Below are 51,931 nucleotides of genomic sequence, written 5' to 3'. Positions count from 1 at the left end.
GGGGGGACCCTGTGGGAGAGTAGGACGCCGCCGAACAATTATTCCGGGAAAGCCCCGTGCCCTTGTGGCACGGGGCTTTTCTGCGTTCCCGGACCGAGCCGGAGACCGCTCCGCTCATTTCTGACGGGCGCCGTCAGCTGCTGCCGGGCGGCTCGGTCTCCCCGGTCTCCTCGCTGTCGAGCTGGTGATCGGCCCAGACGTAGCTCTCGGGGAGAAGGTCCGTGATGGAGACGGTTCGGAGCCGGGGGCCGGCCCCGACGATGACCTGCAGGGCCGGAAAGTAGTCGAGGAGGACCTGACGGCAGCGCCCACAGGGGGGAACCACGCCCCGTTCGCGATCACCGACGGCGACGATCGTGGTCAGCTCGTAGGCGCCCTGCGCGGCGGCCGCACCGATGAGGACCAGTTCGGCGCAGGGTCCTCCGGTGAAGTGATAGGCGTTCACCGCGGTGACGATCCGGCCGTCTTCGATACGGGCCGCAGCCGCCATGGTGTGGTTGTCACCTCGGCAGCGAGTGCGTGCGACCTCGGCCGCGGCCTGGATGAGCTCATGGTCGACGTGCGCGGCCTGTGCCGTCATCTTCTTCGCCTTCGTGAGGTGTCGTGAGGTGTCGGATGAGGCTTTCCCAGGCGACCGGTGCCGCGCAACCCGATATCGGCCCTTCATCAGCCTCAACCAGGCGCTGGCCACGGAGAATCCCGGCGGGCCCGCCTCCGGGGCGGCCGTCTAGCGCGCCAGGAACGGCCTGGAACGGCCTGGAACGGGCGGCTGACCGGCGCGTCCCAACTCGGTTGCCCGGCGGGGGACTGCGGGGCACCATCGGCGCATGGACTATGAGATTCGCGGCGTGCGGGCGGGGGAGTGGGAACCGGCCCGGGAGATCCGTCTTGCGGCACTGCGTGACCCGGTGGCGCCCATCGCCTTTCTGGAGACGTACGAGCGGGCGGTGGCCAGGCCGGACGAGTTCTGGCAGCAGCGGACCGCCGACGCCGTCGAGGGCCGGCTGTCCCGTCAGTTCATTGCCGAGGCGCCGGACGGCAGCTGGGCGGGGACGGTGTCGGTACTCGTCGAACGTCCCGCCTACGAGCCTGGGTTCGGAGAGGCCGCGGAGTGCGACCAGACGCATCTGGTGGGTGTGTTCGTGCGGCCCGGTCACCGGGGGCACGGGGTGCTGGACGCCCTCTTCCGGGAGGCGGTCGAGTGGTCGTGGTCACTGACCGGCCCACCCGTGCAGCGGGTGCGGCTGTATGTCCACGAGGCCAACGCGCGGGCCGCGGCCGCCTACCGCCGCATCGGTTTCGTCCCGACCGGACGCACGGTGCGACTGGAGGGTGACCCGGGGGCGCTGGAGCTGGAGTTCGAGATGCGCCGGTGAGGGCCGGTGCCCGGTCAGCGTGTGCCGGGAGCCGGCAGCTCCTCCTGCCAGCGGGCCCGGGCCTGCTCGCGGGAGCGGAGCAGGACCAGGGCGGGCATTCCGCGGTCCTGGCCGGCCGCCAGGAGCTCCGGAAGCCGGGGCAGCGGAGCGACGGCGGCGACGTCGTCGAGGACGAGCGTCATTGGTGGGTCGAGCCGACCGTCGGTTGACCGTGCGGCCATGCGGCGGCCGTGCTCGACCACGTGCGAGGCGAGTGCGGTGAGCAGGGGCATCGCACCGGGGTGGTGGCGGGGATCCTCGATGGATTCACCGACCACATAGAGCGTGCCCAGTTCCCGTGCAAAAGATTCCAGTGTGAGCGCATCAGCTCGATTGGGGGTGCAGGCCTCGCGGATGTGGACGGACGAGAGGGCGGCGAAGGTCCGTACGGTCAGTTCCTGCGCCATCTCGCGGCGTTCGGGATGGGCGGTGAGGGCGGACTCCAGCAGTCCGGCGATCCCGGAGGCCGCCTTCGGGTGGGTGCGCAGCAAGCGGACCGGTTCCTGACCGCCGGCACCGGACGCCCAGCGGTGGACCTGGCGGAAGGGGCGGCCGTCCACAGCGGCGGCGTGCAGCCAGCACTGCAGGAGGGTCACGGCCGTGTCGGCGACGGCGGCGTCCGCCTTGGCCGGGGGGCGTACGGGGGTGAGCAGCGCGGTCGCGCGCGCGGCTGCCACGGCGGGGTCCTCGCATCCGGCGGTGGGGGACCAGTGGAGCCTGGCCGGGGTGTCGCAGAGGTGGCCGGGGTCGTAGACGAGGACGGGGCCGAGCTTGCTCCGGGCGTCCTTCGTCTCGGCCCAGACGGTGGGGTCCGAGGTGACGACCAGTGCGGGGCCGTCCGCGTCCCTGATGGCCTGGACGGCGGTGGGGCGGCGGATCGCGGACACGCCGTACACGACGTGCGGGCTGCGGGGCGCGGGGAAGGCGGGTGCCGTCGGCTCCGGTGCGTGCGCCCCTGCGGGGGGTGCCGCGCCGGGCGTGGGGGCCGGTGCGGCCGGGGTGAGTGCGCCGGCCGGACGGTGCTCGTGGGCCGCGGGCTGCCGGTGTACGGCCTCAGGTGCGGGCGCGGGTGCGGTCTCCCGATGGATGCTGTCCCGTGCGGGTGCGTACGCCTCCGGGTGGGTGGCGCGCCGCTTCCTGACCATGCGCCAGCGGGTGATCACACCCGCCGCGAAGACGGTCAGGACCAGCAGGACCATCACCTCGCCGATGAACAGGCCCCAGAACAGGCCGTGTCCGGAGAGCTCTCCGGCCGGGGTGTCGGGCCACGCCCCCGGCAGGTCCGTGGGCTGCACGGCCAGGGCGCGCAGGGCGAGCGGTGTGCGTGTGAAGGTGACGGCGTGCGGCCAGGAACCGTGGGTGAAGAGCCCGGCGAGTCCGGTGGCCGTCCATGCGAGGACCGTCAGCCCGAAGAGGAAGGCCAGGAGGCCGACGAGCAGGCCGTCCGGGATGCCGCCCTGCTGTCCGCCGCGCCCTGTGCCGGATGGTGCCTGGCGTGCCATGTCATGCCACCGTTGACTCGGAGGACTCGTTGACCCGCTGCTGGTACTCGATGTGGGCCGCCCGCTGCTCCGCCTCCAGCTCCGCGGCTCGTACGTCCTCGGGGAGCAGGTCCACGGCCGATCCTTCGGTCATGGCCCTGTCGGTGAAGACCAGGGGGCGTTCCGCCTCGGTGATCAGGTGTTTGACGACCTGGACGTTGCCGTTGACGTCCCACACGGCGATGCCGGGGGTCAGCGTCGGGATGATCTCCACGGCCCACCTGGGCAGACCGATGACCTTGCCCGTCGCTCTGGCCTCGTCGGCCTTCTGGGCGTAGATCGTGCGGGTGGAGGCCATCTTGAGGATGGCGGCGGCCTCCTTCGCCGCAGCTCCGTCGACGACGTCGCTGAGGTGGTGGACGACGGCCACGAAGGACAGCCCCAGGCGTCGCCCGAACTTCAGCAGGCGCTGGAAGAGCTGGGCCACGAAGGGCGAGTTGATGATGTGCCAAGCCTCCTCGACGAGGAAGATGCGCTTCTTCCGGTCGGGCCTGATCCAGGTGTGCTCCAGCCAGACGCCGACGATCGCCATGAGGATCGGCATCGCGATGGAGTTGCGGTCGATGTGCGAGAGGTCGAAGACGATCAGCGGTGCGTCGAGGTCGATGCCGATGGTGGTCGGGCCGTCGAACATGCCCCTCAGGTCACCGTCGACGAGGCGGTCCAGGACGAGGGCGACGTCCAGGCCCCAGGCCCGTACGTCGTCTATGTCGACGTTCATCGCCTCGGCGGACTCGGGCTTCGGGTGGCGCAGCTGCTCCACGATGTCCATCAGCACGGGCTGGCGGGCCGTGATGGTGTCGCTGACGTACGCGTGGGCGACCTTGAGCGCGAAACCCGAGCGCTCGTCGAGGCCGTGGCCCATGGCGACCTCGATGATCGTGCGCAGCAGGGCGAGCTGGCCCGTCGTGGTGATCGAGGGGTCGAGGGGGTTGAGCCTGATCCCGTCGTTCAGCGCCGCCGTCGGGTCGAGCCTGATGGGCGTGATGCCCAGTTCCTCGGCGATCAGGTTCCACTCGCCGACGCCGTCCTCGCCCTGGGCGTCGAGGACGACGACCTGGCGGTCGCGGAAGCGGAGCTGACGCAGGACGTAGGTCTTCTCCAGTGCGGACTTGCCGTTGCCGGACTCGCCGAGGACCAGCCAGTGCGGGGCGGGGAGCTGCTGTCCGTACAGCTGGAACGGGTCGTAGATGTAGCCCTTGCCCGAATACACCTCACGCCCGATGATCACGCCGGAGTCGCCGAGGCCGGGCGCGGCGGTCGGGAGGTAGACCGCCTGGGCCTGACCGGTGGAGGTGCGCACGGGCAGCCGGGTCGTCTCCACCTTGCCGAAGAGGAAGGCGGTGAAGGCATCCGACAAGGCGGACAGCGGATCTCGCATGGCGTGACTGCCCTCTCGTTAGCGTCGGATGCCGGTGGCGAACGGCAGGGTGTTCACGAAGGCCCGGTGGTGCTCACGGTCGCACCACTCCAGCTTCAGGTACGACTTGCCGGCCGAGGCCCGGATCGTCCGCTTGTCGCGGGCGAGGGCTTCGGGGGACCGGGACGACACGGTGATGTACCCCACGAGGTTCACCCCGGCCGCGCCGCTCGCGAGATCTTCACCCCGCTGGTCGAGCCGGCCGTGGGCGGCGATGTCGCGCGGGTCGACCGTGCGGTTCATCTTGGCCTGGCGGCTCGCCTCGGCGTCGTCGTTGGTCTTCTCGGTCAGCATCCGCTCGATGGCGATCTCGGTGGGTTCGAGGTCCATGCAGACGGCGACCGTGCGGATCACGTCGGGGGTGTGGACGAGGAGGGGTGCCAGGAAGTTCACGCCGACCGGGGTCATCGGCCATTCCTTCACCCAGGCCGTGGCGTGGCACCAGGGGGCGCGGGTCGTGGACTCGCGGGTCTTGGCCTGGAGGAACGTCGGCTCGACGGCGTCCAGTTCGGCCGGCCAGGCGTTGCGCTTGGTCATGGCCTGGATGTGGTCGATGGGGTGGTCCGGGTCGTACATCGAGTGCACGAGGGAGGCCAGGCGGCTCTGCCCGAGCGGCTGGCGCACCCGGATGTCCGCCTCGGCGAGGCGGGCGCAGATGTCGGTCAGTTCGCGGGCCATGACGACGGCGAGCCCGGCGTCGCGGTCCACCTTGCGGCCGCCCTGGGGGCGGATGGCACGGGCCATGGCGTTGGCCTCGGCTGCCAGGTCGCGGCTGTAGTGCATGCAGGCGACGAGGTAGGCGCGGTGCTGCTCGCTGGAGGTGGAGACCATCGACTGGAGCTGGTCGTAGGAGTCCTGGAGCCAGCCGGGCGCGTTCCGGTCGCCGCGCTGGGCGACGTCCTTCGCGTGGGCGTCGGGGTCGGCGGGCAGGGTGCGGGCCAGCATCTGGAGGCGCGTCACGAATCCGTCGCCGTTGGCCACGTGCTTGAGCAGGGTGCCGAAGCGGTCGACCAGGGCCTCCTGGTCCTCGCTGTCGCGGAGTCCGACGCCGGGGCCCTCGATCTCGATGGCCGCGGTGACGGTACGGCGGTCGGCGTGCAGCAGCACGGCGATCTCGTCGGGGCCGAACGGTGCGGCGAGCCAACTGATCCTGCCGATCCCGGGCGGCGGTCCGATCTCGACCTCGCGTCCGTCGGCGCTCACGCCCGCCTCCATGGCGGCGGAACGGTAGGCCGTGCCGCGGCGCAGGGTGCGCTTGAAGCTGCGGTTGATCTCGAACCACTTGTAGAAGGTGCGGCCCTTGTAGGGGACGTACACGACGGCCAGGGCGAGCATGGGAAAGCCCACGAGGGAGACGATCCGCAGGGAGAGGGCCGGGACGAGGAGGCCGCTCATCATGCCGAGGAACGCCCCGGCGATGATCAGCGCGATCTCGCCCGTCTCACGGTTCTTGCCGACGATCGCGTTCGGCCGGGCGCGGCCGATCAGATACGTGCGGCGGGGCGCGATCGTGTGGGACTGGATCGTCAACGCCCTCCACCTCCTGTGCTCGTGCTACCTGTGCTGCCTGAACCGCCCCCTCGTGGGGAGCGGCTGCCGTGGGGGGTGCCGGAGGTGGGCCCGGATCCGCTGCGGGGCGAGGGTGCGGCGCCTCCGCCTCCCTGGTTGCGGGAGCTGTGGGCGGCGACACCGCCGCTGACCTGGTTGGCCGGGCGCGCGCCGCCTCCGCCCCCGCCTTCGCCGCCTCCGCTCCGGCCGCTGTGGGTCTTGATGCCCTGGGATACGAGTGCGGCGGGGGAGCTGATGAGCGCGGCGGCCTGCGAGCCGTCGGTGGCCTGCTTGCGGTTGGTACGGGCGCCCTGGATCTCGTCGCCGAAACCGGGCACGAAGCGGTAGATCATGGCTGAGGCGAAGATGGCCAGCAGGATGATCGCGAGCCCGGACACGACGGCCGAGAAGGCGTTGGGCCCGTCGTCGGCCGAGAGCGCCCCGGCGAGGCCCAGCACGATGACGATGACCGGCTTCACCATGATCACCGCGATCATGATGCCTGCCCAGCGGCGGACGTGGCCCCACATGTTCTTGTCGACGAGTCCGGAGTACACGACGACGCCGAGCAGCGCGCCGACGTAGAGCAGGGCGGCCCGGATGACGAGCTCCAGCCACAGGATTCCGGCGGCGAGGATCGAGACCAGGGAGACGACGATCAGCATGATGGGGCCGCCGCCGATGTCCTTGCCCTTCTTGAGCGCCTCGGCGAACGACCCGAAGAAGACGTCGGTCTGCCCGCCCGTGGCGGTCGAGATGACCTCGGTGACGCCGTCGGTGGCCGAGACGACCACGTACAGGATGAGCGGGGTGAAGGCCGAGGCCAGGACCGTGAGCCAGAGGAAGCCGACGGCCTCGGAGATCGCCGTCGTGAACGGCACCCCCCTGATGGCGCGCTTGGCCACGGCGAACAGCCACAGGACCAGGGTGAGGATGGTGGACGCCGCGAACACCACGGCGTACTGGGTGCGGAACGTGGAGTTGGTGAAGTCGACGGTCGCCGTGCTCTCCACGGCCTCGCTGAGCTTGCCGACCAGGTAGGCGGCGGCGTCGGCGCAGCCGCGGGCGAGGGAGGAGAGGGGATCGAGGGCGTCGTCGGTGACGGCGGGAGTGCGGCGGGATGCACCCTCTCCACCGTCGCAATAGTCCCGTGCTGGACCAGCAATCAGTTGGCAGGGGTCGTTGCTGTTGGACGGAGACGGGGTAGGGCTGGGTGCCGCCACCGCGCGGGTGGCGAACACAATCGCTGACGTCTGCAGGGCGGCCCACACGACGGCGATCGAGCGCACGCGGTTTCGATGACTACCGGGCATAGGTGAACCCTCCGAACTCGTTCACTGCGTCGGCGATCTCATCGGATCCGGAGACGGGGTTGTCGCCAGTCACTGGAGTCGGACCCTCTGTCTGGCCGGTCTCCAGGATCTTCCAGTCGGTCCCATCCCACTTCAGGGTCATCGAAACGGTGAACCAGCCATTGGTCACGGGTTTCGTGGACTTGTCGCCGGTCAGTCCGAACAGGCCAGAGCACCAGACGTCGACCTGGGCCGTGGTGTTTGAGTAGGACTTGGTCTTTGTACCGGCGGGGAGGGTGCGGTTGACGAACGTCGAGCCCGTCGGGGCGCTTCCATCCGCGTTGAGCCCGAGCCCGGCAATGAACTGGTCGGAGTAATCAGCATCGAAACCAGCCTGGAGTTCGTTTACTTTGCTGGCATCTGCGATCGATCGGACGATGTTGCTGCGCTTATCGGCGTTGAACATGCCGTCGGAGCCGAGGACGGCCGCGTAGTTCGCCGCAGCGCTCTGCGCCCCCTGCTCGTCGTGTGCGAAGCCGAAGGCGATGGTGCCGTTCCTGCCCTGGACCGGCTTGGTGCCCGTCGGCGTCGTGGGGCCCGCGCCGGCGGCGTCCGGCTTCTTGTCCTTGCCGGGGTCCCCGTCGCTGCCCCCGCCCTGGTTCGCGAACGCGATGGCCGCGATCAGCAGCACCACGACGCCCACGATCATGATCAGTGAGCGCGAGTTTCGGGCGGGGCGCCGGCCGTAGCCGTCGGGGTCCTCGCCGCCTCTGTGCATGCGGGTGCGGGTCTGGCGCGTCCCGCCGAGGGTGCTGTATGCATCGTCCGAGCGGCCGCCGGGCTCGCTGCCGCCGTAACCGCGCTCGTCGCCCTGGCTCATGCCGCGTACGCCCCCTCAGCCGTCTGCAGTTCCGCGTGGTACGACGGTAGCGCTGCTGGTCTGCGCGTGAGCGCGGTGTGGTGACTCGACATCAGGGGACGCAACCTCTGCCGGTGGGCACGACGGACGGATGGTGTGGGAGGGGCCGGGCGATCCGGGCCGGGGCGACGTGCTGACGCCAGGTCAGACGGCCATCCCGTACACGATGGTGAACAGCGTGCCGAGCGATCCGATGATGAAGACGCCGGTCAGGCCCGCCACGATGAGGCCCTTGCCCTGTTCCGCGCTGAAGGTGTCGCGCAGCGCCGTCGCGCCGATGCGCTGTTTCGCCGCTCCCCAGATCGCGATGCCGAGGCAGAGCAGGATGGCGACGGCCATCACCACCTCGATCATGATGCGCGCCTCATTGCCCAGGGTCCCGAACGGCCCCCAGTTCGGGGCGATTCCCCCGATGATGGTGGTGATATCGCCCTTTTCCGCTGACAGGATCATGTAAGTCACCGCCCCTGTTGGGTAGTTCGCAGCCCACGCCGTGTGGCGCGGGCAGGTCTCTATCTTCGCTGATGAAACCGGTATCGCACGACGCCTTCCGGGGTCTCTTTACCCGGATCTCGCACGTTTGACCGGCAGAGCCGCCCTGACCTGCGGCTCGTGTCAGGATCTGCGCGCCTATGCATGGTTACTCTGTGTATCACGGGGTGTGACCGCTAGCAACGACGGTGGCCATGGTTCCGGATGCGGTCGATGCGTTCACGGGCCGCGAGGCGTTCGTACGCGCTGTTCGAGAGCCGTGACTGCGCCGGTGGCTTCCGGCCGACGCGTCGTCAGGTGTGCGGCGGGGAAGGCGTCACGGGCCCGGAGGTCCGAGAACGCTTCGTGCGGGCGGCTCCGCCCGTGGCGGGACCGTCCAGTGCGAAGGTGGCTCGAAGTCGCACCAGGCGCCGTCGAAGGGGAAGGCTCTCGCCTCGGCGAGGCGCGCCACGCGTTCGCCCTCCGCGCGAATCGCCGCGGCCTCGTCCGGCGACCAGTAGGAGGGGTGGCCGGTCTTCTCGGCGAACGACCGCTCGTCCTTCCATCGCCATGTGCGGTCCCGGGCGACGGTGATGTCCAGCTCGTGGTCGACGACGTCGATGTCCGAGCCGTGGTGGTGCCGGTGTTCCAGGTTCACGTACCAGCCGCGGAACCTCCTCCGTCGTCCGAAGAACCAGAACACCGCGTGACCGGCTGCGGCCGGCTGGTGGATGAGCGCGCTGCCCATGGGCCACCGGCCGGCCTTCAGCGGGTAACCGTCCGGGGGCCGCTCCTCGGGCGGGACGTCCCGGAGGTGGGCGCCGCCGGGCAGGTCCGTGCTCCACATGGGGGTGCCGGTCCGCAGCCACAGCAACTGCCCTTCGTCCGTGCGTTCGACGAGGCGTACGGGAACGGAGGAGCTCAGGTGACCGCCGATGAAGAGGTTCCAGCGGAGGATCCCGCCGGTCACGGGGTGAGGAGTGCCAGGTCGTCGGCGGTGAGCCGCAGGGAGGCCGCCGCCACGTTCTCGGCGAGGTGGTCCGGGTTGCCGGTGCCGGGGATGGCCAGGACGTGCGGCCCCTGGTGGAGCGTCCAGGCCAGCCTGACCTGGGCGGGCGTCACGCCGTGGGTGCGGGCGACGGTGTGCACCTCGTCCCTCTCGGTGCCGGTGGCACCGCCTTCGCGGCCCTTGCCGACGATGGCGAAGAACGGCACGAAGGCGATGCCCTCCTCGCCGCAGTACCGCAGGAAGGCGTGGTCCTCGGCCGGGGAGTCGATGCTGTACGCGTTCTGTACGCAGACGACGGGGGCGATGGTCCGCGCCTCGGCCAGCTGTTCCGGCGAGGTGTTGGAGATGCCCAGGTGGCGGATGAGGCCTGCGTCGCGGAGTTCGGACAGGGCGCCGAAGTGCTCGGCGATGGATGTGCCGGCCGTACTCGGTGCGAGGCGCAGGTTGACCACGTCGAGGTGATCGCGGCCGAGCTGGCGCAGGTTCTCCTCGACCTGGCCGCGCAGCTGATCCGGCGTGGCCCAGTGCCAGGCGCCCCAGGGGTCGCGGCCCGGGCCGACCTTGGTGGTGATGACGAGGTCGTCGGAGTACGGGGCGAGGGCGCTGTTGATGAGCTCGTTGGCGGACCGCAGCGGGGAGAAGTAGAAGGCGGCGGTGTCGATGTGGTTGACGCCGAGCTCGACGGCCCGTCGCAGGACGCCCAGGGCGCGGTTTCGGTCGCTGGGTACTCCGTCGGCGAACGCCGCGCCGTTCTGGGGGAGGCGCATCGAGCCGAAGCCGAGCCTGTTGACGGTCAGGTCCCCGAGCTGCCAGGTGCCGGCCGATGATGCGTTGATCGTTTCCACCGATGAGGTCATCGTCGGATTCTGTCACTGGCTTCCCGGCTCGCCCCAGCAATATCTGACGGGCTGTCCGGTCGCGTGCTGGACATGTGCTCGATGATGATCTCCGCGACCCGGGAGGCCGGTACGGCGGTGGTGTCGATGGCCGTCGCCTCGCGTCGCAGCCAGGGCAGCGCGGCGGCGCGGTGGGCGGGGAGGTGGTCGAGTCTCCACCGGCGCGAGGTGAGTTCCTTGGCCGTGGTGGTCTTCCCCACGCCGAAAGTGCCGTTCAGCCAGATGATCACAGTGGTGCAGGGTACGCGGCGGCCGATCCACCGGGGCGCGTGCTCGGGTGCGGCCTGCCCGGCCCGGCGTGTGATCGGTCGTCAGGGCTGCTGTGCCAGCACGGCGGTGAGGCTGCGGCCATAGGCGTGGTGGGTCGTGACGTCGAGGCGGGTGCCGCCGGGGACGTGGCGGACCCGGACCCCGGTGTCGGTGGAGCGGACCCGCAGTGGTCTGCCGTGCAGGGTGACGGACACCGTGCTGCGCGTGGTGGTGGGGTCGGACACCGAGATCGCGCAGGTGCCGTCGGCGGTGCGCCGTACCAGCACCGACGCGGGGCCGTCGATGGACAGACCGCTCACGTGGTGCGTACCTGCGGAGAAGGCGTTCGCTGCCAGGATGCCCAGGCCCGCGTGGGCGACGGCCTGCAGCCGGACGGTGTTGGCCCGCACGGCCGGAGGGCCGTGGCGGTAGGACGCCAGCTGAGCCTCGGAGGCGTTCGGCACGATGATGTGGGCCATGGAAGCCGGGGGCTCCGTTGCCGCCCGGTCGTAGGACAGCGTGAAGACCTGCTTGGTCACCGGGGTGTCCGGGTTGGCGAGGCGGACGGTCCGCCGGCTGCGGGTGACCGTGTCGAGCGCGACCGTCGGGGCGGGGCCGGACAGGAAGACGTATCCGACCGCCGTCCCCTGCCCGGTGTCGGCGTACCGCAGCCAGGCCGGCGGGGCGGTGCCGGTGCGCTGCCAGGGCGTTCCGTCGTGCAGGGCGCCGCTGACGGTGACGGGGGAGGAGGGGGCGGCGATGCGGGTGTCGACGGTGGTGGTCACGGCGCGGCCCGACTCCCCGGTCACACCGGCGGTGAGCACGACGATCTCGTCGTCGAACATGAACCACGAGGTGGTGGCACGGGCGGCCCGGTACGCCACGAAGTCGTCCGGGAGTTCGCCGGCCCGCTGCGCCGTGTACGCGGCGTCGTCGGACTGGACGTGGCCCGCCACGCCGTAGGCGCCGAGGCGGGCGCCGCCCGAGAAGGACCCGGTGCCGCGAGGGAAGTACACGAACGTGTTCTGTGCTTCGGAGGACGAGGTGAAGCCCCGCTCCGGGTTGTCGTACCAGAGGGTGCCGTAGAGCTCGGGGACTGTCCGGCGGTCCTCGACGGGGGCGGTGACGCCCGCGAGGCGGTGGGGCGGGACGACGGTGAAGTGGTCGAGGCCGTAGGACTGCCGCTGGTCCGCGCCGGAGAGGTAGAGGTAGTGGGCGCCGGCGCCCTGGAACCAGGGCATCAGGTTCTCGCCGTTCATGTACTCGTACGTGCTGATGCGGTCGGAGCTGCGCGCGAGCGCGAAGGCGTAGCCGGGCCGGCGGTGGACGGTCCGGTCCATCGCGTTGAACGCGGTGTGGGAGGCGGCGGGTCCGAGGTCCTTCGCCGGCGCCGCCGAGTCCAGGATGTCGGCGTAGCGGGCGATGCTGACGGGGGAGACGAAGGTGACGGGGTCGAGTCCCGCCTTGGACGTCTCGCGGACGTGTTTGACGTAGCCCGCGAGTGCCGCCGCGGTGTCGCCCGCCGTGTGGGCGCAGAGGTCGACGACGGCCTCCACGATTCCGGTGACGTCCGCGTAGCCCGTGCCGGGCCGCGAGACCGCGCGTCCCTTGACGATCTCCATCATCCAGCCCTCGAAGACCAGAGGGGCGAAGCCGTCGGTCACCCAGGTCCGGACGACCTCGGCCAGCTCGTCCGTGGACACGTGGCCGGTCCCGTCGAGGATTTTCAGCGTCTGCACGATGCGGGTGAGCAGGCCCTTGCCGTAGGACCCGGTGTACGCGACGGAGGCGTGCTGGACGAAGGAGCCGTCCGCGTAGAACCCGTCGGTGACTCCGTGCCGCAGGTCGTAGGGGTCGATCGTCGCGAAGACGGTCAGGTGGTCGGCTACCGCCTTCGCCGTGCGGGCACCGTCGCCGAGGACGGCTCCCTGGAGCATCCGGTTCGTCGTGATGTCGGCGAGGTTGGCGCCGGTGTGGAAGCGGGAGTCGAGGTCGACGTCGCCGCCCTTGCCGTTGCGGAGGTACGCGTCCATGGAGGCGGTGTACGTCGCGGCGAGGTCCGGCCGCCGGACCGCGATGTCGTCGTGGAGGAGGACCAGGGTCCGGCTCACGTGACCCGGGATGCCGATCTCCCAGTGGAACCAGTTGCCGTAGTAGCCCTTCGCCTGGTCTCCGAAGTACTCGTCGTGCAGCCGGGCCAGTCCGTCGATGACGCGCCGTCGCACGGTCGGGTCGTTCCTGAGGCCGGAGGCGTCGGTGCCGGGGACGCAGGTGGCCAGGGCCGTCTCGTAGAGGTACTGGTAGGTCGTGCTGAGCCCGGTGTCGCTGGTGCCGAGGGGCAGTCCCGCGAACAGTTCGTCCGGGCCGGCGGCCTCCATCGCCGCGAGCCGGGTGCACGCCGTCGCTCGCAGGGACGCGATCTTCGGGGCGACCTCGGGGCGCGCGTTGGACTCGGGCGTACCGGCGAGGATCGCGGCGGTGTTGCGCAGGATCGTCCCGGCGTCGTCCGTCGGGGCTCCCGAGGCCGCCGGGCCGGAGCCGGGCGGGGGAGCGGCCCCGGCCCGGGCGGAGGCGGCCATGACCCACAGGGCCGCCGCCGGTATCGCGGCCAGTGCGGAACGACGCGAGAGCTCCACCAGTACGCTCCAGGGTCCGGTAAGCGTGTACCCACCAGTCGAACAACCCGGTCACGGCGCTGTCAATGGCGCGGAGTCCGCGGCCGGTCTACACGGACTCCGGTCTCCACACGGACTCCGGCCTTCTCGCGGACCGGGGGCTTCTCATGGACCCGGGCTCCTCACAGGCCCCGGAGGACGTCGTTCACGAAGTCGCGGGACGCGGCGGGTGGGAGCGCGATGGCCTCGATCCGGTTCAGCAGGACGCGGTACTTCTCCAGCTGCGCCTCCGTGTCGAGGAAGGCGGGGCCGTGCGCCTGGTCCAGGTTGACGCTGTCGAGCTGCGGCACCGGTCCGTGGGCGTAGTAGATCGACTGGCCCGACCCGGCGAGGGTGCCGGCCGAGAACGGGATCACCTGGAGCGCGACGTGCTCGCGCTCGCTCATCTCCAGGAGGTGCGCGAGCTGCCGGCGGGCCACCTGGGGACCGCCGAACCGCATCCGCAGGGCGGCCTCGTGGATGACGACCCGCTGGGTCGTGGGCGGATCGCGGAAGAGGACGGCCTGTCGTTTGATGCGGAAGGAGACGCGGTGCTCGACCTCGGGGGGTGACAGTTCCGGTACGTCCTGGCGGAGCACCTCGCGGGCGTGCTCGGGGGTCTGGAGAAGTCCGGGGATGTGCACGGTGACCGCCGTACGCAGGTGTACGGCGTGGTGTTCGATCTCGGCCAGGTCGAGGAGGGGCGAGGGCAGGATCTCCCGGTACTCCTCCCACCAGCCGCGCGTGCGGTCGGCGGTCATGTTGCACAGGGCCCTGATGACCCCCTGGTCCACGTAGGCGTAGTGGTCGGCCAGTGCCCGGACCCGGTCGGGGCTCACGCCCACCCGCCCGGCCTCCATGTTGCTGATCTGGTTCTGCTTCACGCCCAGGAGTGCACCGGCCTGCGTCGCGGTCAGACCGGCGCGTTCACGGAGCCTGCGCAGTTCGCTGCCGAGGCGGAGTTGACGACCTGTCGGGCGGGTTCTCACGTGTTGATTCGCCTCCCTGAACGCCTCGTCACCCACACGAGTGGGAGTTCACTCATTACTCGCCTTTCGGCTAATTCATTAGTCAAACCTGGCTACCTTGGGAATCAGGCCACCTGCCCGGAAGTACCCCGCTCGACGGAGCGGCCTCGTCACCGGGTCATGCGACATGCACATCCCAACTCTGCTCCGCGAACGGAGACTTCCATGACCCCCGCCACCGTATCGCCGCCCTGGGCGTACACCCTCCAACTTCCGCAGGATCCCCGTGGGCCCGGTATCGCGCGCGCGACGCTGCGTACCGTGCTGGTGGTGCACGGGATAGGGGATCTGGTCGAGACCGCCGAGCTGCTGGCGAGCGAGCTGGTCACCAACGCCTACCGTCACTCCACCGGGCCCTACTCGCTCCGCCTGCGCGGTGCCGGTCGGAACCGGGTCCGGGTCGGCGTGTGGGACAGCAACCCGCGGATCCCCGCTCCGTTCTGCGGCGGGGAGACGCGCGAGCCCGGCCTCCTGGACGAGTGCGGGCGCGGGCTGAGGCTCGTACGGCAGTGTGCCGACAGCTGGGGCGCCTACCCGGTCCGGGGCGGGCTGCCGGGCCAGGGCGGCAAGGTCCTCTGGGTCGAGTGCACGGGGAAACCGGACTGTTGGTGGAGTGACCTGCCGGAGTGACGACGAGCCCCCGCGGGCGTCTGTACGCGGCGGGACCGCCCGCGCCGCGTGCGCCCCAGGGGCGGCCTACCGGTTCATATGCGCAGTTCCGGGGGGAAGCCGGTCCAGCGCAGTTCCTCCGGGAGGTGGCCCATGTCGTTGACCACGACCAGGGCGGCGGGCCTGCCGGGGGTGTAGCGGATCACCGTCAGCGCGGCGTTGGAGTGGTTGAGACCCAGCCAGCGCCATGCGGGAGCGTCCAGGGCATCCCGCACCAGCCAGGCGGCGAGGAACGCGTGAGTGACGACGAGCTCGTGGCGCGGCTCGTCGCCCTCCGCGCACCCGGTGAAGTTCGCCATCGCGGCGCGCGTCAGCTCGGGCCCACGCGTGCGCTCGTCCTCCGGCACCTGCGCGACGAACGCGAGCAGGCGGTCCGCCGACTCCTCCGGGAGCTCCGCGCGCCGGGGGACGTACGGGACGTAGTCCCCGGCCTCCTCGGCGACCCGCAGCGGAACGTCCCCGCGGAGCTGCTCGTGGACCAGCCGGGCCGTCTGTGCGGCCCGGGGCAGCGGGCCGTGGTGGACGGCTGCGAGCGGCACGTCCCGGAGCCGTTCGCCCAGCAGGAACGCCTGGCGCCTGCCGTTCTCCGTCAGCTCGGTCTCGTCGGCGGACGCCTCGCCGTGCCGGGCGACGTAGAGGTAGCGGGTGGCGGAGCTGGTCATGGGTGCCCTTTCGGCCGGTCAGGGGGACGCCGAGGGGGACGACGGGTGCCCCGGGCCCGGTTCCGGGTCGCGCGTTCGGGTGATGTCGATGCGGGGCCGTTCCTTACGGGGGCGGGTGCACGGCCCCATGGAGCGGGCGCGCCCGGCGTGTCGGCCACGCCGGGTTTGGCACAGTGCCGCTCCATGATCCAGAAGCGGGGAGCGGTATGGCTGCGGTGGAGAGTCTGAGCGCACTGGCCGGGGGGCCGGCCGCCGGCGGTGGGTCCGGAGGCGTGCTGAGGCACAGCGACGGTCCCTGGCTGCGCGCGGCCGCGGGGGCGGACGAACTCGTAGCCCACCTGGGGCCGGTCCACAGCGAGCTGGCGACGGCGCACCAGGGGCTGACGCCCACGGCCGGGGAGCTGTCCGCCCTCGCGGAACTGGCGGCGGTACGGGAGTCCTGGGAGCGGCGGATCCAGGCGGCGCGGGGCGAGTGCGGCGGCCTGGCGGACAGGCTGCGAGCCGTCGCGCAGGCCCAGGGCGCCACGAACGAGGCTGTCCGTTCGTCATTCGTGCCGGAGGCGCGTCGCGGCGGTGAGGGCCGGTGACGCGGGCCCTGACCTGGGCGCAGTTACGGGACATCGACTGCGCCGAGTTGGAGGGTGCCGCCGACGGTTGGGGCAGGTCGAGCAACCGGGCCGACGCCGCGCGGGACCGCATCGAACAGCACCTGCTGACCGGGCTCCGCGCGGCGCAGGAGGGCGAGGCGGCCCGGACGGCGGTCGCGCGGCTGCGCAGGCTCGGGCGGAACTTCCAGTACGTCTACACCGAGTGCGGACTCCTGCGTACGACGTTGAACTCCCTGGCCCACGAACTGAAGTTCCAGCAGCGGGCCTTGTCGGAAGCGCTGGACGACGCGGCGGCGCTGAAGTACACCGTGCACGCCGACGGGTCGGTGACGTATCCGGCGGCGGGCGAGGGCCTGGTCGACGGTGCGCCGCTCCAGGGCGGCACGGCCGCCTCGAACGGGACCCCGGCGCTGAACCCGCCGTCGGGCCTCGTCGCCCCGAACCCCCACGCGGCGAAAGCGCAGGACATCGCGGACCGGGTGACGGGAGCGGTGCGGGCGGCGGCCGAGATCGACTGGCGGTACGCGGGAATCCTGCGCCGGCTGAAAGCGGAGGAGGGCCTGACGGTCCCCGACTCGACCTGGAAGGACGCCGCGGGTGATGCGGGGGCGGTAAGGGAGGCGGCGGGCGCGTATCTGCAGGACGCCATCCCGCGCGACGCGACGCCGGCCGAGCGGCGCGACTGGTGGGCGGGCCTGACCCAGGAGCAGCGCGAGGAGTACCTCGCGGTGTACCCGGACCGGATCGGCAACCTGGACGGCATCCCGGCCCTGGTGCGGGACGCGGCCAACCGGGACAACCTGCAGCTGCTGATCGGGAAGCTGGTGGGCAGTGACGACGACCGGTCGGTCACGCAGCTGGCGGGACTGCGCGAGATCGAGCGGCAGTTGGGGGCGGGGGGCAAGCCCGGCGAGCCGCCCATGTTCCTGCTCGGCGTCAGCGACGAGGGAAACGGGCGGGCGATTGTTTCGTTCGGCAATCCGGATACGGCCAGGAACGTGTCGACCTATGTGCCGGGTTTGAACACGTCTTTGGACAAGGGTTTCGCCGAAGGTGACCTCAAGCGGGCCAGAGACACGGCGATTGGATCGCAGTACCACGATCCGTCGAGCGCGGCGATTGCTTGGCTCGGCTACGACGCCCCTCAAGCCATCGACGGGCTGAGCAGCCTGGCGGTCGCAGGTGAGAGCAGGGCGCAGGAGGGCGGGAGGCGATTGGGTGAGTTTACGGCCGGTCTAGCTGCGACGAATGAACACAGTGATCCTCACCTGACAGCCATTGGGCACTCCTACGGCTCGCGAACGGTCGGTGCGGCCACGCAGCAAGAGGGCGGACTTGAAGGGGTCGACGACATTGTCCTTGTAGGGAGCCCGGGGGTAGGGGTGGATCGTGCCGAAGATCTCGGGGTCGGTTCGGAGCATGTATTTGTCGGCGCCGCGGAAAATGACGTCGTGACGCTGATGCCTTCGAAGCGGCAGGTAGTTGCCGGCATCGCCACGAGCTCACTCGGTCCACTTGCCGTATTGGCTGGAGATGCTGCTGACCAGGGAGACGATGACCTTTGGTTCGGTAGGGACCCGGCGAGTGCGTCGTTTGGGGCGCGGCGATTTCGTGTTGACGACGGGCCGGGTCTCGTAGGCTCCAGCGGGCCTTCCATCGGAGCTCATTCACAATACTTTGACCCTGTTCGCGATCCAGCGTCTGCGAACAATATTGCGCTGATTTCGGCTGGTCATTCCGAACGGGTGAAACCCCAGGAGTATCGATGAACCGCATTTCTGTAGCCCTGTTTGCCACGCTGCTGGTCGCGGGCGGGGTCGCTGGCTGTTCGAATGCGCCCGTTCTTTTCGACGGAAGTGGGAAACCTGAAATGGATATGCAGGAAGCTGCGACTCGGGCCGACGGGATCCTTGACGATATGTTCGCGCATATCGACCCGGAGGTTCGATGGACTCACGGGCCGACCACCACCGGAAGCTGCGACGTCACCCGGAGGCGCGCGGTCATGACCATCATCTCCGCGGAACGTCGGGGCAGCTTCCTCGGTGTCGTGGATCGTGCCTGGCGCGCGAGCGGCTACCGGATGAAGTCCATCAACAACGACCCCGAGGTTCCAGCGATCTTCGCCCAGACGAAGGACGGGTTCGGGGTCAGCCTGATCGTCGGAGGCGAGGGCCAGGTGTTCTTCGAGGTCGACACCCCCTGCGTGGAGGAGTCCGAGGTGGCCGAGTCCACCACCGAGGCGACCGCGCCCACCTACGAGGGGCAGGAGCACATCCCGCGCCCCGACATCCGCTCCGCTTTCTGGTCCGCCGGCGCCCCCTGACCCCCGGTAGCCGCCCCTGACGCCCCCTCATGCCCCCTTCCACCCGTACACACCAGCGAATCACGACGTGAACCGCGCCCGAATGGGGGATGGTTGGGGGGTGCGGAAATACTGGGTGTTCCTCGGCGGTGGGATCGGGCTGGGCCTGTGCTTCATCGCCCTGCTCGTCGTCGGCACGTACTCCGCCGCCGCCGGGATGTCCGGGGCGAGCGGGGCCGTAGGGCTGGCCAAGGGGGCCGTGCCGGCGCGGTACCTGTCGTTGGTCGAGCGCTGGGGCAATCTCTGCCCGGCCATCAACCCGGCGCTCCTTGCGGCCCAGCTGTACCAGGAGAGCGGCTGGAACCCCCGTGCCCAGAGTCCGGCCGCCGCGCAGGGCATCGCGCAGTTCATCCCCGGGACCTGGGCCACGCACGGCATCGACGGGGACAAGGACGGTGACCGGGACGTGTGGGACCCGGCCGATGCGATCCCGTCCGCCGCGTCCTACGACTGCGAGATCGCCGGGTACGTCAAGAAGGTGCCGGGGGATCCCACCGACAACATGCTCGCCGCGTACAACGCCGGCGCGTACCGGGTGATCCAGTCCGGCGGTGTGCCCGCGATCAGTGAGACGCAGAACTACGTCAAGATCATCCGGTCGCTGGAGAAGAGTTTCGCCCGGCCCGTCGGCCGGGTGCAGCCCTCGCAGCAGGCGGCCGGGGCGATCTACTTCGCGCAGAAGAAGCTCGGTACCCCGTATCTCTGGGGCGGTAACGGAACCGCGGACCAGGGCGGCCGGTTCGACTGTTCCGGGCTGACCCAGGCGGCGTACCGCACGGTCGACATCGAGCTGCCCCGGGTGGCGAACGACCAGTACAACGCGGGACCGCACCCTTCGCGCGACGAGTTGCTCCCGGGTGACCTGGTGTTCTTCTCCGACGATCTGAACAACTCCCGGGCCATCCATCACGTGGGTCTCTACGTGGGTGGCGGCTACATGATCAATGCTCCGTACACGGGGGCGGTGATCCGGTTCGACAAGATCGACACGCCGGACTACTTCGGGGCGACGAGGGTGACGAAGGACGGCGCGGCGGCGCTCCCGACCGCGCTCCCCGGCGGCTGACGGTGAGTCGGCGGTGGCTGGAACTCTCCGTGAAGCCTGGGCCCTGAGCTGCGACGATGAGTCACTCTTCGATAACGTCATGGTGATCATTCGGTGGAGAGCGGAACGTGGGCGGCGATCAGACCGTTCCCTGGACTGGGACAGCATGTGCACTGACCATGCGTGGCTGTCCGGGGCAGCCGTGCGGCAGGGCATCATGGCGTCCCGCGGCACCGATTCCGCACCGACCACGGGGGTCCGACCAAGGCGACGTACACCGTTGTGCGCCGCAGCAGCAGACAAGGCAAGGGGCCGCAGCAGATGGCTGGACTCGCACTCGATGGGTCGAACCCCGACGTCAGCCTGCTCTACGACATCAATGGGCTGGCGAAGGCGGCTCCGACCTGGTTCGACCGGGTCATGGAGTTCGTCGGTGAGTACGGGATCATGCTGGGCATGGTCCTGGCGGTCCTGTGGTGCTGGTGGAGCGTGCGCCGGCGCGGGACGACCGAGGACTCGGTGACGGCGGTCGCCGGGCTGGTGTGGGCGCCTCTGGCCGCCGGTATCGCCCTGCTCATCAACATCCCCATCCGGGGGTTCGTGGAGAGGCCGCGCCCGTTCCTCGATCACCGCGGGCTCGACGTCCTGGTGAAGGGCAAGACGGACTACTCCTTCGTCAGCGACCACGCGACGATGGCCATGGCGATCGCCGTGGGCCTTTTCGTTGCCAACCGGAAGTTCGGGTTCGCGGCCATCGCGCTGGCGCTCCTGGAGGGTTTCTGCCGCGTCTACATGGGGGTGCACTACCCGACCGACGTGATCGGCGGCTTCGCTCTCGGTACCGCGGTGGCCCTGCTGCTCGCGCCGCTCGCGATGATGCTGCTGACGCCCCTGGTGGGCGCTGTGGCCCGGGCCGGGGCGGTCGGCAGGCTCGTCCGCTCGGCTCGGCCCGTCGTGAGGGCCGGCGGACCGGGTGAGTCCCGCGGGATTCCCGAGCCGCGTCCGGGTGCGGGCCGTGGCGGCGCGCCCGGCGAGAAGGATCTCGCCGCCTGAGGCGTGCGGAGCTCGGCGAGGTGACTCGACGGTGTGAGGGGGTGTCCCGCAGGGGGCACCCCCTCACACGTGTTCCGTCGTCCCTCGCGGATTTCGGAGAATGGCCGAGTCCGATCGTTCGGAGTGCCTGTCCGCAACCCTGATGACGGGGCATCATGTGCGGGGATCCGGGGGTGGTGGGTGTGGCTGGGCGGCGGCCGTCACGGCAGGAGGTCAACCGGCGGCGCGGGGGTGCGGGGTTCGTCGGACGCAGGGGCGAGCTCGCCGTCTTCCGGGAGACGTTCGCGCGCGACCCCGAGGACGCCGACTTCCCGTTCCTGTTCCACGTGCGGGGCAACGGCGGTGTGGGCAAGTCGACCCTGGTGCGTCAGTGGGAGGCCGCCGCGCGTGAGCAGGCCTCCGTGGTGACGTCGTACGTGGACGACGAGGTGCACGACGCGATCGGGGCGATGGAGGCGGTCAGCGCGCGGCTGGGCCGGCAGGGCCACCCGCTGAAGAGGTTCGACCGGCAGCTGGCCACCTACCGGCAGCGCAGGTACCAGGCGGAGAGCGCTGCGCCCGGTCCCCAGCCCCCGTCGGGCGCGCCCGACGCCGCGGGTGCGGTACCGGTGCCGTCGGCCTCGCCGTCCAGCACGGTCGCCGCGCAGTTGGGGCTGGCCACGATCGGGCTGGTGCCCGGGGCGGGGCCGTTCGTGGGGGCCGTCGATCCGCAGCAGGTGGCGCTGGGGGCGGACAGGCTGCGGGCGATGCTGAACACGCGCCTGCGCAGCCATGACGACGTACAGCTGGTGATGCATCCGCTCGCGGCCCTGGCCCCGGTGTTCCTCGACGACCTGGCCGACGTCGCGGAGCGGTGCGAGCGGGTGGTGCTGTTCTTCGACGTGTACGAGCGGACGGGGCCGGTCCTCGACGCCTGGCTGCGGACGATCGCGTTCGGGGAGGAGTACGGCAGTCTGCCCGTCAACGTGCAGATCGTGCTGTCGGGGCAGCTCCGCCTGGACCAGCGGATCTGGGGGGACTGGCTGGGCCAGGTCACCGAGGTGTGCCTGGAGGTCTTCTCGGAGGACGAGGCCCGCACGCTGCTCGCCGCCCACGGGGTGACGGACGGGCCGAGCGTCGAGCTGGTGCTCCGGCTCTCTGGCCGGCTGCCCCTGCTGGTCGACATGCTGGCCCGGAGCGACGCGCGGGCCGGCGACGGTTTCGGGGACCCCTCGGAGACGGCGGTCGAGCGGTTCCTGAAGTGGGAGCCCGACCCGGAGCGCCGTGAAGCCGCCCTGGCGTGCGCGCTGCCCCTCCAGGTGGACGAGGACATCTACGCCGCGGTCGTCCCTGAGGCCGCGGCGGACGGTTATCCGTGGCTCCGCGCTCTGGCCTTCGTGTCACCGCAGGCCGGCCGTTGCCGCTATCACGACGTCGTGCGGACGGCGATGCTGCGGCTGCAGCGGACCCGGTCCCCCGAGCGGTGGAGGCGGGCGCACACGCGTCTGGCCGAGCTGTTCGAGCGGGGGCGTCTCGGCGCGGAGGCGGAACTGGGGCCGGACGCGGATGCCCGGTGGGGGGACGCGGTGTGGCGTGAGCACCGGCTCAACGAGACGTACCACCGGCTGTGCGCGCATCCGCGGGGCGCGCTGCCCGACGCTCTGCGGCAGACCGTCCATGCCGTCGGTCTCGACGTCGCCACGCACCGGCGCTGGGCGCAGACGCTCGGCCGTGCCGGGCTCGACGCCGACTCGGCGGCCCTCACGGCGTGGGGCCGTCGCCTGGAGTCCGTGGCGGACGAGGAGGAGGCCGGGACGGGGGCCCTGACGCTCCTGCTGGCGGCTCCCGAACTCGACGCTGCGGGGCGGGCGTTGGCCTACTCGGTCCGGGGCAGGGAGTACCGGGTCGCGGGTGATCCTCAGAGCGCGCTGGCGGACTGCACGGCGGCCGTCGCGCTCGCGCCGGACACGTCACGTCCGTATGCCGGGCTGGGGGAGACCTACCGGGTCCTCGGCCGTTACGAGGAGGCCGTCGCTGCCTGCACGCGCGCGGTCGAGCTCGATCCGGGTGACGCGTGGGCCTTCGGCAGCCGGGCGGAGGCGTACCGGCTCCTGGGACGGTACGACGAGGCGCTCGCCGATTTCTCGCGTGCGGTGGAGATCGACCCGCTGTACGCGTGGGCCTTCGGCAGCCGGGCGCAGGCGTACGAGGCCCTGGGGCGTCGGGACGATGCCCTCGCCGACTACGACCGGGCCCTCGGTATCGACCCGGACTACGAGTGGGCGGTGGGGAGCCGGGCGCAGCTCCTCGAGGGGATGGGCCGGCGTGAGGAGGCGCTCGCCGACTACACCAGGGCCATCACGATCGATCCGCAGTACGCCTGGGCCGTCGGGAGCCGGGCGCGGCTCTTCGAGCGGATGGGCCGTCATGAGGAGGCGCTCGCCGATTTCTCGCGTGCGGTGGAGATCGACCCGCTGTACGCGTGGGCCTTCGGCAGCAGGGCGCAGGCGTACGAGGCCGTCGGCCGGTACGAGGAGGCCGTCGCCGACTACGGCCGTGCCCTCGGCATCGACCCCGGGTTCCGCTGGGCCCTCGCGGGCCGTGGCGAGCTGTTCGAGCGAATGGGCCGTCATGAGGACGCCGTCGCCGACTACGGCCGTGCCCTCGGGATCGATCCGTCGTCCGACTGGACCCTCGCGGCGCGGGGGCGTGCCCTTCTGAGCCTGGGGAGGCACGAGGAGGCGCTGGCCGACTGTGCGCGGGCCGTGGAGCTGGAGCCGGACAACGGCTGGAACGAGCTGACGTACGCCCTCGCGCTGCTCGCCGGCGGTGGTGGGCGGCACGAGGGCGCGGCGGCGCGCCTCGGCCGGGCGGAGCGCGGCTTCCGCGCTGCTGCCGAGCTCGCCGGCGGGGTGGGGGAGGACGCCGCGGACGCCTACGAGGGTCTGCTCGTCCTGTGCTGCGTCCAGCTCGACGGGGACGGGGCCGTCGTCCAGTGCGAGGCGCTGGCCGGTCTGGAGCGCGGGGAGGCCGCGGTCCGGGAGACGTTCGACGCGCTGGCGTTCGTGGCGCGGGTGCTTCCCGCGGCGGGGCCTGCCGTCGAGCGGGCCGAACGCCGGCTGCGGGAGGCGCAGGGGCCGCACCGACGGGCCGACGCGCCTGCCGGTGACCGTTGACCACGCCCTTGAGCGGGCCGTCTCCGGACGACGCGGGGGCGTGGGGCGGGTGACGGTTCCCGGGGTGCTCGTGCGGTGCGGTCCCGGCGCGCGACGGTTCCGCTAACGGTCCTTCGCCGCGGTGAGGTGTTCCGCGGCGTCGGTGCGGGCCCTGTCGCGGGAGCGCCTCGCGGGGCCGGTCCAACCGCAGGCGCAGCGCGCCAGGCAGAACGAGCCGCGTTCGACCGTGGTCGTGGTGTGTGCCCCGTCGGGCCCCTGCCGGGGAATGTGTACGGGGGTTTGGACGAGGGGGTCCGAGGGGTCCTGATGCACGCGTCCACGGTACTGGGACGGCGCCCGGGGACGCGGCGTGTGGGCCGATCGGCTTCCGGCGGGGCCTCCGCGGCGTGACGGGGCGCCCCGACCGTCGTTAGGCGAAGGGGGGCGGGAACCGGGTCGGGTGGACGTCGTTGGGGGTTGGCAGGCGATGGCGGTGCGACAGCAGAGGTGCGGAGGCGGGGCACTGGCTGTGTGCGCCCTGGCCGTCGCCGGCGTGATGACGGTCGGCACCGGGTGCTCGGGCAGCGGCGGCGGTGACGGCGACGGGGAGGGTGCCGGGGAGCGGGCCGTGACCCGGGAGGGCCCTGCGGGGAGCCCGGCCGACGCGGTCCGGCGGGCGGCGGACGAGCTGGTCCGCGCGGGCAGTGCCGAGACCCGGACGTCGATGGAGACGGCGGCCGGCGGGACCAGGGTGACGATCCGGGGAGAGGGGGCGTACGACTTCCGCGGTCAGCTGGGGCGGATCAAGGTGGTCCTGCCGAAGGACGCGGCGGGGGCGGACGGGCACCGGCCGATCACCGAGCTGCTGGCGCCCGGGGCGCTGTACATGAAGAACCGCGGTGCCGGGGTCCCGGACGACAAGTGGGTGCGGATCGACACGACGGCCCTGGAGGACGGCAACCTCGTCACCGGTGGTGTGACCGATCCGACGGCCGCGGCCGAGCTGCTGCGCGGCGCGGCGGACGTGACGTACGTGGGGCGCACCGAGCTGGCGGGGGTCGAGGTCAGGCACTACAGGGGCACGGCGGACATCGGGAAGGCGGCGCGGGCGGCCTCGCGGGACTCGCGCGGTGCGCTGACTGCGGCGGCGAAAGGGTTCAGCACGGACACGGTGCCGTTCGACGCCTATCTGGACGACAAGGGTCTGCTGCGCAAGGTGCGCCATCGCTTCACCTTCGCGACCGAGGGTCCGCCGGTGGCGGTGGTGTCGACGATGCTGCTGTACGGCTTCGGGGCCCCGGTCTCCGTGGAGCTGCCGCCGGACGCGGATCTCTACACGGGCCGGGTCCAGCAGGGGCGAAGTGGCCCGGAAGTGCCGTAGGGAGGGGGCCGAAATGGTCCGTCCGTGCCATGCGCGGTGCGTGCCGCGGTCCCTACGCTAGGGAGTCGGTGCGCCAGAGTCGGCGACGGCAGAGAGAGGTGACGCAGGTGGTGACGCTCAGCGCTCCGAACGCTCAGGACTGTGTGGCCCTCGCCGAGATCGAACTGTGCGGTGAGCTCATGATCGCGGCCTCGGACGCGCTGGAGGACCGGCTCAGTGCCGACCGGATCGACGAGGTGCTCAACGTCAGGGCCGGTCGTGGTCCGGCCGAGCAGCCGCCGTCCATCCCCCGCCAGGGCCGCCACCGGGGATAACGCGCCCCGCCGCCCTCACGTGCGCAGCAGCCGTGCGATCGCCTTGGTGGCCTCCTCGACCTTCGCGTCGATCTCGTCCCCGCCCTTGACGGCGGCGTCCGCGACGCAGTGGCGCAGGTGCTCCTCCAGGAGCTGGAGCGCGAAGGACTGCAGGGCCTTGGTGGAGGCCGACACCTGGGTGAGTATGTCGATGCAGTAGACGTCCTCGTCCACCATCCGCTGGAGTCCGCGGATCTGGCCCTCGATGCGGCGCAGGCGCTTGAGGTGCTCCTCCTTCTGGTGGTGGTACCCGTGGATACCGCGGTCGTGGTCGGTGACGACCGCTTCGGAACCGGCTGCGTCAGCGGCTTCGGTGGTGGTCATGGGGTCCTCCCGTTGTCCTCGTGCCCTGCGGGGTCCGTGCCGTTCTGTACCGTCTACATACCCCTGGTGGGTATATGGTAACGAATCCATCCGAAACGTGACCGGGGGTCCGTGCTGATCACTGTGCCCGATGCGCGACACTGAGGAACGCCGGTTAGCCGTGGCCGGATGATGCGCCTAGCATCAGCCTGACCGAATCCAAAGCACCCCGAGGACCCCACGTGCGCTTTCGTCTGACCCCCAGGGAGACGAGCTTCTACGACATGTTTTCCGCCTCCGCGGACAACATCGTCACGGGCTCGAAACTCCTGATGGAACTGCTCGGGGCGGATTCTGCCTCCCGAGTCGAGATCGCGGAGCGTATGCGGGCAGCGGAGCACGCGGGGGACGACGCGACCCACGCGATCTTCCACCAGCTGAACTCCTCCTTCATCACGCCGTTCGACCGTGAGGACATCTACAACCTCGCGTCGTCGCTCGACGACATCATGGACTTCATGGAGGAGGCCGTCGACCTGGTCGTCCTGTACCAGATCGACGAGCTCCCGAAGGGTGTCGAGCAGCAGATCGAGGTCCTGGCCAGGGCGGCGGAACTCACCGCCGAGGCCATGCCGAGCCTGCGGACCATGGACAACCTCACCGAGTACTGGATCGAGGTCAACCGTCTGGAGAACCAGGCCGACCAGATCCACCGCAAGCTGCTGGCCCAGCTGTTCAACGGCAAGTACGACGCCATGGACGTGCTGAAGCTCAAGCAGATCGTGGATGTGCTGGAAGAGGCGGCTGACGCGTTCGAACACGTCGCCAACACCGTGGAGACCATCGCGGTCAAGGAGTCCTGAACCTCGTGGACACCTTTGCGCTGGTCGTGACCATCGGGGTCGCGCTCGGCTTCACGTATACGAACGGCTTCCACGACTCGGCGAACGCCATCGCCACCTCGGTCTCCACCCGGGCACTGACCCCGCGTGCGGCTCTGGCGATGGCGGCCGTGATGAACCTCGCCGGCGCCTTCCTGGGCCAGGGGGTCGCCAAGACCGTCAGTGAAGGCATCATCGCGACGCCCCATGGCCAGAAGGGGATGGGCATCCTCTTCTGCGCGCTGGTCGGCGCGATCATCTGGAACCTCGTCACCTGGTACTTCGGTCTGCCCTCCTCGTCCTCGCACGCCCTGTTCGGCGGCATGGTCGGGGCGGCGCTCGCCGGGGGCACCGATGTGATCTGGTCCGGCGTGGTCGAGAAGATCGTCATCCCGATGTTCGTCTCCCCGGTGATCGGCCTCGTGGCCGGCTACCTGGTGATGGTCGGCATCCTGTGGATGTTCCGGAAGGCCAACCCGCACAAGGCCAAGCGCGGCTTCCGCATAGCCCAGACCGTCTCGGCGGCCGGCATGGCGCTCGGGCACGGACTGCAGGACGCGCAGAAGACGATGGGCATCGTCGTGCTGGCCCTGGTCATCGCCGGTGAGGCGGGGCCGGACGAAGCGATCCCGATCTGGGTGAAGTTCGTCTGTGCGGCGATGCTCTCCCTCGGTACGTACGCGGGCGGCTGGCGCATCATGCGCACGCTCGGCCGCAAGATCATCGAGCTCGACCCGCCGCAGGGCTTCGCGGCCGAGACGACCGGTGCGTCGATCATGTTCGGTTCCGCCTTCCTGTTCCACGCCCCCATCTCCACGACTCACGTGATCACCTCGGCGATCATGGGTGTCGGTGCGACGAAGCGGGTGAACGCGGTGCGCTGGGGCGTGGCCAAGAACATCATCCTGGGCTGGTTCATCACGATGCCGGCCGCCGCGCTGGTCGCCGCGGCGAGCTACGGGATCGTCGTCCTCTGCTTCGGCTGACCGGAGTGGCCGCCGAGGGGTGAGACCCCGCGGCACCCCGGGACACGCACAAGAAAAGGGTCCGCCCCCGCTCTCCGTCGGAGAGCGGGGGCGGACCCTTCGCCTTGTGGTGGCACCGCCATGCAGCACCCCAAGGCCGTCTGTGGTTATCCGAAGCGGCCGGAGATGTAGTCCTCGGTGGCCTGGACGGACGGGTTGGAGAAGATCCGCTCCGTGTCGTCGATCTCGATGAGGCGGCCGGGCTTGCCCACCGCCGAGAGGTTGAAGAACGCCGTACGGTCGGAGACCCGCGCCGCCTGCTGCATGTTGTGCGTCACGATGACGATCGTGAAGCGCTCCTTCAGCTCGCCGATCAGGTCCTCGATGGCGAGGGTCGAGATCGGGTCGAGCGCCGAGCACGGCTCGTCCATGAGCAGCACGTCCGGCTCGACTGCGATCGCGCGGGCGATGCACAGGCGCTGCTGCTGACCGCCGGAGAGGCCGGAGCCCGGCTTGTTCAGACGGTCCTTGACCTCGTTCCAGAGGTTGGCGCCCTTGAGGGACTTCTCGACGATGTCCGACAGCTGGCTCTTGCGGTACGAGCCGTTGAGGCGCAGGCCCGCCGCGACGTTGTCGAAGATCGACATGGTCGGGAAGGGGTTCGGGCGCTGGAAGACCATGCCGACCGTGCGGCGCACGGCGACGGGGTCGACGCCGGGGCCGTACAGGTTCTCGTCGTCGAGCAGCACCTTGCCCTCGACGCGGCCACCCGGGGTGACCTCGTGCATGCGGTTCAGGGTGCGGAGGAACGTGGACTTGCCGCAGCCGGACGGGCCGATGAAGGCGGTCACGGAGCGGGGTTCCACGGTCATCGAGATGTCCTCGATGGCCTTGTGGGATCCGTAGTAGGCGGTGAGGCCGCCGACGTCGATGCGCTTGGCCATGTGAATCAGCTGCTTTCTGCGTGGCCTCAGCGGCCGGACTTCGGGGCCTTCCAGCGGGCGATGCCGCGGGCCACCAGATTGAGGATCATGACGAAGGCGATCAGCACCAGGGCCGCTGCCCAGGCGCGGTCGTAGGACGCGGCCTCGCCGACCTTGTACTGCTCGTAGATGTAGAAGGGGAGCGAGGACTGGGCGCCTTCGAAGGGGTTCGCGTTGATCAGCTGGCTGCCGAAGACCAGCAGGATGATCGGGGCCGTCTCTCCCGCGATACGGGCGACGGCGAGCATGACGCCCGTCGTGATGCCGCCGATCGCGGTGGGCAGGACCACCTTCAGGATGGTGCGCCACTTGGGGATGCCCAGGGCGAGGGACGCCTCGCGGAGCTCGTTCGGGACGAGCTTGAGCATCTCCTCCGTGGAGCGGACCACGACCGGGATCATCAGGATCGACAGGGCGAGCGCGCCCATCAGGCCGGACGGCTCGATGTCGGCGATCAGCATGATCGACAGGATGAAGAGGCCGGCGACGATGGAGGGGATACCGGTCATCACGTCGACGAAGAACGTGACGGCCTTGGCCAGCCCGCCCTTGCCGTACTCGACCAGGTAGACCGCGGTCAGCAGTCCGAGCGGGGCGGAGATCACCGTGGCGATGCCGACCTGCTCCAGGGTGCCGATCAGCGCGTGGTAGACACCGCCGCTGTCCTCCGAGCCGAGGACCCCGGCCATGGAGTGGGTGAGGAAGTACGGGTCCAGGCGCTTGGAGCCGCGGCTGACGGTGGTCCAGAGCAGCGAGGCGAGCGGGACGACCGCGACGAGGAAGCACACCCAGACGACGCTGGTGGCGAGGCGGTCCTTGGCCTGGCGCTGGTTCTCGACCACGGTCGTGGCGACGTACGAGATGGTGAGGAAGAGCAGCGCGGAGATCAGGCCCCACTGGACGCGGCTCTGCCAGCCGGCGGCGACGCTCACGCCGATGCCGAGCGCCACCGAGACGGCGGCGAAGCCGAGCGGGGCCCAGCGCGGGAGACTGCGGCTGCTGAGGCCGGTCTTCGGGCGGTCCGGCGAGGTCCGGGGACGGTTGTCCTGGACGTCGGTGGTGGTGGCGTGGCTCATGCGTTGGCCCCCGAGTACTCCTTGCGGCGGGCGATGATGAGCCGGGCCGCGCCGTTGACCAGCAGGGTGAGGACGAAGAGGACGAGGCCCGAGGCGATCAGGGCGTCGCGCCCGAACTCGTTGGCCTCGCCGAATTTGGCGGCGATGTTCTGCGCGAAGGTCCCGCCGCCGGGATTGAGCACGTGCAGCGAGATGAGGAAGCTCGGGGAGAGGACCGTGGCGACGGCCATCGTCTCGCCGAGCGCCCGGCCCAGGCCCAGCATCGACGCGGAGATGATCCCGGAGCGGCCGAAGGGCAGGACCGAGAGGCGGATGACCTCCCAGCGGGTGGCCCCGAGGGCCAGTGCCGCTTCCTCGTTCATCTTCGGGACCTGGAGGAAGACCTCGCGGCTGACGCTGGTCACGATCGGCAGGATCATGATCGCGAGCAGGACGCCGACGGTGAAGAGCGAGCGGGCGACGCCCACCTCGGTCTTCTCGAAGAGGTAGGTCCAGCCGAAGAACCGGTCGAGCCAGAGGTTCAGGCCCTCCATGTACGGCACGAGGACGAGAGCGCCCCAGATGCCGTAGACGATGCTGGGCACCGCGGCGAGCAGGTCGATCACGTAGGCGATCGGGGCGGCCAGCTTGCGCGGCGCGTAGTGCGAGATGAACAGGGCGATGCCGACAGCGATCGGAACCGCGATGACCATCGCGATGATCGAGCTGACGACCGTGCCGAAGAGGAGGACCGCGATGCCGAAGACCGGCGGGTCACCGGCGGGGTTCCAGTCGAAGGTGGTGAGGAAGTTCCCCTCGTCCTTCGAGATGGCGATGACGGCGCGGTAGCTGAGGAACAGGGCGATCGACGCCATGATCACGAGCAGCAGGATGCCCGAGCCCCGCGAGAGGCCCAGGAAGATCTTGTCGCCGGCTCGCCCGGTGGACTTGGGGCGGCCGCGCGTGGCCGGCGGAGCCGGTGGGTTGTCGAGCGGTGTCGTGGAAGCCATGGTCTTTCCGGTCTGTGTGGGGGAGCGCTGTGCTCCCCTGGCGGCGGTGCACCGGATGGGGGCGGCGGGGGCCGGTCCGGAGGGGTGCGCCGGACCGGCTCTCGCCTGTGTGTACGTGTCGTGCGTGCGTACGTGCGCGTACGCGTCGTGCGTGGAGCGGGTTACGAGAGGGCGGCGACCGTCTCGCGGACCTTGGCGTTGATCGCCTCGGGGATCGGGGCGTAGCCGGCGTCGACCAGGACCTTCTGGCCCTCCTCGGAGGAGGTGTAGGTCAGGAAGGACTTGACCGAGCCGAGGGTGTCGGCCTTGTTGCCGGTGTCGCAGACGACCTCGTAGGTCACCAGGACGATCGGGTAGGCACCCTCGGCCTTGGTGGTGTAGTCGAGGTCGAGCGCCAGGTCCTTGCCGGTGCCCTTGATCTTGGCGGCGGCGATGGCCTTGGAGGCGTTCTCCGAGGTGGCCTTCACCGGGGCGGCGCCACCGGTGTTGATGTCGACGGTGGAGATCTGCTGCGAGGAGGCGTAGGACAGCTCGAAGTAACCGATGGAGCCGTTGACCTGCTTGACCTGGGCGGCGACACCCGCGGAGCCGGACGCGGCCTGGCCACCGGGGGCGGGCCACTTCTTCTCGGCCTCGTACTTCCAGTCGCTCGGGGCCGCGGCGTTCAGGTACTTGCCGAGGTTCTGCGTGGTGCCGGAGTCCTCGGAGCGGTGGAAGGGCTGGATGGCCGTGTCCGGGAGCTTGACGCCGGAGTTGAGCTTGGCGATCGCCGGGTCGTTCCACTTCTTGATCTTCGTGTCGAAGATCTTGGCGAGCGTGGGGGCGTCCAGCGCGAGGCTGTCGACACCCTCCAGGTGGAAGCCGATGGCGATCGGGCCGCCGACCATCGGGAGGTTGATGCCCTGGCCGGTCTTGCAGATCTTCTTCGACTCGGCGACCTCTTCGGGCTTCAGCGCCGAGTCGGAGCCGGCGAAGCCGACGGTGCCCTGGTTGAACGCGACGATGCCCTCACCGGAGGAGGAGGCGTTGTAGTTGACCTCGGCGCCGGAGCAGGCGGCCATGTAGTTCTTGACCCAGAGGTCCATCGCGTTCTTCTGGGCGCTGGACCCGGAGGCGCGCAGCTGGCCCTGGGCGCCGTCGCACTTGATGTCCGACGCGGCGGCGGTGGTCTTCTTGCCTCCGGTCGTGTCGGTGCTGGTGTTGTCGTCCGAACCGCACGCCGTGAGGACCAGGGCGCTGGAGACGGCGAGGGCACCGAGCGCGGTGGCACGAAGCCGGTTCTTGCGCTGAAGCTTCACTTTCGGGGTGTTCCTTCCAGGAGCCGCCGCGGCTGTGTGATGCGAGGCGGCGTGCGATGAGGAATGGTGCGTCGGCTTGGTGCCGTGCACCGTGTACGTCCGAAATTAGGCAGAACAGGTGAAGCGCCCTACGGGGCAGAGTGAACGACAGGTGAACCGTGCGGGGCGGGCTGGTTCCGCGGCGTGGCGTCGACGGCCGGAGGTGTCACGGCGTGGGCGCTGCCGGGGTGGTGGCCGGTTCCGCGGAGGCCGCACGGATCGAGCCGCGTCGCGCGCCGCCGGCGCCGGCGGGGAAGGGGGCCCCGGGGCCGGTGGGGAAAAGGCACCTGGGGCCGGTGGGGAAGAAGGCGCTTGGGGCCGGGCCGCCCCATTGCCCCGGGGTGAGGGGGCCCGGGGTCCGGGAGGCGGCCGTCGGTGATGGTCCGCGGTGCGTGCGGCGGACGGCGGGCGGTGCCGGAGGAGGGCTCCCGGCTCAGGCGCGCGCGTGCCGCGGCAGGGTGAGGATCTCGGCTCCGTCGTCGGTGATCGCGATCGTGTGCTCGGTGTGCGCCGTGCGGCAGCCCGTCGCGCTCCGGAGCGTCCATCCGTCGGGGTCGGTGACGAGTTCGGCCGTGTCGGCCATGACCCACGGCTCCAGTGCCAGCAGCAGTCCGGGGCGGAGCGTGTATCCGCGGCCCGCCCGGCCGGTGTTGGGGACGTGCGGGTCCTGGTGCATCGTCGAGCCGATGCCGTGCCCTCCGAACTGGGTGTTGACCGGGTACCCGGCCTCGCCGAGGACCGTGCCGATCGCGTGGGAGATGTCGCCGATGCGGGCCCCGGGTCCTGCGGCGGCGATGCCCGCGGCCAGTGCGCGTTCCGTCGCGCTGATCATCGCGACGCTCTCCGGGTCGCGTGCGCCGCCCACGACGAAGCTGATGGCGGCGTCCGCCGCGATCCCGCGGAGGGAGACGGCCAGGTCGAGCGTCAGCAGGTCGCCGTCGAGGAGCGCGTAGTCGTGCGGTCGCCCGTGGAGGACGGCGTCGTTGACCGCCGTGCAGATGTGGTGGCCGAACGGGCCGCGGCCGAAGGAGGGCGCGTAGTCGACGTAGCAGGACTGCGCCCCGGCCTCGTCGATCATGGCCTTGGTCCAGCGGTCGATGTCCAGGAGGTTCGTGCCGACCGTGCTGCGGCTCTTCAGTGTCTGGAGGATGTCGGCGACCAGGGCGCCCGTGTCTTCGGCCCTGGCCAGCAGGGTGGGGTTGAGGATCTCGATCATGGGGGTCCTTCGCGGCGCGGTCCAATAACTATACCGGCCATACTATACCGGTATGAGAATTGGGGTCCGGGCGCGAAGATGCCGTGGACGAGCTCCCTCGCGCGATCGGTGCGACGGTGTGCCTCCGGGCGTGGGGCCGGAAGCCGCGTTCCCGCCGTCAGGCGCCGGGCCGGAGCTTCCCCACGAACGCGTCCAGCTGCACCCGGTCGCCGGGCCGGGTCAGGAGGGCGCGGGCGGACTCGGGAGGAAGCCATGCCAGCCGGTCCACCTCGTCGTTCGGTACGAAGGTGCCGTCCGCCGCCTCCGCCGCCCAGTAGCTGACCTCCTTGGGACGTCCGTTCGCCGTGTAGAGGGCCGTGGGCAGGACGGCGCCCGGGGCGCAGTGGTGGCCCGTCTCCTCCAGTACCTCCCGCAGGGCACCCTCCAGCGCCGTCTCGCCGCGCTTCAGCTTGCCCTTGGGGAACGACCAGTCGTCGTAGCGCGGCCGGTGCACCAGGCAGATCTCGGTGCGGCCCTCCGGCGAGCGGCGCCACAGCACGCAGCCCGCCGCGAGCACGAGGCCGCTCACCGCGCGGTCACGGCCGCCGCACGGGGCCAGGCCTCGCGGAACACCGCGCGTGCGGCCGCCACCTCGTGCCGCTGGTCGGCGTGCAGCACACCCAGGGCGTACGCGGTCGCCGGGGCGATCCTCGGGGTGCGGGCCGCCTCCGCCGCGGCGGCCGCCGCCTCGGCCGCGTCCCGGTGCAGTTCGAGGGCGTGCCCCGGCCGGGTCAGTGCCGGATCGGGGGTGCCCTGCAGCACCTCGTGCGCGTACCGGTGCAGCCGGAGCAGCAGGCGGGCCTGGTGCCACAGGGCGTCGTGGGCCTCGTTGTACGGCTCCACCGCCTCGTCGGGCGGCAGGGCGGCGACCGCGGCCAGCATCCGCTCCTCGGCCAGTGCGGCCGGGTCGTGCAGCACCCCGGCGGCCGGTTCGGCGGCCGCCGGCGACAGGGGGACCTCCGAGGCGAGCAGTGCGACGCCGTCGGCGACCGCGTGGAAGCGGGAGGAGCCGATGGCCTGGAGTGCCGCCGAGTGGGCGCGGGTCCTGGCGAGCGTCAGCCGGCGTTCCAGGAGCGCGCCCGCCCGCGCGGCGCCGATGCCGAGTGCCGCCCGCTCCGTGGCGGTCTCCGCGGAGTCCGGGTCTCCCGCGGTCCTGGCGGCCGGCAGTGAGGTGCCGGAGAGCTGGTGCAGGGCGTCCAGCAGCCGCCCGAGCCGGGTCGCGTAGGCGTGTTCGCGGGCCAGGGTGCCGGAGAGCCAGGCCAGTTCGGCCCTGAGGTGGTCGGCCCAGGCGGGCTCCAGTGCCTCCCGGAAGGTGTGCAGGGTGGCGCTCATGCGGCGGGCGGCGTGGCGCAGCGCACGGCCCGCTTCGTCGGCGCCGTGCGTGCCCGCGTCCGCCGGGGCGCTGTGCTCGCGGTGCAGGCGCAGGCCCCGGAGGAATCCGGCTGCCTGTTCGCGCAGGTACGGTGCGAGGACCGCTCCGGCGGAGAGGGTCGTCGTCGGGTGGTCAGGGCGTCGCACGCCTACGCCTCCGGGCATCGATGAGCATCTCTTGTACGTGCCGCAGGGGCTGGCCGTCCGCGTCCGTGGAGTGCCTGGTCCAGTTGCCGTCGGGGCCCAGGTGCCAGGAGGACGTGGTGTCGGACATGCCTGTTTCCAGGAGCCGGCTGAGCGCGGCGCGATGCGCGGGGTCGGTGACGCGTACCAGGGCCTCGATCCTGCGGTCGAGGTTGCGGTGCATCATGTCGGCGCTGCCGAACCAGACTTCGGGTTCCCCGCCGTTGCCGAAGGCGAAGAGCCGGGAGTGTTCGAGGAAGCGGCCCAGTATCGAGCGGACCCTGATGTTCTCGGAGAGACCGCTGACGCCGGGACGGATCGCGCAGATGCCGCGCACCCAGATGTCGACCGGTACGCCGGCCTGCCCGGCCCGGTAGCAGGCGTCGATGACCGCTTCGTCGACCATCGAGTTGACCTTGATGCGTACGTAGGCCGGCCGTCCCGCCCGGTGGTGGGTGATCTCCTTGTTGATCCGGGCGATCAGCCCGTCACGCAGGGACTTCGGCGCCACCAGCAGGCGCCGGTAGGTCTCGCGGCGGGAGTAGCCCGAGAGCCGGTTGAAGAGGTCGGAGAGGTCGGCGCCGACCTGCGGGTCGGCCGTGAGCAGCCCGAGGTCCTCGTACAGCCGGGCCGTCTTGGGGTGGTAGTTGCCGGTGCCGACGTGGGAGTAGCGGCGCAGCGTGTCCCCCTCCTGACGGACCACCAGGGAGAGTTTGCAGTGGGTCTTGAGCCCGACGAGGCCGTAGACGACGTGGCAGCCGGCCTCCTCCAGCTTGCGGGCCCACTTGATGTTGGCCTGTTCGTCGAAGCGGGCCTTGATCTCGACGAGGACGAGGACCTGCTTCCCGGACTCGGCGGCGTCGATGAGGGCGTCGACTATCGGCGAGTCGCCCGAGGTCCGGTAGAGCGTCTGCTTGATGGCGAGGACGTCCGGGTCGCCCGCCGCCTGTTCCAGGAAGGCCTGGACGGAGGTGGAGAAGGAGTCGTACGGGTGGTGCAGCAGGACGTCGCGTTCGCGCAGGGCGGCGAAGATGTCCGGCGCGGAGGCCGACTCGACCTCGGCCAGGTCGCGGTGGGTGCCGGCGACGAACTTGGGGTACTTCAGCTCGGGCCGGTCCAGCGAGGCGATCCCGAAGAGGCCGGTGAGGTCGAGCGGGCCGGGCAGCGGGTAGAGCTCGGTCTCGGAGATCTTCAGCTCGCGCACCAGCAGGTCCAGGACGTACGGGTCGATGGACTCCTCGACCTCCAGGCGGACCGGCGGGCCGAAGCGGCGCCGCATGAGCTCCTTCTCCAGCGCCTGGAGGAGGTTCTCGGCGTCGTCCTCCTCGACCTCCAGGTCCTCGTTCCTGGTGACCCGGAACATGTGGTGGGCCAGGACCTCCATGCCCGGGAAGAGCTCTTCGAGGTGGGCCGCGATGATGTCCTCTATCGGGACGTAACGCTGCGGGGACGCCTCCAGGAAGCGTGTGAGCAGCGGCGGCACCTTCACCCGGGCGAAGTGGCGGTGCCCGCTGACGGGGTTGCGCACGACGACGGCGAGGTTGAGCGAGAGCCCGGAGATGTACGGGAAGGGGTGCGCCGGGTCGACGGCCAGCGGGGTCAGCACGGGGAAGACCCGCTGCCGGAAGAAGGTGAACAGGCGGGCCTGTTCCTTCTCGGTCAGGTCGGGCCAGCGGACCAGCTGGATGCCCTCGTCGGAGAGTGCGGGCGCGACGTCCTGCTGGTAGCAGGCGGCGTGCCGCGCCATGAGCTCGCGCGAGCGGGTCCAGATCAGGTCGAGCACCTCGCGGGGCTGCAGCCCGGACGCGGACCGGGTCGCGACGCCGGTGGCGATACGGCGCTTGAGCCCGGCCACCCGGACCATGAAGAACTCGTCCAGGTTCGACGCGAAGATCGCGAGGAAATTAGCCCGTTCGAGTAGCGGGGTGGCGGGGTCCTCGGCCAGCTCCAGAACGCGTTCGTTGAACGCGAGCCAACTGCGTTCCCGGTCCAGGAACCGGCCCTGCGGCAGCTCGTCGCCGTCCGCCTCGGGCTCGTAGGCGTCCGCGTCGTTGTCCAGGTCGGGATCGAGGTCGGCGGCTGTGGACAGACCTGTGGGCACCCCGCCGGCGACGGCGTGGGGCCGGTGCGCGGCGAGGGAGCCCACGGACGGCTGGGCGGGCTGGACGGGGACCTCGGAGCTGGGCTGCTGGCTCATGGACCTATTCTTCCGCGCGTTCGGCCCCTCAGGCGCGTCGGAGGCGATAAAGATCGCGGAAGAAAGGGGGCCGGTCCGTGTCGCGGGGTCTTTCCCGTTGCGGGGGGTGGGCACAGCTGGCTGCATCCCGTGAGGGTCGCAAGTCCTTCTGAATGGCCGGTAACGGCGACATGACGTACAGGAAGCGGTGTGGCTGCGGTGCCGTAGCCGGTCACGGGGAGTGACCCCCCTGCCCGGGCTCCCGCGGGGCCCGGGCAGGGGGGCGCGCTCAGGCGGTCCGGCGGCGCAGGACGCGGAAGGCGAGGGCGAGGGCCAGGGCGGCGAGGGCCAGCAGGATGCCGGTCTCGACGAGCTGGAGCGGCCAGAAGTGGGAGGCGGGGTGGTAGTCGAGGTAGTGGCCGGTGATGTCGTGGTCGGCGAAGCACCGGGCCGTGTCCGTCTCGGAAACGCTCTGGGCGCACGTTTCCTGCGACAGGCGCTCGCCGTCGCCGGTCAGGTGGCCCGTCTCCACCCACCAGATGTTCTCGTGTATGTCCAGGTTCGTGCCGGTCACCGTGCTCGGGGGCCACAGGCGGCCGCGGAGATCGGCGAAGGCCACGCCCACGGCGCCGGCGACGAGGACGGACAGGACAAGCGCGAGGAGCGTGCGGCGGACCAGGATGCCGATGAGGGCTCCGGCGCAGAGCCCGAACAGGATGTGGCCGGCGAGGACAGTGCCCGTGGTGGTGAACACGTACATCGCGTACCACTCGACCGGATAGGGCAGATCCTGCCCGGACCGCGCCCAGTGGAGAACTGCGGCCAGGATCGCGGCCCCGGCCAGGACGAGCGTGGCGGGCACGACGAGCTTGGCGGCGAGCCAGCGCGCGGGTGTCACCGACTGGGTCCAGGACAGCTTGTAGGTGCCGCTCTCCAGTTCCCGGGCGATGAGGGGTCCGCCGACGAATCCGCTGAGGAGCACGGGCAGAGCCATCAGGACCAGCGCGACGTTGTCGAAGCCTCTCCGGTACGTGAACATGGTGACCACGTAGTTCCGTGCCACCTGCATGCATTCCCGGTTCCCGTCGGCGCCGTCGGTTCGGCAGCCGCTCGCCGCGAAGACCTCGGTGACGTGGGACGACCGCAGGGACAGGGCGATCAGGCCGAGAAGTGTGAGGAGGGCGAGCCCGCCCGCGATCCGCAGCGTCCACCGGTGTTGGCGCACGGCGACCCGGGCGGGGCCGAGCAGCGAGGGGCGGGGACGGGTGAGGGTGGTGCTCATATCGCGGCCACCGCCTCGGTGTTCTCGGCGCTCGGGGTGAGCAGGGCCGGGGCCTCCGGAGAGCGGAGGTGGGCCAGCAGCAGTTCCTCCAGGGACGGTTCCGTGACGTCCCAGGCCGTGGTGTCCACCGGGCCCTCCTTGCGTACGAGTGCGGTGAGCTGACGACCCGTCGTGCGCGACTCGACGACCGTGTGCGGGGCGAGGTCGCCGACCTGGCCGGTGAGCACGGCGTGCGCGGCCACGATGTCCTCGCTCTCGCCGCCGAGGCGGACCCGGCCGCCCTCGACGAGCAGGAGGTAGTCGCAGGCGCCCTCCAGCTCGGTGAGGATGTGCGACGACATCACGATGGTGGTGCCGTGTTCGGCAGCCTCTGCCATCAGGACGCCCATCAGCTGGTGCCGGGCGAGGGGGTCGAGGTCGGCCATCGGCTCGTCCAGCAGCAGGAGTTCGGGCCTCTTGCCGAGGGCGAGGGCCAGGGCGAGCCGGGTGCGCTGGCCGCCCGACAGCGTGCGGACCTTCGCGTCCTGGGGGAGCGGGTCGGCGACCCGGCCGGCGGTCGCCGGGTCCCAGGTGGCGGGGTTGAGCTCGGCACCCGCCCACAGGGTGTCGGCCACGGTGAGCTGCGGGAACAGCGGCTTCTCCTGGGCCACGTACGCGATACGCGGACGCGCCTCGGCGGGGGTCGAACCGAGCACCCGCACCGATCCCCGGGTGGGCCGCAGCAGGCCGGCCGTGAGGGACAGCAGGGTGGACTTGCCTGCGCCGTTGGGGCCGACGAGGGCGCATATCCGTCCGGCGGGGAGCCGGAACGAGCAGTCGCTCAGCGCCCGTCGCCCCCGTCTCCCGTAAGCCATGCCGAGGGCGTTCGCCTCGATCGCTGCGCCTGTCATCAGTGCTGGTCCCCCTTGAACGTGCTGTCGAGTACGTCGGTGAAGAGTGCGCTCACGTCGTCCTTCTCCAGTCCCGCGGCGCGGGCCCTGCGGGTCCACTCCGCGAGTTCCGCGCGCAGCGGCGGGTCGTTGGTCGTCGCCGCGCTGCCGAGGGTGCGGCGGACGAAGGTGCCGAGGCCGCGGCGGCCCTCGACGAGGCCTTCGCGCTCCAGTTCGCGGTAGGCCTTGAGCACGGTGTTGGGATTGATGGCCGTGGCCTCCACGACCTCGCGGGCCGTGGGCAGCCGGTCGCCCGGCTCCAGCACACCCAGGCGGAGCGCCTGCTTGGTCTGCTGCACGATCTGGAGATAGGTGGCGACGCCGCTGCGCCGGTCGATCCGGAACTCGACCGCTGCGGGTTCTGCCATGTTCACCACCCTTTCACTAAGGTAATAGTGAAAGGGTGGTGCAAGAAAGGGGCGGCGTCAAGTCGCGCCGCCCCTCCGGGTGTTGCCGGGCTCCCCGTAGGGGTGCCGGGCTCAGGACTCCGTGCGGTACATCAGGTCGACCTCGTGCGTCGCGAAGCCCATCCGCTCGTACACCGACAGCGCCGCGGGGTTGTCGGCGTCGACGTAGAGCATCGCCGTCGGCAGGCCCTGCGCGGCCAGGTGGCGCAGGCCGATCGCGGTGAGCGCCTTGCCGAGGCCGCCGCCCTGGACGTCCGGCCGGATGCCGACGACGTAGACCTCGCCGAGGTCGTCCTCGGCGTGCACCTTCGTCCAGTGGAAGCCGATGATCTCGCCGTCGCGCTCGGCGAGGAAGAAGCCCTTGGGGTCGAACCAGGGCTCGGCCTTGCGGTCGTCGAGGTCCCGCTGGGTGAGGGAACCCTGCTCGGGGTGGTGGGCGAACGCGGCGCTGTTCACGGCGAGCCAGGCGGTGTCGTCCTGGCCCGGGACGAAGGTGCGGACCGTGACACCGGGCGGGAGGACCGGCTCGGCGATGTCGAGGGATCCCAGCGGGCGCCGCAACTGACGCAGTTCGCGGAAGAGCGAGAGGCCGAGGACCTGTGCGAGGTGCCGGGCGGCCGACTTGCCGCCGTGCGCCCAGACCCGCAGCCGCTTCCCGGTCGCGCCGAGGAGGGCGGCTCCCAGGGCGCGGCCGTGCCCCCGGCCGCGGTGGGAGGGGTGCACGACCAGCTCGGCGGCCGGGGCCTCCACGGGGTCGGTGTCCTCCAGTTGCGCGTATCCGGCCAACTCGCCGTCCACGGTGAGCAGGAAGTGCCGGACGCCCTCGCGGTGCCCGCCCCTCAGCTGCAGCCGCCCCTGCTCGGAGACGGCCTGCCGCCCGTCGGTCGCGGCGGCCTCGCCGAGCAGGGCGAGGACGGCGTCGGCCTGCTCGGGGGTGAGCTCGTCCAGGGTCTCGATCACTCGTCCGGGGGCGGGGAGGGGTGCGTCAGTCGTCATGGGTACGAGCGTACGGGGACGGGCCCGGCGTCCGCGGGCACGGCGGCGTACGGTCTCCCGAGGTCCCGTGACGCTTCTGCCCGCATATGTACGCCCTGCGGGTGATCGACCCCCTTGTGGCCACGCGGCAACCAGTTCGTAACCCCCGACACCTGTCGCGCTACGCGCGTTGACCCTAGGCTGCGGCAGCAGGATTCCAGGCGTGTCACCGCCACTCACCACCCTCCCGCTGAACTCACAAGGGGAACGATGTCAGCGACTTCACAGAAGAACCGTGCCTCCCGGCGGGTGCTCTCCGCCGCGGCCGGACTGGCTACGGTGGGCGCGCTCGTCGCCGCCGTGCCGGCCGGCGCCCAGGGCCACGGACACGGTCACGACCACCACCAGCCCCGCACCGTCGACGTGCAGCTGCTCTCGTTCAACGACCTCCACGGCAACCTGGAGCCGCCCGCCGGTTCGGCCGGGACGGTCGCCGAGAAGCAGGCCGACGGCACGGTGAAGTCGGTCCCGGCCGGTGGCGTCGAGTACCTCGCGACCTCGCTGCGCACCGCGCGCAAGGGGCACCCGTACTCCGTCACGGCGGCCGGCGGCGACATGGTGGGCGCGAGCCCGCTGCTGTCGGGACTCTTCCACGACGAGCCCACCATCGAGGCGCTCAACGGGCTCGACCTCGACGTGACGGCCGTCGGCAACCACGAGTTCGACGAGGGTGCCACCGAGCTGGGCCGCCTCCAGAACGGCGGCTGCCACCCCGTCGAGGGCTGCTACGAGAAGGGCAAGAAGTTCAAGGGCGCGGACTTCCCCTACCTCGCGGCCAACGTGACGAGCGAGAAGTCCGGCAGGCCGATCCTCAAGCCGTACACGGTCTGGAAGAAGAACGGCGTCAAGATCGGCTTCATCGGGGTGACCCTGGAGGGCACGCCGAACATCGTCACGGCGAACGGGGTCAAGGGCCTCAAGTTCCACGACGAGATCGAGACGGTCAACAAGTACGCCAAGGAGCTGGACCGGCAGGGCGTCAAGTCCATCGTGGCGCTGATCCACGAGGGCGGCGCCCCGGCCTCCTCCTCGTACAACTACGACTGCGACAGCCCGGGTGCCGGTGACGGCATCTCCGGCCCGATCGTCGACATCGCCAAGGGCATCACGTCCAAGGTCGACGCCCTGGTCACCGGCCACACCCATCAGGCCTACGTGTGCACGGTCCCGGACCCCTCCGGCAAGCCGCGCATGGTCACGTCCGCCTCGTCGTTCGGCAAGCTCTACACGGACACGACGCTCACCTACGACCGCCGCACCAAGGACATCGTCCGCACGTCGGTGAAGTCCCCGTCCTCGGCGAACCACATCGTCAGCCGGGACCAGGCCAAGGCCACCGACATGACCGCGCTGATCGCCCGCTGGAACACGCTGGCCGCGCCGATCGCCGGCCGTCCCCAGGGCTTCATCTCCGCCGACATCAACGGCCGCGGCTCCACCGCCCCCGAGAAGCCGCTCGGCAACCTGATCGCCGACGCCCAGCTGGAGGGCCTGGCCCCGGCGGACAAGGGCGGCGCGGTCGTCGCGTTCATGAACCCGGGCGGTATCCGCTCCGACCTGGTCTACGCCGCCTCCGGCGGTGAGGGCGACGGGGTGGTGACCTACGGCGAGGCGTTCACCGTCCAGCCGTTCACCAACATGATGAACGTCGTCGACCTCACCGGAGCGCAGCTCGTCGCCGCCCTCCAGCAGCAGGTCAGCGGCTCCAACGCGGCGTCCCCGAAGATCCTCCAGGTCTCGAAGGGCCTCACCTACACGCTGGACATGACGAAGGCCGGCGCCGACCGGGTGGTCACCTCGTCGATCCTGCTGAACGGTGTCGCGATCGACCCGGCGAAGACCTACCGCGTCGCGATGAACGAGTTCCTCGCGGGCGGCGGCGACGGCTTCGCGGCCCTCGGCCAGGGCACGAACAAGCTGGTCGGCCCGTCCGACCTGGACCTCTTCAACGCCTACCTGGCGGCGCACTCCACGGCCGCGGCGCCGCTGGCCCCGCCGGCCACGGACCGGATCACGGTCGTGCAGTAGGCGCGGGACGCGGGACAGGACGGAGCGGGGCGGCGGGCCGATCGGGCCTGCCGCCCCGCTCCGCTTCCGGCGGCGGGCCCGGTCGGCATCGCGGAACTCCGCCGCTTGCGTTTCTTTCGAATTATGCGATGCTCGTCTGACCCTCAAAGGAGACAGCGCCATGCAGAGCACCACCGAAGACCGCACTCTCCTGCCGGAGCACCGTGCCGAGATCGCCGAACTCTGCGCCTTCCTCGACCGGACACCGCAGGCCGCCGAGCCCGCGCTGCTGAGAGGACCCGACGGCAGTACGCGCACACTGCCCCCGGAGGTCTACGAGGCGCTCATGGTCGTGGTGAGGGCGCTGTCGGAAGGCAAGGCTGTGACCGTCGCCCCTGTGAACACCACGCTGACCACACAGGAGGCGGCCGACGTGCTCGGTGTCAGCCGCCCGACTCTCGTCAAGATTCTTGACGAGGGCGGGGTCCCGTTCTCGCGTCCAGGCAGACACCGGCGGGTGCTGCTGGCCGATGTGCTCGCCTACAAGGAGAACCGGCGGACACGGCGGAGCCGCGGCCTGGACCGGCTGACCGAGCTGACCGAGGATGCGGGTCTGTACGACAACTGATCCCCCGAAGCCGCCGATTCGACTGGAGCGATGTGCAGCGCGTCGTCCTGGACAGGCTGAATGCCGGCGGCGCCCCCCAGTTCGCCGCTGAATTCCGCAGGCGCCTCCGACCCGGATCGCGTTCACTGCCCCGGCGGCGGCTGGGGCGCCCCCGGGAGGCGGATCGTGGCCGTGGTGCCCCCGCCGTCCGCCGGGGTCAGGGCAACCGTGCCGCCCGCCTGCTGCACCGTGCGGGCCACGATGGACAGGCCGAGGCCGGAGCCGGGGAGCTGGCGGGCCGAGGGGGAGCGCCAGAAGCGTTCGAAGACGTGCGGCAGGTCCTCGGCGGGGATGCCGGGGCCGTGGTCCCGGACCGTCAGTTCACCCCGGTGCAGGACCACCTCGATGGCGCCGCGGGACGGGCTGAACTTCACCGCGTTGTCCAGGACGTTGACCACGGCGCGCTCCAGGGCCGCGGGCTCGGCGCGGACGTACCAGGGCGCCAGGTCGGCCGTGATGCTCAGCTCGGGGCCGCGCAGCCGTGCGCGCCGCAGCGCGGTGCGGGTGACGTCGTGCAGGGCGACGACCTGGAGCGGGCCCGGCTGGGCGGCGTCGGGGCGGGAGAGCTCCTGGAGGTCGCCGATCAGCGCGGCCAGCTCGGTCATCTGCGCCTTGACCGAGGTCATCAGGGCCTTGCGGTCGTCGGGCGGGATGGCCCGGCCCGTCTCGTCGCTGCGGACGAGGAGTTCGATGTTCGTGCGCAGGGAGGTGAGCGGGGTGCGCAGTTCGTGGCCCGCGTCGGCGATGAGCTGCGCCTGGCGGTCGCGGGAGGTGGCCAGGGAGCTGGTCATGGAGTTGAAGGACCGGGAGAGCCGTGCGATCTCGTCCTCGCCCTCGGCGGGGATGCGTACGGTCAGGTCCTCGGTCTCGGCCACGTGCGCGACGGCGTGCGCGAGGTCGTCGACCGGGCGCAGACCGGTACGGGCGATCCACAGCCCGGCGGCCCCGGCTCCGACGACGCCGATACCGGCGACGAGGACGAGCACCCAGGCGAGGGTCGAGAGGGGGTCGGTGACCTCGCTCATGGGGCGGGCCACGGAGACGGCGAGTGTGACGTCGGGCTCGGGGCGGCGGTCCAGCCGGATCTGGCGGGTGTAGACGCGCAGGTCCCGGCCGTCGGTGTCCTTCACGGTGTGCAGGACGCTCCCGCGCTCCCCGCCGGCGACGGCGAGGTCGAGGTCCGTCGTGGGGAACGCGCGGTTCGGCGGAGCCGGGCACGGATCACCGGTGGTCGCGATGATCTGGACCCGGAACGATCCGGGGTCGGGCTGCTGACCGATGGCAGTGCCCGCGCAGGTGTTGAGCAGGTTCCGGACGTAGGTGCTGTCGACCGTGTTCGACGTGACGAGCGAGTTGTCCAGCTGCTCTTGCAGCTGCTCCCGCGTCACGAACCAGCAGGAGGCCGCGACCGCCGCGACCGCGACCGCCACCGCAGCCGCCACCAGCAGGGCGAGCCGAGAGCGCAGCGGGAGGGTGCGGAGCCGGCGGGGGAGGCCGGTCACCCGTCACCGCCGCCGGGGCGCAGGGCGTAGCCGACGCCGCGCACGGTGTGGACCAGGCGCGGTTCGCCGCCCGCCTCCGTCTTGCGGCGCAGGTACATCACGTACACGTCCAGGGAGTTGGAGCTGGGTTCGAAGTCGAAGCCCCACACGGCCTTGAGGATCTGCTCGCGGGTCAGCACCTGCCGGGGGTGGGCCAGGAACATCTCCAGCAGGGTGAACTCGGTGCGGGTGAGTTCGACCCTGCGGGTGCCGCGCGTGACCTCGCGGGTGTTCAGGTCCATGCGCAGGTCGCCGAAGGACAGCACGTCGTCCTCGGGGGGCGGGCCACCCGCCGCGACGGCGTACGAGCTGCGCCGCAGGAGGGCCCGGATGCGGGCGAACAGTTCGTCCAGTTCGAAGGGTTTGACGAGGTAGTCGTCGGCGCCCGCGTCGAGGCCGGTGACCCGGTCGCCGACGGTGTCGCGGGCGGTGAGCATCAGGATGGGCGTGGTCGATCCGGTCGACCGGATGCGGCGGGCGGCGGTGAGGCCGTCCATGCGCGGCATCTGGATGTCCAGGACGATCAGGTCGGGGGCGTACGACTCCGACTTGGCGAGGGCGTCGTAGCCGTCCACGGCCACCTCGGTGCCGTATCCCTCGAAGGCGAGGCTGCGCTGCAGGGCCTCGCGCACGGCGGGCTCGTCGTCGACGATCAGGACGCGCTGCGGATCGTCTTCGGCGGGGCTCATCGCTTCTTCGTCCTCTTCCTGCCGTAGGGGGTCCGTGTGCGGGGCTCTCAGCCTCGCACGGCTGCTCGGCGGCGTCGCGCGGCGCGGCGTCCGCGGCTGCCGCCGCCGCGGTTCGCGGCCGGCCCCGCGTCGGCCGGGGCGGGGTCGGTGCCGGAACGCACGGGGACCTCCTGGTCAGGAGCCGTGGCCGGCGCGCAGGGTGTCCAGGTCGGCCTTGACGGTGTTGATCGGGATGGCGAAGCCGAGGCCGACGCTGCCCGCGGCCGAACTGCTGGTGGAGTCGGCCGAACTGGGCGCGTAGATGGCCGAGTTGATGCCGATGATCTCGCCGTTCAAGTTGATGAGCGCGCCACCGGAGTTGCCCGGGTTGAGCGAGGCGTCGGTCTGCAGCGCCTTGTACGTCGTCTTGGACGAGCCCGTGTCGCCGTTGAACTGCTGCCCGCCGAACTCGAACGGCCAGTCCCCGTCGCCCTGCTGTTGCTGCTGGTCCTGGCCGTCCTCCTTGGCGACGCTGACGTCGCGGTCGAGCGCCGAGACGATGCCGCTGGTGACCGTGCCGGTGAGGCCCTCGGGCGAACCGATCGCGACGACCTGGTCGCCGACCTTCACGGAGGAGGAGTCGCCGAGGGTGGCCGTCTTCAGTCCGCTCGCGCCCCGGAGCTTGATGAGGGCGAGGTCCTTGTCGGCGTCGGTCCCGACGATGTCTGCGGTGTAGGTCCGGCCGGTGCTGAGCGAGACCTTGATCGTGGAGGCGCCGGAGATGACGTGGTTGTTGGTGAGGATCTCGCCGTCCGAGGTGATCACGACACCGGAGCCGGTGGCCTGGCCCGCGGGGGAGGACGCCTTGATCTCGACGATGGCCGGTGACACGGCGGCGGCCACGCCGGAGACGGTGCCCGCGCTGCTCCGCGAGACGGTGGTGCCGTTGACGACGCCGGAGCCCGGGGCCGCGGAGCCGCCGCCCGCGAACTCACCGATGAGGGTCGCGGTGCCGCCGCCGATCGCCGCGGCGGCGATCGCCACGGCGGCCAGCAGGGCGACGGGCCGCTTGACCCGGCGCTCGGACCGGGGGACGTCCGCGCCGAAACCCGCCGGATCGGGCTGGGCCGCCGGGGCCGGCCAGGCGTGAGCGGCGGGCGTCCCGGCGATCACGTGCTCGGGCTCGTAGGCCGGCGGCGGCGGGTAGCCGGCCTCGCCGCTGCCGTACGAGTCCGCGCGGTACGAGTCCCCGCCGTACGAGTCGTTGCCGTACGAGTGACTGCCGTACGCGCCGCTGTCGTACGAGCCGTTGCCGTTCGAGGGGTGCATCGGGTTCTCGCCGCTCGGGCGGTGGCTGTCGGTCATGTCTACGAGAGTGGGCGGCGAACATGAGAGCAGTCTGAGTACGTCCTGAGAAGCCCGGCAGAACCGTGTATGCCCGATATAAGGTCGGGGCGGCCTACCGGGCGGTGACGGTCGGTTCCCCGCAGCCGCACGAGCGGCGCACGACCAGTGCGGACGGGAACTGCTTCAGGCGCTCGCGGCGCGATCCCGACACGCGCAGCGAGTCGTCGAGGACCAGGTCCACGGCCGCCCGTGCCATCGCGGGACGGTCGGAGAAGACCGTCGTCAGCGGCGGATCGGTCAGTCCCGCTTCCTTCACGTCGTCGAAGCCCGCGACCGCGAGCTCCTCCGGCACGTCGATGCGCAGTTCGCGGGCGGCCCGCAGCACACCGATGGCCTGGTCGTCCGTCGAGCAGAAGATCGCCGGGGGCCTGTCGGGCCCGGAGAGCAGCTTCAGGGCGACCTGGTAGGCGTCGTACCGGTTGTACGGGGCGTGGAAGAGGCGGCCCTCGGTCGTGCGCCCCGCCTCCTGCATGGCCCGGCGCCAGCCCTCGATGTGGTCGGCGACCGGGTCGCCGACCACGGGGGTCGACTCCGTGCCGCCGAGGCACGCGACGTAGTCGTAGCCGTGTTCCAGGAGGTGGCGGGTGGCGAGCTGGGCGCCGCCGACGTCGTCGGTGACGACCGCGACGTCGTCGATCGCCTCGGGGCGCTCGTGCAGCAGCACCACCCGCGCGTCCCACGCCTCTATCTCGGCCGCGGCCCGCTCGCTGGGTCCCTGGCTGACCAGGATCAGCCCGGAGACGCGCATGCCGAGGAAGGCACGCAGATAGTGGACCTCGCGCTCGTCGCGGTAGTCGGAGTTGCCGACGAGCACCATCTTCCCGCGCTCGGCCGCGGCCTGTTCGACCGCGTGCGCCATCTCCGCGAAGAACGGCTGCCGGGCGTCGGGCACGATCATCCCTATGAGATCGGTGCGCCGCGACGCCATGGCCTGGGCGACCCGGTCGGGCCGGTATCCGAGCTCCTTGATCGCGGCGAGCACCCGCTCGCGCGTGGCCGGGGCGACCGGCCGGGGTCCGTTGTTGATGACGTAGCTGACGACCGCTGTCGAGGTCCCCGCCAGTCTCGCCACATCGTCCCGCGTCACCTTGGCCACGCGCGGCAGTCTACGCGGATCGACCTACCGCTCGGCAGGCCGGACCGGGGCTTCTTGCGCGACCCGGGGATCGGCGGAATGCTCCGAACGGGTGAGGGCCTCGCCGGCCTGCCTCGAAGCCGTCCTGGCCTTGGCCTCCTCGGCCGCCCGCTCCACCTTCTCGGGGGTGACGAAGCGGTAGCCGACGTTGCGGACGGTGCCGATCAGCGACTCGTGCTCGGGGCCCAGCTTGGCGCGCAGCCGCCGCACGTGGACGTCGACCGTGCGCGTGCCGCCGAAGTAGTCGTAGCCCCAGACCTCCTGGAGCAGCTGGGCGCGGGTGAAGACCCGGCCCGGGTGCTGTGCCAGGTACTTGAGCAGTTCGAACTCCTTGAAGGTCAGGTCGAGGACCCGGCCCTTGAGCTTGGCGCTGTACGTCGCCTCGTCGACCGACAGGTCGCCGTTGCGGATCTCCATGGGGGAGTCGTCGGAGGTGATCTGCCGGCGGCCGGTGGCCAGCCGCAGCCGGGCCTCGACCTCGGCGGGGCCGACGGTGTCCAGCAGGACGTCGTCGATGCCCCAGTCAGCGGTGACGGCCGCGAGGCCGCCCTCCGTCACGACGAGGATCAGCGGACAGCCGGGTCCGGTGGACCGGAGCAGCTGGCACAGGGAGCGGACCTGGGGGAGGTCGCGGCGGCCGTCGATGAGGATGACGTCGGCACCGGGGGTGTCGACGAGAGCGGGTCCCTCGGCGGGGGCGACCCGCACGCTGTGCAGCAGGAGGCCGAGGGCGGGGAGCACCTCCGTCGACGGTTGGAGGGCATTCGTCAGGAGCAGCAGTGAACTCATCGCCGCCCACCTGCCTGGGTCGTCGGTCGATCGTGCACGGTTCGCTCGCCCATTACGTCGGTCCTCCTCGTTCCCTGCGAGAGGGGCACTCCCGGGTCGGACCCGGGGGAGTATGCGGCACTGCTTCGTACTCCCGTACGTCCATCACCTGCGACGGCGTCATACGGTTCTTACCGTGCGGTCCCGCGCCCGGGGGCCGCTGAGCTTGTGGAAACGCTGCCGTAACAACGCTCCTAAAGCACAAAAGGACCCGGGGGCTGCTTTGCCCGGATCCTCTTCGCAGCAGAATAGCCCACATGAGTTCTGTGTCCGAGGGCCGATTCCCGGGTTCCTCTGTTCCCTCGATCACGCGCGCCCCCCGGCGCACCACGTTGCTGACGGGTGACGGAGTCCGCATCGAGGCCGTGTACACCCCGTGTACGGCGGGTTCGCGGGGAAGCGGAGGCAGTGACTCCGGAGGGACGGCGATCGTCCTCGCACACGGTTTCACCGGCTCCGCCGACCGGCCGGCCGTGCGCCGTGCCGCCGGGGTGTTCGCCCAGCGTGCGGCCGTGATCACGTTCTCTTTCCGGGGTCACGGAAAATCCGGCGGACGGTCCACGGTGGGCGACCGGGAAGTGCTCGATCTGGCCGCCGCGGTCGCCTGGGCGAGGTCGCTGGGGCACCGGCGCGTCGTTACGGTCGGCTTCTCGATGGGCGGCTCCGTGGTGATCCGGCACGCCGCTCTGTATACGGCCCCGGAGACCGGTGAGGGCGTCGCGGAGGAGGCGCGCGTGCCGGGGGCCGAACGGGTGGGGCGGCGCATTTCGGCGCGCGAGGGGCGTATGGGGGCGCACGCGGACGCGGTGGTCGCCGTCAGCGCGCCGGCCCGCTGGTACTACCGGGGCACCGCCCCGATGCGCCGGGTGCACTGGGTCATCACCCGCCCCGCGGGCCGCTTCGTCGGCCGCTACGGCTTCGGCACCCGCATCCACCGCGAGGACTGGAACCCCGTGCCGCTCTCGCCGGTGGAGGCCGTCCCGCTGATCACCGCGCCCTTCCTGATCGTGCACGGGGACCGGGACCCGTACTTCCCGGTCGACCACCCCCGGATGCTGGCCGGAGCCGCCGGCGACCGGGCGGAACTGTGGCTGGAGCACGGCATGGGACACGCCGAGAACGCCGCGGACGAGGACCTGCTCACCCGCATCGCCGACTGGACGGAGTCGGTGTGATGAATGATGGACAGCCGGAGCACGAGGAAAGGGGTGCCGTCATGGCAGCGGGGACGATCCGCTACTGGGCCGCGGCCAAGGCCGCCGCGGGAACCGCGGAGGAGCCGTACGCGGCGGACACGCTCGCCGAGGCGCTCGCCGGGGTGCGCGAGCGCCACCCCGGTGAACTGACGCGCGTACTGCTCCGGAGCTCGTTCCTCATCGACGGGAATCCTGTCGGGACGCGCGGGCATGAGACCGTACGGCTTGCCGAGGGCGGCACGGTCGAGGTGCTCCCGCCGTTCGCAGGAGGGTGAACCGCAGACCATGAGCGACAACGACCAGCAGTATCCGTACGACCCGTCGTACGGGCAGCAGCCGTACGACCCGGGATACGACCCGGCCCACGGCCACCAGCCGTCCGGCTACGGCGACCAGCGACGTCCGCAGGCTCCGGGGCAACAGTCCCACGACCCCGCACACGGGCACCAGTCGCACGACGCGGCGTACGGGAACCAGCCGTACGACGCGGCCCACGGACATCAGCCGTACGACGCGGCCTACGGGAACCAGCAGTCCGCTTACGGGCACCAGCGACCGCCCGCCTATCCGGAGCAGGGCGGTGCTCAGGGCCATGCCGGCGAGGGCATGACCCAGACCTGGCAGGGGCAGACCTGGGACACCCAGTACCAGCCCACGGTCCAGCCGCAGCCGCAGCCGCAGCCGCAGCCGCAGACCGCGCCCGCGCAGGGCCACGCTCCCGCCGCCGCCCGTCCGCTGCCGCCCGAGGCCCCGCCGGCTCCGTCGGCTCCGACGGCCGCTCCGGCCCCGGCACCCGCCGGCGGACCGGAGTTCAGCGCGCCCACCACCCTGGGGAACGCCCGGATCACCGACGCGCAGCGGGCCCGCGCCGAAGGGCGTTCGCCGATCATCGCGCCGGGGATGCAGCCGGCCGCGATCACGGCGGGCCTCGGCCTGCTCCTCGCCCTGGGCGCGGCGATCGGCGCGTACGCGCTGCTCGTCCCCCTGATCCTGCTCCAGGCCGTGACGGCCGCCGGCTGGTTCCGGCTCAACGGCATGTGGCCGGCCAGGCAGGGCATCGCGCTCGCCTTCGCGGGTGGTTTCGTCGCCGATGTCGTGCTGCTCGCCGCGGGCCGGGAGAACGCCCCCGCCGCCATCCTCGGCACGCTGGGCGTCTGGGTGCTGCTCACCCTCGTCCTCCAGCTCCGCAGCCACGCCGGCGCCGACGAGCGGATGTACGGCCTGACGGCCACGGTCGCGTCGGCCGCTCTCGCGGTCCTGGCCGCCGGGCACCTCGCGGCCGTTCCGGACGCGGTGACCGTGGGCGGGATCGCCGTCGCGGTCGCGGTGCTCGTCCGGGCGCTTCCTCTGCCCGGCCCGCTTTCGGTCGTCGTCGCGCTGCTCGCCTCGGCGGGCGCCGGACTGGTCGGCGGAGCCCTCACGGACTTCGGGGCGTCCGCCGCGCTCCTCGGGTTCGCCGCCGGTGGCTGCGCGCTGATCGGGCTGCGGGTCGCCAGCTACGACTACCCGTCCCGCTTCGTGCACATGACGGCGGGAGTGGCGCTGCCGCTCACGGCGGCGGCCCCCGCCGTGTATCTGATCGGCCGCGCCCTCGCCTG

The 51,931-nt window shown here is 71.1% G+C and carries 49 protein-coding genes (1 of these 49 cut by a window edge); 17 read left to right on the top strand and 32 right to left on the bottom strand.

All coding sequences use genetic code 11. The features are described 5' to 3' along the window. Positions 1-133: 133 nt before the first annotated feature. A complete protein-coding gene (locus tag ACFYY2_RS32675) occupies positions 134-580 on the bottom strand; it encodes a cytidine deaminase family protein (RefSeq protein WP_388749769.1) in 447 nt (148 codons plus the stop codon). A 247-nt stretch (positions 581-827) separates the two neighbouring features. Here ACFYY2_RS32675 and ACFYY2_RS32670 point away from each other — a divergent pair, with 247 nt between their 5' ends. Continuing rightward, entirely contained in the window at positions 828-1,376 is a 549-nt protein-coding gene (locus ACFYY2_RS32670) for a GNAT family N-acetyltransferase (protein WP_388749767.1), read from the top strand. A gap of 14 nt (positions 1,377-1,390) precedes the next feature. On the opposite strand, the gene ACFYY2_RS32665 is transcribed toward ACFYY2_RS32670, so the two are convergent. From ACFYY2_RS32665 to ACFYY2_RS32615, 11 genes are all read right to left on the bottom strand, one after another. Continuing rightward, positions 1,391-2,917, bottom strand: a complete 1,527-nt coding sequence (locus ACFYY2_RS32665; protein WP_388749765.1) for a type VI secretion protein — start codon at positions 2,915-2,917, stop codon at positions 1,391-1,393. A 1-nt stretch (position 2,918) separates the two neighbouring features. Next, positions 2,919-4,337 carry an ATP-binding protein gene (locus ACFYY2_RS32660; RefSeq protein WP_388749763.1) on the bottom strand — a complete coding sequence of 473 codons (1,419 nt, stop codon included), beginning with the start codon at positions 4,335-4,337 and terminating at the stop codon, positions 2,919-2,921. Positions 4,338-4,355: 18 nt separating this feature from the next. After that, positions 4,356-5,906 (bottom strand): SCO6880 family protein, encoded by a 1,551-nt coding sequence (locus tag ACFYY2_RS32655; protein WP_388749761.1) that lies wholly within the window; start codon positions 5,904-5,906, stop codon positions 4,356-4,358. Continuing rightward, positions 5,903-7,237, bottom strand: coding sequence for a hypothetical protein (locus tag ACFYY2_RS32650; protein ID WP_388749759.1), 1,335 nt, complete (start codon positions 7,235-7,237; stop codon positions 5,903-5,905). The genes ACFYY2_RS32655 and ACFYY2_RS32650 overlap by 4 nt, the downstream gene beginning before the upstream one ends. Further along, complete coding sequence (locus ACFYY2_RS32645) at positions 7,227-8,096, bottom strand: hypothetical protein (protein WP_388749757.1); 870 nt, start codon at positions 8,094-8,096, stop codon at positions 7,227-7,229. Before ACFYY2_RS32645 ends, ACFYY2_RS32650 begins: the two co-directional genes overlap by 11 nt. Positions 8,097-8,279: 183 nt before the next feature. Then, positions 8,280-8,588, bottom strand: a complete 309-nt coding sequence (locus ACFYY2_RS32640; RefSeq protein WP_327122284.1) for a hypothetical protein — start codon at positions 8,586-8,588, stop codon at positions 8,280-8,282. A gap of 355 nt (positions 8,589-8,943) precedes the next feature. Further along, positions 8,944-9,576 carry a DUF402 domain-containing protein gene (locus ACFYY2_RS32635; RefSeq protein WP_388749755.1) on the bottom strand — a complete coding sequence of 211 codons (633 nt, stop codon included), beginning with the start codon at positions 9,574-9,576 and terminating at the stop codon, positions 8,944-8,946. After that, entirely contained in the window at positions 9,573-10,472 is a 900-nt protein-coding gene (locus tag ACFYY2_RS32630) for an aldo/keto reductase (protein WP_388749753.1), read from the bottom strand. Before ACFYY2_RS32630 ends, ACFYY2_RS32635 begins: the two co-directional genes overlap by 4 nt. Continuing rightward, a complete protein-coding gene (locus ACFYY2_RS32625) occupies positions 10,469-10,741 on the bottom strand; it encodes a hypothetical protein (protein ID WP_388749751.1) in 273 nt (90 codons plus the stop codon). Before ACFYY2_RS32625 ends, ACFYY2_RS32630 begins: the two co-directional genes overlap by 4 nt. An 81-nt stretch (positions 10,742-10,822) precedes the next feature. Further along, the gene (locus ACFYY2_RS32620) at positions 10,823-13,396 is read right to left on the bottom strand and encodes a polysaccharide lyase family 8 super-sandwich domain-containing protein (RefSeq protein ID WP_388749749.1); all 2,574 of its coding nucleotides are present in this window, start codon (positions 13,394-13,396) and stop codon (positions 10,823-10,825) included. Between the two features lie 161 nt (positions 13,397-13,557). Then, the gene (locus tag ACFYY2_RS32615; protein ID WP_388749747.1) at positions 13,558-14,403 is read right to left on the bottom strand and encodes a helix-turn-helix domain-containing protein; all 846 of its coding nucleotides are present in this window, start codon (positions 14,401-14,403) and stop codon (positions 13,558-13,560) included. A gap of 204 nt (positions 14,404-14,607) precedes the next feature. Between ACFYY2_RS32615 and ACFYY2_RS32610 the strand changes: the two genes are divergently transcribed. Then, entirely contained in the window at positions 14,608-15,072 is a 465-nt protein-coding gene (locus ACFYY2_RS32610; RefSeq protein WP_388749745.1) for an ATP-binding protein, read from the top strand. Positions 15,073-15,146: 74 nt separating this feature from the next. Here ACFYY2_RS32610 and ACFYY2_RS32605 read toward each other — a convergent pair whose 3' ends face one another. After that, entirely contained in the window at positions 15,147-15,773 is a 627-nt protein-coding gene (locus tag ACFYY2_RS32605; protein WP_388749743.1) for a histidine phosphatase family protein, read from the bottom strand. A 206-nt stretch (positions 15,774-15,979) separates the two neighbouring features. Between ACFYY2_RS32605 and ACFYY2_RS32600 the strand changes: the two genes are divergently transcribed. The 6 genes from ACFYY2_RS32600 to ACFYY2_RS32575 all read left to right on the top strand — a co-directional run bounded on the left by ACFYY2_RS32600 (position 15,980) and on the right by ACFYY2_RS32575 (position 23,999). Continuing rightward, positions 15,980-16,360, top strand: coding sequence for a hypothetical protein (locus tag ACFYY2_RS32600; protein ID WP_388749741.1), 381 nt, complete (start codon positions 15,980-15,982; stop codon positions 16,358-16,360). Beyond that, the gene (locus tag ACFYY2_RS32595; protein ID WP_388749739.1) at positions 16,357-18,150 is read left to right on the top strand and encodes an alpha/beta hydrolase; all 1,794 of its coding nucleotides are present in this window, start codon (positions 16,357-16,359) and stop codon (positions 18,148-18,150) included. The genes ACFYY2_RS32600 and ACFYY2_RS32595 overlap by 4 nt, the downstream gene beginning before the upstream one ends. Before the next feature lie 101 nt (positions 18,151-18,251). After that, positions 18,252-18,707: a hypothetical protein gene (locus ACFYY2_RS32590; RefSeq protein WP_388749775.1), complete on the top strand. Its 456-nt coding sequence runs from the start codon at positions 18,252-18,254 to the stop codon at positions 18,705-18,707. Between the two features lie 115 nt (positions 18,708-18,822). Beyond that, positions 18,823-19,812, top strand: coding sequence for an NlpC/P60 family protein (locus tag ACFYY2_RS32585; protein ID WP_388749773.1), 990 nt, complete (start codon positions 18,823-18,825; stop codon positions 19,810-19,812). Between the two features lie 300 nt (positions 19,813-20,112). Beyond that, a complete protein-coding gene (locus ACFYY2_RS32580) occupies positions 20,113-20,844 on the top strand; it encodes a phosphatase PAP2 family protein (protein WP_388749737.1) in 732 nt (243 codons plus the stop codon). A gap of 182 nt (positions 20,845-21,026) precedes the next feature. Continuing rightward, positions 21,027-23,999, top strand: coding sequence for a tetratricopeptide repeat protein (locus ACFYY2_RS32575; protein ID WP_388749735.1), 2,973 nt, complete (start codon positions 21,027-21,029; stop codon positions 23,997-23,999). 102 nt (positions 24,000-24,101) lie between these two features. On the opposite strand, the gene ACFYY2_RS32570 is transcribed toward ACFYY2_RS32575, so the two are convergent. After that, positions 24,102-24,311 carry a hypothetical protein gene (locus tag ACFYY2_RS32570; RefSeq protein WP_388749779.1) on the bottom strand — a complete coding sequence of 70 codons (210 nt, stop codon included), beginning with the start codon at positions 24,309-24,311 and terminating at the stop codon, positions 24,102-24,104. A gap of 154 nt (positions 24,312-24,465) precedes the next feature. On the opposite strand from ACFYY2_RS32570, the gene ACFYY2_RS32565 reads away from it, so the two are divergent. Together ACFYY2_RS32565 and ACFYY2_RS32560 are read left to right on the top strand one after the other, a co-directional pair. After that, on the top strand, positions 24,466-25,359 hold the full coding sequence (locus ACFYY2_RS32565; protein ID WP_388749733.1) for a hypothetical protein: 894 nt from the start codon (positions 24,466-24,468) through the stop codon (positions 25,357-25,359). Between the two features lie 98 nt (positions 25,360-25,457). Further along, positions 25,458-25,673, top strand: coding sequence for a hypothetical protein (locus tag ACFYY2_RS32560; protein WP_388749731.1), 216 nt, complete (start codon positions 25,458-25,460; stop codon positions 25,671-25,673). A gap of 15 nt (positions 25,674-25,688) precedes the next feature. Here the strand turns inward: ACFYY2_RS32560 and ACFYY2_RS32555 are convergent, their stop codons facing one another. Further along, on the bottom strand, positions 25,689-26,036 hold the full coding sequence (locus ACFYY2_RS32555; protein ID WP_388749729.1) for a metal-sensitive transcriptional regulator: 348 nt from the start codon (positions 26,034-26,036) through the stop codon (positions 25,689-25,691). Between the two features lie 221 nt (positions 26,037-26,257). Between ACFYY2_RS32555 and ACFYY2_RS32550 the strand changes: the two genes are divergently transcribed. Then, positions 26,258-26,878, top strand: a complete 621-nt coding sequence (locus ACFYY2_RS32550; RefSeq protein WP_104787723.1) for a DUF47 domain-containing protein — start codon at positions 26,258-26,260, stop codon at positions 26,876-26,878. Between the two features lie 5 nt (positions 26,879-26,883). Next, positions 26,884-27,882 (top strand): anion permease, encoded by a 999-nt coding sequence (locus ACFYY2_RS32545; RefSeq protein WP_388749727.1) that lies wholly within the window; start codon positions 26,884-26,886, stop codon positions 27,880-27,882. Between the two features lie 146 nt (positions 27,883-28,028). On the opposite strand, the gene pstB is transcribed toward ACFYY2_RS32545, so the two are convergent. From pstB to mshD, 12 genes are all read right to left on the bottom strand, one after another. Further along, positions 28,029-28,805, bottom strand: a complete 777-nt coding sequence (gene pstB / locus ACFYY2_RS32540; RefSeq protein ID WP_388749725.1) for a phosphate ABC transporter ATP-binding protein PstB — start codon at positions 28,803-28,805, stop codon at positions 28,029-28,031. 26 nt (positions 28,806-28,831) lie between these two features. Then, the gene (gene pstA, locus ACFYY2_RS32535) at positions 28,832-29,920 is read right to left on the bottom strand and encodes a phosphate ABC transporter permease PstA (RefSeq protein WP_388749723.1); all 1,089 of its coding nucleotides are present in this window, start codon (positions 29,918-29,920) and stop codon (positions 28,832-28,834) included. Beyond that, a complete protein-coding gene (gene pstC, locus ACFYY2_RS32530; protein WP_388749721.1) occupies positions 29,917-30,909 on the bottom strand; it encodes a phosphate ABC transporter permease subunit PstC in 993 nt (330 codons plus the stop codon). The genes pstA and pstC overlap by 4 nt, the downstream gene beginning before the upstream one ends. Before the next feature lie 161 nt (positions 30,910-31,070). Continuing rightward, positions 31,071-32,207, bottom strand: coding sequence for a phosphate ABC transporter substrate-binding protein PstS (pstS, locus tag ACFYY2_RS32525; protein WP_388749719.1), 1,137 nt, complete (start codon positions 32,205-32,207; stop codon positions 31,071-31,073). Positions 32,208-32,679: 472 nt separating this feature from the next. After that, positions 32,680-33,462, bottom strand: a complete 783-nt coding sequence (map, locus tag ACFYY2_RS32520) for a type I methionyl aminopeptidase (RefSeq protein WP_388749717.1) — start codon at positions 33,460-33,462, stop codon at positions 32,680-32,682. Between the two features lie 157 nt (positions 33,463-33,619). Continuing rightward, positions 33,620-34,030: an NUDIX hydrolase gene (locus tag ACFYY2_RS32515; protein ID WP_388749715.1), complete on the bottom strand. Its 411-nt coding sequence runs from the start codon at positions 34,028-34,030 to the stop codon at positions 33,620-33,622. Further along, on the bottom strand, positions 34,027-35,019 hold the full coding sequence (locus ACFYY2_RS32510; RefSeq protein WP_388749714.1) for a CHAD domain-containing protein: 993 nt from the start codon (positions 35,017-35,019) through the stop codon (positions 34,027-34,029). Before ACFYY2_RS32510 ends, ACFYY2_RS32515 begins: the two co-directional genes overlap by 4 nt. Continuing rightward, a complete protein-coding gene (locus ACFYY2_RS32505; protein ID WP_388749712.1) occupies positions 35,006-37,252 on the bottom strand; it encodes an RNA degradosome polyphosphate kinase in 2,247 nt (748 codons plus the stop codon). Before ACFYY2_RS32505 ends, ACFYY2_RS32510 begins: the two co-directional genes overlap by 14 nt. A 268-nt stretch (positions 37,253-37,520) precedes the next feature. After that, entirely contained in the window at positions 37,521-38,513 is a 993-nt protein-coding gene (locus ACFYY2_RS32500; protein WP_388749710.1) for a hypothetical protein, read from the bottom strand. Further along, positions 38,510-39,403, bottom strand: coding sequence for an ABC transporter ATP-binding protein (locus ACFYY2_RS32495; RefSeq protein ID WP_388749708.1), 894 nt, complete (start codon positions 39,401-39,403; stop codon positions 38,510-38,512). Before ACFYY2_RS32495 ends, ACFYY2_RS32500 begins: the two co-directional genes overlap by 4 nt. Then, on the bottom strand, positions 39,403-39,810 hold the full coding sequence (locus tag ACFYY2_RS32490; RefSeq protein WP_388749706.1) for a GntR family transcriptional regulator: 408 nt from the start codon (positions 39,808-39,810) through the stop codon (positions 39,403-39,405). Before ACFYY2_RS32490 ends, ACFYY2_RS32495 begins: the two co-directional genes overlap by 1 nt. 111 nt (positions 39,811-39,921) lie before the next feature. Then, positions 39,922-40,845, bottom strand: coding sequence for a mycothiol synthase (gene mshD, locus ACFYY2_RS32485; protein ID WP_388749704.1), 924 nt, complete (start codon positions 40,843-40,845; stop codon positions 39,922-39,924). Positions 40,846-41,094: 249 nt separating this feature from the next. On the opposite strand from mshD, the gene ACFYY2_RS32480 reads away from it, so the two are divergent. Together ACFYY2_RS32480 and ACFYY2_RS32475 are read left to right on the top strand one after the other, a co-directional pair. Further along, a complete protein-coding gene (locus ACFYY2_RS32480) occupies positions 41,095-42,912 on the top strand; it encodes a bifunctional metallophosphatase/5'-nucleotidase (RefSeq protein ID WP_388749702.1) in 1,818 nt (605 codons plus the stop codon). A gap of 160 nt (positions 42,913-43,072) precedes the next feature. Further along, on the top strand, positions 43,073-43,519 hold the full coding sequence (locus ACFYY2_RS32475; protein ID WP_388749700.1) for a helix-turn-helix domain-containing protein: 447 nt from the start codon (positions 43,073-43,075) through the stop codon (positions 43,517-43,519). A 122-nt stretch (positions 43,520-43,641) separates the two neighbouring features. Here ACFYY2_RS32475 and ACFYY2_RS32470 read toward each other — a convergent pair whose 3' ends face one another. From ACFYY2_RS32470 to ACFYY2_RS32450, 5 genes are all read right to left on the bottom strand, one after another. Further along, a complete protein-coding gene (locus ACFYY2_RS32470; RefSeq protein ID WP_388749698.1) occupies positions 43,642-45,060 on the bottom strand; it encodes a sensor histidine kinase in 1,419 nt (472 codons plus the stop codon). Then, complete coding sequence (locus ACFYY2_RS32465; protein ID WP_388749697.1) at positions 45,057-45,788, bottom strand: response regulator transcription factor; 732 nt, start codon at positions 45,786-45,788, stop codon at positions 45,057-45,059. Before ACFYY2_RS32465 ends, ACFYY2_RS32470 begins: the two co-directional genes overlap by 4 nt. A gap of 174 nt (positions 45,789-45,962) precedes the next feature. Next, a complete protein-coding gene (locus ACFYY2_RS32460) occupies positions 45,963-47,132 on the bottom strand; it encodes a S1C family serine protease (RefSeq protein WP_388749695.1) in 1,170 nt (389 codons plus the stop codon). Between the two features lie 94 nt (positions 47,133-47,226). Further along, entirely contained in the window at positions 47,227-48,270 is a 1,044-nt protein-coding gene (locus ACFYY2_RS32455; protein WP_388749693.1) for a LacI family DNA-binding transcriptional regulator, read from the bottom strand. Between the two features lie 24 nt (positions 48,271-48,294). Next, positions 48,295-49,098, bottom strand: coding sequence for a response regulator transcription factor (locus ACFYY2_RS32450; RefSeq protein ID WP_388749691.1), 804 nt, complete (start codon positions 49,096-49,098; stop codon positions 48,295-48,297). Positions 49,099-49,394: 296 nt separating this feature from the next. Between ACFYY2_RS32450 and ACFYY2_RS32445 the strand changes: the two genes are divergently transcribed. The 3 genes in view from ACFYY2_RS32445 to ACFYY2_RS32435 are tightly spaced (at most 41 nt apart) and all read left to right on the top strand, a layout consistent with a single transcriptional unit that may run on beyond the window. Beyond that, positions 49,395-50,312 carry an alpha/beta hydrolase gene (locus ACFYY2_RS32445; protein ID WP_388749689.1) on the top strand — a complete coding sequence of 306 codons (918 nt, stop codon included), beginning with the start codon at positions 49,395-49,397 and terminating at the stop codon, positions 50,310-50,312. A gap of 41 nt (positions 50,313-50,353) precedes the next feature. Continuing rightward, a complete protein-coding gene (locus ACFYY2_RS32440; protein WP_388749687.1) occupies positions 50,354-50,608 on the top strand; it encodes a MoaD/ThiS family protein in 255 nt (84 codons plus the stop codon). A 10-nt stretch (positions 50,609-50,618) separates the two neighbouring features. Next, positions 50,619-51,931, top strand: the 5' portion of a protein-coding gene (locus ACFYY2_RS32435) for a hypothetical protein (protein ID WP_388749685.1). 1 nt of this gene lie beyond the right edge of the window; 1,313 of the gene's 1,314 nt are visible here — the first part of the coding sequence; the start codon lies at positions 50,619-50,621; its stop codon straddles the right edge of the window (only 2 of its three bases are visible, at positions 51,930-51,931).

This window comes from Streptomyces sp. NPDC001822 (genome assembly GCF_042892135.1).
Classification (GTDB): domain Bacteria; phylum Actinomycetota; class Actinomycetes; order Streptomycetales; family Streptomycetaceae; genus Streptomyces.
This window is presented reverse-complemented; position numbering and strand designations above follow the sequence as displayed.

Coding starts and splice junctions, on each gene's coding strand:
- ACFYY2_RS32675 (WP_388749769.1), bottom strand. CDS start 580: ATGACGGCACAGGCCGCGCACGTCGACCATGAGCTCATCCAGGCCGCG.
- ACFYY2_RS32670 (WP_388749767.1), top strand. CDS start 828: ATGGACTATGAGATTCGCGGCGTGCGGGCGGGGGAGTGGGAACCGGCC.
- ACFYY2_RS32665 (WP_388749765.1), bottom strand. CDS start 2,917: ATGGCACGCCAGGCACCATCCGGCACAGGGCGCGGCGGACAGCAGGGC.
- ACFYY2_RS32660 (WP_388749763.1), bottom strand. CDS start 4,337: ATGCGAGATCCGCTGTCCGCCTTGTCGGATGCCTTCACCGCCTTCCTC.
- ACFYY2_RS32650 (WP_388749759.1), bottom strand. CDS start 7,237: ATGCCCGGTAGTCATCGAAACCGCGTGCGCTCGATCGCCGTCGTGTGG.
- ACFYY2_RS32645 (WP_388749757.1), bottom strand. CDS start 8,096: ATGAGCCAGGGCGACGAGCGCGGTTACGGCGGCAGCGAGCCCGGCGGC.
- ACFYY2_RS32640 (WP_327122284.1), bottom strand. CDS start 8,588: ATGATCCTGTCAGCGGAAAAGGGCGATATCACCACCATCATCGGGGGA.
- ACFYY2_RS32630 (WP_388749753.1), bottom strand. CDS start 10,472: ATGACCTCATCGGTGGAAACGATCAACGCATCATCGGCCGGCACCTGG.
- ACFYY2_RS32610 (WP_388749745.1), top strand. CDS start 14,608: ATGACCCCCGCCACCGTATCGCCGCCCTGGGCGTACACCCTCCAACTT.
- ACFYY2_RS32605 (WP_388749743.1), bottom strand. CDS start 15,773: ATGACCAGCTCCGCCACCCGCTACCTCTACGTCGCCCGGCACGGCGAG.
- ACFYY2_RS32600 (WP_388749741.1), top strand. CDS start 15,980: ATGGCTGCGGTGGAGAGTCTGAGCGCACTGGCCGGGGGGCCGGCCGCC.
- ACFYY2_RS32590 (WP_388749775.1), top strand. CDS start 18,252: ATGGATATGCAGGAAGCTGCGACTCGGGCCGACGGGATCCTTGACGAT.
- ACFYY2_RS32580 (WP_388749737.1), top strand. CDS start 20,113: ATGGCTGGACTCGCACTCGATGGGTCGAACCCCGACGTCAGCCTGCTC.
- ACFYY2_RS32565 (WP_388749733.1), top strand. CDS start 24,466: ATGGCGGTGCGACAGCAGAGGTGCGGAGGCGGGGCACTGGCTGTGTGC.
- ACFYY2_RS32555 (WP_388749729.1), bottom strand. CDS start 26,036: ATGACCACCACCGAAGCCGCTGACGCAGCCGGTTCCGAAGCGGTCGTC.
- pstB (WP_388749725.1), bottom strand. CDS start 28,805: ATGGCCAAGCGCATCGACGTCGGCGGCCTCACCGCCTACTACGGATCC.
- pstA (WP_388749723.1), bottom strand. CDS start 29,920: ATGAGCCACGCCACCACCACCGACGTCCAGGACAACCGTCCCCGGACC.
- pstC (WP_388749721.1), bottom strand. CDS start 30,909: ATGGCTTCCACGACACCGCTCGACAACCCACCGGCTCCGCCGGCCACG.
- map (WP_388749717.1), bottom strand. CDS start 33,462: ATGATCGAGATCCTCAACCCCACCCTGCTGGCCAGGGCCGAAGACACG.
- ACFYY2_RS32505 (WP_388749712.1), bottom strand. CDS start 37,252: ATGAGCCAGCAGCCCAGCTCCGAGGTCCCCGTCCAGCCCGCCCAGCCG.
- ACFYY2_RS32500 (WP_388749710.1), bottom strand. CDS start 38,513: ATGAGCACCACCCTCACCCGTCCCCGCCCCTCGCTGCTCGGCCCCGCC.
- ACFYY2_RS32495 (WP_388749708.1), bottom strand. CDS start 39,403: ATGACAGGCGCAGCGATCGAGGCGAACGCCCTCGGCATGGCTTACGGG.
- ACFYY2_RS32490 (WP_388749706.1), bottom strand. CDS start 39,810: ATGGCAGAACCCGCAGCGGTCGAGTTCCGGATCGACCGGCGCAGCGGC.
- mshD (WP_388749704.1), bottom strand. CDS start 40,845: ATGACGACTGACGCACCCCTCCCCGCCCCCGGACGAGTGATCGAGACC.
- ACFYY2_RS32480 (WP_388749702.1), top strand. CDS start 41,095: ATGTCAGCGACTTCACAGAAGAACCGTGCCTCCCGGCGGGTGCTCTCC.
- ACFYY2_RS32475 (WP_388749700.1), top strand. CDS start 43,073: ATGCAGAGCACCACCGAAGACCGCACTCTCCTGCCGGAGCACCGTGCC.
- ACFYY2_RS32465 (WP_388749697.1), bottom strand. CDS start 45,788: ATGAGCCCCGCCGAAGACGATCCGCAGCGCGTCCTGATCGTCGACGAC.
- ACFYY2_RS32460 (WP_388749695.1), bottom strand. CDS start 47,132: ATGACCGACAGCCACCGCCCGAGCGGCGAGAACCCGATGCACCCCTCG.
- ACFYY2_RS32450 (WP_388749691.1), bottom strand. CDS start 49,098: ATGAGTTCACTGCTGCTCCTGACGAATGCCCTCCAACCGTCGACGGAG.
- ACFYY2_RS32445 (WP_388749689.1), top strand. CDS start 49,395: ATGAGTTCTGTGTCCGAGGGCCGATTCCCGGGTTCCTCTGTTCCCTCG.
- ACFYY2_RS32440 (WP_388749687.1), top strand. CDS start 50,354: ATGGCAGCGGGGACGATCCGCTACTGGGCCGCGGCCAAGGCCGCCGCG.